The sequence below is a fragment of the Hominimerdicola alba genome, from assembly GCF_900112155.1.
GTDB classification, from domain to species: Bacteria; Bacillota; Clostridia; order Oscillospirales; family Ruminococcaceae; genus Hominimerdicola; species Hominimerdicola alba_D.
Genome location: NZ_FOKQ01000008.1, coordinates 57672 through 115342 on the forward strand (window position 1 = coordinate 57672; position 57671 = coordinate 115342).

The 57671-nt window shown below is 46.1% G+C and carries 55 protein-coding genes and 1 riboswitch (1 of these 56 only partly in view); of the genes, 44 read left to right on the forward strand and 11 right to left on the reverse strand.

Translation table 11 applies throughout. The features are described from left to right. The first annotated feature begins 88 nt into the window (after positions 1–88). The 9 genes from recA (at position 89) to BM265_RS06295 (ending at position 8289) form a co-directional block, all read left to right on the forward strand. Positions 89–1294, forward strand: a complete 1206-nt coding sequence (gene recA, locus BM265_RS06255) for a recombinase RecA (RefSeq protein WP_143098684.1) — start codon at positions 89–91, stop codon at positions 1292–1294. Positions 1295–1297: 3 nt separating this feature from the next. Then, complete coding sequence (locus BM265_RS06260) at positions 1298–1933, forward strand: regulatory protein RecX (RefSeq protein ID WP_074960702.1); 636 nt, start codon at positions 1298–1300, stop codon at positions 1931–1933. A gap of 3 nt (positions 1934–1936) precedes the next feature. Next, positions 1937–2341 (forward strand): hypothetical protein, encoded by a 405-nt coding sequence (locus BM265_RS06265; protein ID WP_074960703.1) that lies wholly within the window; start codon positions 1937–1939, stop codon positions 2339–2341. A gap of 94 nt (positions 2342–2435) precedes the next feature. Further along, positions 2436–3767, forward strand: coding sequence for a 30S ribosomal protein S12 methylthiotransferase RimO (gene rimO / locus BM265_RS06270; RefSeq protein WP_074960704.1), 1332 nt, complete (start codon positions 2436–2438; stop codon positions 3765–3767). Between the two features lie 13 nt (positions 3768–3780). After that, positions 3781–4374 carry a CDP-diacylglycerol--glycerol-3-phosphate 3-phosphatidyltransferase gene (gene pgsA, locus BM265_RS06275; RefSeq protein WP_081358381.1) on the forward strand — a complete coding sequence of 198 codons (594 nt, stop codon included), beginning with the start codon at positions 3781–3783 and terminating at the stop codon, positions 4372–4374. A 342-nt stretch (positions 4375–4716) separates the two neighbouring features. Next, on the forward strand, positions 4717–5388 hold the full coding sequence (gene epsC, locus BM265_RS06280) for a serine O-acetyltransferase EpsC (RefSeq protein WP_074833473.1): 672 nt from the start codon (positions 4717–4719) through the stop codon (positions 5386–5388). Next, entirely contained in the window at positions 5389–5997 is a 609-nt protein-coding gene (locus BM265_RS06285; protein WP_074960705.1) for a hypothetical protein, read from the forward strand. Between the two features lie 18 nt (positions 5998–6015). Beyond that, positions 6016–7431 carry a cysteine--tRNA ligase gene (gene cysS, locus BM265_RS06290; protein WP_074960706.1) on the forward strand — a complete coding sequence of 472 codons (1416 nt, stop codon included), beginning with the start codon at positions 6016–6018 and terminating at the stop codon, positions 7429–7431. Positions 7432–7443: 12 nt separating this feature from the next. Next, positions 7444–8289 (forward strand): peptidylprolyl isomerase, encoded by an 846-nt coding sequence (locus BM265_RS06295; protein WP_074960707.1) that lies wholly within the window; start codon positions 7444–7446, stop codon positions 8287–8289. Between the two features lie 62 nt (positions 8290–8351). Here BM265_RS06295 and BM265_RS06300 read toward each other — a convergent pair whose 3' ends face one another. Beyond that, positions 8352–9086 carry a prolipoprotein diacylglyceryl transferase family protein gene (locus BM265_RS06300; protein ID WP_074960708.1) on the reverse strand — a complete coding sequence of 245 codons (735 nt, stop codon included), beginning with the start codon at positions 9084–9086 and terminating at the stop codon, positions 8352–8354. Positions 9087–9089: 3 nt separating this feature from the next. Next, positions 9090–9653, reverse strand: a complete 564-nt coding sequence (locus BM265_RS06305; protein WP_074960709.1) for a hypothetical protein — start codon at positions 9651–9653, stop codon at positions 9090–9092. A 454-nt stretch (positions 9654–10107) separates the two neighbouring features. Between BM265_RS06305 and BM265_RS06310 the strand changes: the two genes are divergently transcribed. From BM265_RS06310 to BM265_RS06320, 3 genes are all read left to right on the forward strand, one after another. Beyond that, positions 10108–11358: a hypothetical protein gene (locus tag BM265_RS06310; RefSeq protein ID WP_074960710.1), complete on the forward strand. Its 1251-nt coding sequence runs from the start codon at positions 10108–10110 to the stop codon at positions 11356–11358. A 64-nt stretch (positions 11359–11422) separates the two neighbouring features. Beyond that, positions 11423–13192 carry a dockerin type I domain-containing protein gene (locus tag BM265_RS06315; RefSeq protein ID WP_074960711.1) on the forward strand — a complete coding sequence of 590 codons (1770 nt, stop codon included), beginning with the start codon at positions 11423–11425 and terminating at the stop codon, positions 13190–13192. A gap of 196 nt (positions 13193–13388) precedes the next feature. After that, complete coding sequence (locus BM265_RS06320; protein ID WP_074960712.1) at positions 13389–14369, forward strand: leucine-rich repeat protein; 981 nt, start codon at positions 13389–13391, stop codon at positions 14367–14369. Between the two features lie 153 nt (positions 14370–14522). Here BM265_RS06320 and pelA read toward each other — a convergent pair whose 3' ends face one another. Next, positions 14523–17897, reverse strand: a complete 3375-nt coding sequence (pelA, locus tag BM265_RS06325) for a pectate lyase (RefSeq protein WP_074960713.1) — start codon at positions 17895–17897, stop codon at positions 14523–14525. Between the two features lie 300 nt (positions 17898–18197). Here pelA and BM265_RS06330 point away from each other — a divergent pair, with 300 nt between their 5' ends. From BM265_RS06330 to BM265_RS06355, 6 genes are all read left to right on the forward strand, one after another. Further along, positions 18198–18881, forward strand: a complete 684-nt coding sequence (locus BM265_RS06330; RefSeq protein WP_074960714.1) for a response regulator transcription factor — start codon at positions 18198–18200, stop codon at positions 18879–18881. Beyond that, the gene (locus BM265_RS06335; RefSeq protein ID WP_074960715.1) at positions 18878–19768 is read left to right on the forward strand and encodes a sensor histidine kinase; all 891 of its coding nucleotides are present in this window, start codon (positions 18878–18880) and stop codon (positions 19766–19768) included. The genes BM265_RS06330 and BM265_RS06335 overlap by 4 nt, the downstream gene beginning before the upstream one ends. 163 nt (positions 19769–19931) lie before the next feature. After that, on the forward strand, positions 19932–20894 hold the full coding sequence (locus tag BM265_RS06340) for an ATP-binding cassette domain-containing protein (RefSeq protein WP_074960716.1): 963 nt from the start codon (positions 19932–19934) through the stop codon (positions 20892–20894). Further along, positions 20857–21639 carry an ABC transporter permease gene (locus BM265_RS06345; RefSeq protein ID WP_207646960.1) on the forward strand — a complete coding sequence of 261 codons (783 nt, stop codon included), beginning with the start codon at positions 20857–20859 and terminating at the stop codon, positions 21637–21639. Before BM265_RS06340 ends, BM265_RS06345 begins: the two co-directional genes overlap by 38 nt. 9 nt (positions 21640–21648) lie before the next feature. Further along, positions 21649–22437, forward strand: coding sequence for a hypothetical protein (locus BM265_RS06350; protein ID WP_074960718.1), 789 nt, complete (start codon positions 21649–21651; stop codon positions 22435–22437). A gap of 11 nt (positions 22438–22448) precedes the next feature. Then, positions 22449–24104 carry a S41 family peptidase gene (locus tag BM265_RS06355; RefSeq protein ID WP_074960719.1) on the forward strand — a complete coding sequence of 552 codons (1656 nt, stop codon included), beginning with the start codon at positions 22449–22451 and terminating at the stop codon, positions 24102–24104. A gap of 525 nt (positions 24105–24629) precedes the next feature. Here the strand turns inward: BM265_RS06355 and thiC are convergent. From thiC to thiS, 6 genes are read right to left on the reverse strand one after another with little or no spacing between them, the layout of a single operon-like run. Then, complete coding sequence (gene thiC, locus BM265_RS06360) at positions 24630–25943, reverse strand: phosphomethylpyrimidine synthase ThiC (protein ID WP_074960720.1); 1314 nt, start codon at positions 25941–25943, stop codon at positions 24630–24632. A 1-nt stretch (position 25944) separates the two neighbouring features. Next, positions 25945–26559 (reverse strand): thiamine phosphate synthase, encoded by a 615-nt coding sequence (locus BM265_RS06365; protein WP_074960721.1) that lies wholly within the window; start codon positions 26557–26559, stop codon positions 25945–25947. After that, entirely contained in the window at positions 26552–27802 is a 1251-nt protein-coding gene (gene thiH, locus BM265_RS06370) for a 2-iminoacetate synthase ThiH (protein ID WP_074960722.1), read from the reverse strand. The genes BM265_RS06365 and thiH overlap by 8 nt, the downstream gene beginning before the upstream one ends. A gap of 12 nt (positions 27803–27814) precedes the next feature. Next, a complete protein-coding gene (locus BM265_RS06375) occupies positions 27815–28588 on the reverse strand; it encodes a thiazole synthase (RefSeq protein WP_074960723.1) in 774 nt (257 codons plus the stop codon). Positions 28589–28607: 19 nt separating this feature from the next. Beyond that, entirely contained in the window at positions 28608–29243 is a 636-nt protein-coding gene (gene thiF, locus BM265_RS06380; RefSeq protein ID WP_074960724.1) for a sulfur carrier protein ThiS adenylyltransferase ThiF, read from the reverse strand. Further along, on the reverse strand, positions 29244–29438 hold the full coding sequence (gene thiS / locus BM265_RS06385; RefSeq protein WP_074960725.1) for a sulfur carrier protein ThiS: 195 nt from the start codon (positions 29436–29438) through the stop codon (positions 29244–29246). A 51-nt stretch (positions 29439–29489) separates the two neighbouring features. Next, positions 29490–29598: riboswitch (TPP riboswitch) on the reverse strand. 187 nt (positions 29599–29785) lie between these two features. On the opposite strand from thiS, the gene BM265_RS06390 reads away from it, so the two are divergent. From BM265_RS06390 to BM265_RS06420, 7 genes are read left to right on the forward strand one after another with little or no spacing between them, the layout of a single operon-like run. Then, positions 29786–31309 carry a TerB N-terminal domain-containing protein gene (locus BM265_RS06390; protein ID WP_074960726.1) on the forward strand — a complete coding sequence of 508 codons (1524 nt, stop codon included), beginning with the start codon at positions 29786–29788 and terminating at the stop codon, positions 31307–31309. Then, positions 31306–32622 carry an ATP-binding protein gene (locus BM265_RS06395; RefSeq protein WP_074960727.1) on the forward strand — a complete coding sequence of 439 codons (1317 nt, stop codon included), beginning with the start codon at positions 31306–31308 and terminating at the stop codon, positions 32620–32622. The genes BM265_RS06390 and BM265_RS06395 overlap by 4 nt, the downstream gene beginning before the upstream one ends. Further along, complete coding sequence (locus BM265_RS20370) at positions 32603–32821, forward strand: hypothetical protein (RefSeq protein WP_074960728.1); 219 nt, start codon at positions 32603–32605, stop codon at positions 32819–32821. The genes BM265_RS06395 and BM265_RS20370 overlap by 20 nt, the downstream gene beginning before the upstream one ends. Before the next feature lie 30 nt (positions 32822–32851). After that, positions 32852–33034 carry a hypothetical protein gene (locus tag BM265_RS06405; RefSeq protein WP_074960729.1) on the forward strand — a complete coding sequence of 61 codons (183 nt, stop codon included), beginning with the start codon at positions 32852–32854 and terminating at the stop codon, positions 33032–33034. Continuing rightward, positions 33021–35291 (forward strand): DEAD/DEAH box helicase, encoded by a 2271-nt coding sequence (locus BM265_RS06410; RefSeq protein WP_074960730.1) that lies wholly within the window; start codon positions 33021–33023, stop codon positions 35289–35291. The genes BM265_RS06405 and BM265_RS06410 overlap by 14 nt, the downstream gene beginning before the upstream one ends. A 29-nt stretch (positions 35292–35320) precedes the next feature. Further along, positions 35321–35815, forward strand: a complete 495-nt coding sequence (locus tag BM265_RS06415) for a flavodoxin family protein (RefSeq protein ID WP_074960731.1) — start codon at positions 35321–35323, stop codon at positions 35813–35815. An 11-nt stretch (positions 35816–35826) separates the two neighbouring features. Further along, the gene (locus BM265_RS06420) at positions 35827–36321 is read left to right on the forward strand and encodes a GNAT family N-acetyltransferase (RefSeq protein WP_074960732.1); all 495 of its coding nucleotides are present in this window, start codon (positions 35827–35829) and stop codon (positions 36319–36321) included. A 44-nt stretch (positions 36322–36365) separates the two neighbouring features. Here the strand turns inward: BM265_RS06420 and BM265_RS06425 are convergent, their stop codons facing one another. Next, positions 36366–37292, reverse strand: a complete 927-nt coding sequence (locus BM265_RS06425; protein ID WP_074960733.1) for a SufB/SufD family protein — start codon at positions 37290–37292, stop codon at positions 36366–36368. Positions 37293–37305: 13 nt separating this feature from the next. Then, positions 37306–38037: an ABC transporter ATP-binding protein gene (locus BM265_RS06430; protein ID WP_074960734.1), complete on the reverse strand. Its 732-nt coding sequence runs from the start codon at positions 38035–38037 to the stop codon at positions 37306–37308. A gap of 298 nt (positions 38038–38335) precedes the next feature. Here BM265_RS06430 and BM265_RS06435 point away from each other — a divergent pair, with 298 nt between their 5' ends. From BM265_RS06435 to BM265_RS06525, 19 genes are all read left to right on the forward strand, one after another. Then, positions 38336–40012 carry an EAL domain-containing protein gene (locus BM265_RS06435; RefSeq protein ID WP_074960735.1) on the forward strand — a complete coding sequence of 559 codons (1677 nt, stop codon included), beginning with the start codon at positions 38336–38338 and terminating at the stop codon, positions 40010–40012. A 132-nt stretch (positions 40013–40144) separates the two neighbouring features. Next, positions 40145–41308 (forward strand): D-alanyl-D-alanine carboxypeptidase family protein, encoded by a 1164-nt coding sequence (locus tag BM265_RS06440; protein WP_074960736.1) that lies wholly within the window; start codon positions 40145–40147, stop codon positions 41306–41308. 114 nt (positions 41309–41422) lie between these two features. Beyond that, the gene (locus BM265_RS06445; RefSeq protein WP_074960737.1) at positions 41423–42754 is read left to right on the forward strand and encodes a glucose-6-phosphate isomerase; all 1332 of its coding nucleotides are present in this window, start codon (positions 41423–41425) and stop codon (positions 42752–42754) included. A gap of 71 nt (positions 42755–42825) precedes the next feature. Continuing rightward, positions 42826–43230, forward strand: a complete 405-nt coding sequence (locus BM265_RS06450; RefSeq protein WP_024856395.1) for a hypothetical protein — start codon at positions 42826–42828, stop codon at positions 43228–43230. A 99-nt stretch (positions 43231–43329) separates the two neighbouring features. Beyond that, a complete protein-coding gene (locus tag BM265_RS06455) occupies positions 43330–43794 on the forward strand; it encodes a YceD family protein (RefSeq protein ID WP_074960738.1) in 465 nt (154 codons plus the stop codon). A gap of 42 nt (positions 43795–43836) precedes the next feature. Then, positions 43837–44019, forward strand: a complete 183-nt coding sequence (rpmF, locus tag BM265_RS06460) for a 50S ribosomal protein L32 (protein WP_024856397.1) — start codon at positions 43837–43839, stop codon at positions 44017–44019. Between the two features lie 155 nt (positions 44020–44174). Beyond that, positions 44175–45506, forward strand: coding sequence for a ribosome biogenesis GTPase Der (gene der / locus BM265_RS06465; RefSeq protein ID WP_074833371.1), 1332 nt, complete (start codon positions 44175–44177; stop codon positions 45504–45506). A gap of 22 nt (positions 45507–45528) precedes the next feature. Continuing rightward, entirely contained in the window at positions 45529–46197 is a 669-nt protein-coding gene (gene plsY, locus BM265_RS06470; RefSeq protein ID WP_074960739.1) for a glycerol-3-phosphate 1-O-acyltransferase PlsY, read from the forward strand. Between the two features lie 114 nt (positions 46198–46311). Continuing rightward, complete coding sequence (locus tag BM265_RS06475; protein WP_074960740.1) at positions 46312–47316, forward strand: NAD(P)H-dependent glycerol-3-phosphate dehydrogenase; 1005 nt, start codon at positions 46312–46314, stop codon at positions 47314–47316. Between the two features lie 12 nt (positions 47317–47328). After that, the gene (locus tag BM265_RS06480; protein ID WP_074960741.1) at positions 47329–47724 is read left to right on the forward strand and encodes a secondary thiamine-phosphate synthase enzyme YjbQ; all 396 of its coding nucleotides are present in this window, start codon (positions 47329–47331) and stop codon (positions 47722–47724) included. Positions 47725–47899: 175 nt separating this feature from the next. Then, entirely contained in the window at positions 47900–48610 is a 711-nt protein-coding gene (gene pyrH / locus BM265_RS06485) for a UMP kinase (protein WP_074833361.1), read from the forward strand. Between the two features lie 22 nt (positions 48611–48632). Continuing rightward, complete coding sequence (frr, locus tag BM265_RS06490) at positions 48633–49187, forward strand: ribosome recycling factor (RefSeq protein ID WP_013498773.1); 555 nt, start codon at positions 48633–48635, stop codon at positions 49185–49187. A gap of 8 nt (positions 49188–49195) precedes the next feature. After that, on the forward strand, positions 49196–49924 hold the full coding sequence (locus BM265_RS06495; protein WP_074960742.1) for an isoprenyl transferase: 729 nt from the start codon (positions 49196–49198) through the stop codon (positions 49922–49924). 5 nt (positions 49925–49929) lie between these two features. Continuing rightward, positions 49930–50826: a phosphatidate cytidylyltransferase gene (locus BM265_RS06500; protein WP_074960743.1), complete on the forward strand. Its 897-nt coding sequence runs from the start codon at positions 49930–49932 to the stop codon at positions 50824–50826. A 62-nt stretch (positions 50827–50888) separates the two neighbouring features. Continuing rightward, entirely contained in the window at positions 50889–52043 is a 1155-nt protein-coding gene (gene dxr, locus BM265_RS06505) for a 1-deoxy-D-xylulose-5-phosphate reductoisomerase (protein WP_074960744.1), read from the forward strand. Then, positions 52043–53098, forward strand: a complete 1056-nt coding sequence (locus BM265_RS06510) for a M50 family metallopeptidase (protein ID WP_074960745.1) — start codon at positions 52043–52045, stop codon at positions 53096–53098. The genes dxr and BM265_RS06510 overlap by 1 nt, the downstream gene beginning before the upstream one ends. Position 53099: 1 nt before the next feature. Next, on the forward strand, positions 53100–54035 hold the full coding sequence (locus BM265_RS06515) for an ADP-ribosylglycohydrolase family protein (RefSeq protein WP_074960746.1): 936 nt from the start codon (positions 53100–53102) through the stop codon (positions 54033–54035). Positions 54036–54051: 16 nt separating this feature from the next. Beyond that, a complete protein-coding gene (ispG, locus tag BM265_RS06520) occupies positions 54052–55089 on the forward strand; it encodes a flavodoxin-dependent (E)-4-hydroxy-3-methylbut-2-enyl-diphosphate synthase (protein WP_074960747.1) in 1038 nt (345 codons plus the stop codon). Positions 55090–55106: 17 nt separating this feature from the next. Next, positions 55107–57671: the 5' portion of a PolC-type DNA polymerase III gene (locus tag BM265_RS06525; RefSeq protein ID WP_074960748.1), read on the forward strand. 1935 nt of this gene lie beyond the right edge of the window; 2565 of the gene's 4500 nt are visible here — the first part of the coding sequence; the start codon lies at positions 55107–55109; its stop codon lies off the right edge, out of view.

Below are 57671 nucleotides of genomic sequence, written 5' to 3' on the forward strand. Positions count from 1 at the left end.
GTCCGTACAAAGGGACAGTTAATGTGTTATAATATATGCAGGAAAGAAAAATTTCCGAAAAAATGATTTTTGAAAGGAAATAAAAAATATGGCTATCGATAAGAAGAAAAAGGAAAAGGACGTTAAGGTCCACAACATCACGGACGCTGAGGAAAGAAAGAAGGCGCTTGAAACTGCCATTGCTTTCATTGAAAAGCAGTTCGGCAAGGGTGCTATCATGAAGCTTGGCGACGCAAGGGCTATGGACGTTGAGGCTATACCTACCGGTTCGATGATGCTGGATATGGCTCTGGGAATCGGCGGTGTTCCACGTGGACGTATCATTGAGATATACGGACCTGAGTCTTCAGGTAAGACAACCGTTGCACTGCATATCATCGCTGAGACTCAGAAAATGGGCGGCGATGTTGCTTTCATCGACGTTGAGCACGCTCTCGACCCTGTTTACGCTAAGAATCTTGGCGTTGATATCGACAGTATGCTGGTTTCTCAGCCTGACAGCGGTGAACAGGCGCTGGAGATAGCTGAAGCGCTGGCAAGATCGGGCGCTATCGACTGCATAGTTATCGACTCAGTTGCGGCTATGGTAACAAAGGCTGAGATCGACGGCGAAATGGGCGATACCCACGTTGGTCAGCTGGCAAGACTGATGTCACAGGCTATGAGAAAGCTGACAGGTGTTGTTTCTAAATCCAACACCACCTGCGTTTTCATAAATCAGGTTCGTGAGAAGATCGGCGTTATGTATGGCAATCCCGAGACTACTCCCGGCGGACGTGCGCTGAAGTTCTATGCTTCGGTTCGTATCGAGGTAAGACGCGGCGAGCAGATAAAGGACGGCGGCGAAGTTCTCGGTAACAGAACAAAGTGCAAGGTCGTAAAGAACAAGGTAGCTCCTCCTTTCAAGGAATGTGAGTTCGATATCATGTACGGCAAGGGAATCTCCCGTGTGGGCGAAGTGCTTGATGCGGCTGTTGATCTTGGTATCGTCAAGAAGGGCGGTGCATGGTTCAGCTATGAGGATTACAAACTGGGTCAGGGCAGAGACAATTCAAAGCAGTTTCTGCTGGATCATCCCGATATCATGGCTGAGATCGAAGAAAAGATCAAGGCGGCTATGGCTGATGATAATGCATCTATTGGCGGCAAGAATGACAAGAAGTCAAAGCTTGAAGAAAAGGCCAATGCAGGTGCAGGCATCACTGCTGACAAGGCTGTTTCAGAGCCGGAGAATCCTTCCGAGGAAGATTTTGAGGAATTCGCACCGATAGATATCGACAGTCTCGGTGAATAAAAAATGCTTAAAATAACCAACGTTTCCCTTTACAAGGGCGGGACGTATATGATCGAATTCGAGGACAGGGACGCAGAGTTTCTGAACCGCGAGATCGTCAGCAGATATAATCTCAAGGCAGGCATCAGTCTGCCTTTGTCTGCGTGGGAAGATATAAAGGCGGAGGAAGAATACCGCAAGGCACGTGAACGTGCGCTGTATCTTCTGGACGTAAAGGATTATTCATATATAGAGCTTTTTCGCAAGCTTGAAAAGAATTATTCGGAGGACACCTGCTATCGTGTAGTTGATAAAATGGCAGAGCTTGGCGCAGTCAATGACAGGCGCTATGCCGAGGGGCTGGCAAGGCACTACGTTGAAGTCAAGCGATTCGGGCGTACAAGGGCATTCCGTGAAATGCGTAACAGAGGTCTTACCTCCGAGGTGATCAATGAAGCCCTCGACCGCTATGACGAGGACGAGGATAATACCTGGTACGACCGCCTTTACGAACTGGTGGAGAAGAAATATCTTCGGTACCTTGATGATGAAAAAGGTATCGTCCGAGTGAAGAATGCGCTGGTAAGATATGGTTATGGTTATGACCTCATAAAAGAGGTACTGCGTGACATTGAAGAAGAATACGGCGAGGAGGAGTAGACTATGGATAAGATCAAGTACAACGAAGAACAGGAAGCTTTCGAGATATCTTACGAGATATGGGGCAAGGCCGTTACGGTTCTTTTTTACATGGAAGAACAGCAGGACATAATGGATAATATTTCTGATATTGCTGACAAGCTGGGCAGGGTAGAGCGTAACAAGTCGAAGCTTGCCGAGATAATCAAGCGTGACGGAAAGTACGACAAGAAGAAATTCCCTCTGCTGACTTCTGCGCAGATAGAGGATATCATGGAGATCGACAGTGCCTTTGTTGACGAGGACGAAGAGGGTACTGTTCTGAGCATCACAGTTACAGCTAAAAACGGCGCTCTCGGTGAGGGTGTTATGGTCGAACTTCTGGGTGACGGGTCGATAGAGATCTCCTGCGAAGGTAAATTAATGTAAAATATTTTTACAGCCCTTTACAAATGGGTAAAAAGGTGTTATAATATAAAAATGTGATCAGACAGAATGTTAAATTGATAGGAGTTCTTATTTTATGTCTACAAGAGTGGGAATGGTTTCTCTTGGGTGTCCCAAAAACCAGGTTGACGCCGAGCATATGCTTTATGACCTTAAAAAAGAGGGCTATGAGCTTGTGAGCGACGCTGCGCTGGCTGATGTGGTCATCGTTAATACCTGCGGTTTTATTGAATCTGCCAAACAGGAAGCTATCGATACGATACTGGAATTCTGCACCCTTAAAGAAGAGGGCAGGATAAAGCACGTTATCGCTACCGGCTGCCTTGCTGAGCGTTACCGCGATGAGATGAAAAAGGAGATACCCGAGCTTGACGCTGTTGTGGGTCTTGGTTCAAACGGCAAGATAGCCGAGATAATCAGGGATCTTTACCGTACCGAAGAAAGTGTTTGTGCATACGGCAGCAAGACTGATCTTCCTCTTGAGGGCGGAAGACTGATATCCACCGAGCCTTTCTTTGCATATCTTAAAATAGCAGAGGGTTGCTCCAACTGCTGTACCTACTGTGCTATACCTGCAATAAGAGGTAAATTCCGCAGCAGAAAAATGGAAGATATCCTTGAAGAAGCAAAGTGGCTGGCTGAACACGGCGTTACCGAGCTTGTAGTCATAGCACAGGATACAACACGCTACGGCGAGGATATCTACGGAAAGTCTATGCTTCCCGAACTGCTGAAAAAGCTCTGTGAGATAGATGGTTTTAAATGGATAAGAACACTTTACAGCTATCCTGAGCGCATCAGCGATGAGTTCATCGATGTTCTTGCGACCGAGGATAAGCTGGTCAAGTATATAGATATGCCTATCCAGCACTGCAACGGTGATGTTTTGAAGAGAATGAACCGTGCAGGTGACGAAGCATTTCTGCTGGAACTTATACAGAAGCTCAGGGCAAGGATCCCTGATATCGTGCTGAGGACTACCCTCATAGCTGGATTCCCCGGTGAGACCGAAGCTCAGTTTGAGGAACTTTGCGAGTTTGTGAAGAATGTTGGATTTGAGAGACTGGGCTGCTTTGCTTATTCTCCCGAAGAGGGCACTAAGGCTTATTCCATGCCCGATCAGGTTGATGAAGTTACAAGAAACAGACGCGCCGATATCATCATGCAGGAGCAGATGCTGGTGACTGAAAGATACAATCAGGCTCAGCTTGGCAAGACAGTCGAGATAGTATGCGAAGGCTTTGACCGTTACGCAGAGTGCTATTTCGGCAGAGGTGCAGCAGATGCGCCCGAGATAGACGGAAAGGTATTCTTTACCTCCGAGAAAAAAGTCGCAGTGGGACAGTATGTCAAGGTTGAGTTATTTGATACACTTGATTATGATCTGCTGGGAACTGTAACGGAATAAGGAGGGCTTTTCGATGAAGAAAATGAATCTGCCAAACAAGCTTACTGTTCTGAGAGTAATACTCATACCATTCTTCATGGTATTCATGCTTTGCTTTGAGATAGGTCCGAGACTGCATACTATACTTGCGATGTCGGTGTTTATAATCGCTTCGCTGACTGATATGCTGGACGGCAAGATAGCAAGGGCGCAGAACCTTGTCACAACATTCGGCAAATTTCTCGACCCGCTGGCTGATAAGCTGCTGGTCATGGTAGCGCTGATATGTTTCACCTTTGAAAGATGGATCGACCCTATCGCAGTAGTCATCATACTGTCGAGAGAATTCATGGTCACAGGTCTGAGGCTCGTTGTTGCGGGCGAGGGCGTTGTGGTAGCCGCAGGAATCTGGGGCAAGCTGAAGACAGCCTTCACAATGGTGGCTATGATAGCTATAATGTTCATGCAGATAATCTACCCCGAGCTTAAAGGCGCACCAGACCTCAACTGGACACACCCTGTGTTCCTGCTGAATGAGGTGCTTATCTGGATAGCTGTTATACTCACCGTAATATCGGGTGGCGTTTATCTTAAAGCTTACGCGAAGTATATCGACCCTAACGAATAATATAATATTCCCAAAATGCGCATCAGCAAGAGTACCACGCATTAGTGACGTTCAGAGAAAAGCCGTTTGGTGCAAGGCTAAGTCACGGCGTAGGGAAGTGCGGCTGACAGCAGGGAGAGGGGAACGGCAAGGCTCAGTATCCCTCCTCGTTTATCCGCGTTAAGGATATCAAGGCTGTACAGAATATGTACAGTGAAACGGAGTGGGACCGCGGGATCTCTCGCCTCCGAATACGCATATATCGCGTGTTCGGGGGCTTTTTTATTTATTAGAGATCTGTTCTTTTAAAACGCAGTAAGTAAGATTTATTGATATGTTTATTCAGAGATACGGAGGGTCAACATGAGTAAGTTGATAACCAGGATCATCAGAAGCTACAAAGAGGAGATACAGTCCATCAAGGACAGAGACCCCGCTGCCACCAGCACTTTGGAGATTCTGACTTATTCAGGACTGCACGCGGTGGCTATGTACCGTGTTGCACACTGGTTCTATCTTAAAAATTTAAAGTTCGTAGCCAGGGTAATATCCCAGACGGCACGTTTTCTCACGGGTATCGAGATACATCCGGGTGCAAAGATAGGCAAGGGTCTCCTGATAGACCACGGCGCCGGTGTCGTTATCGGTGAAACAGCTGAGATTGGCGATAACTGTCTGCTGTATCAGGGCTGTACCCTTGGCGGTACTGGCAAGGATCAGGGCAAGCGTCATCCTACTTTGGGCAACAATGTGATGGTGGGCTGTGGTGCTAAGGTGCTGGGTCCTTTCAAGGTCGGTGATAATTCGAAGATAGCGGCTAACGCTGTTGTTCTTGAATCTGTTCCGCCCAACTGTACTGCTGTGGGCGTTCCCGCTAAAGTCGTCAAGCAGAACGGCAAGCGCACTCTCGATCTCGATCAGGTGCATATGCCCGACCCTGTATCTCAGGAACTCTGCAAGGATAGGCTTGAGATAGAACGTCTTAAAAAGCGAATTGAAGAGCTTGAAAAGCGTATAGGTCAAGAGGGCGAGTAAATGGATAGTATCGAGCTTATCGAGATATTGCTGGCGAAGCCTTATCTTTACACCTGCGGCGAAAGCCTTATCGCCCTGAGGACATTTCTGAACGGATATGCCTTTTGCAGGATAGAAAATCAACTGACGGGCGGAGCAAAACCTGCCTATTCGCTGCTGCCTGCTGACTGGGGACTGTTCACGGAATATGTCCGCTGCAGCCTGACCTACGATGAACCCAATGCAGACTGGTTCGATATTCTGATGACCTATTTCGGCGACAAAGAGGGCTACCGAATGTTCGTCAACTATTTCGACAGTTTCAGACGGCTGGAGATATCGTCTTACAAGCGTGCGACACTTACAGAAGAACAGCAGCAATTCTATTCGCAGAACAGCGGAAAATCTCTTGTGCCACTGGCGTACTATGTTGCGGATATAAACAGGGGAGCCTGTTATCTTGCCGCCTGCGAATTTGATAACGAAGTTCATCGGACAGCAAGGGTCTACAAAACCGAGGAAGAAGCTCTGCTTGACGCTGAGAAGCTTTTCGGCGTAGAACTCAACTGGTTCGGCGTAACAGGAGTAGAAGAACTGAATTTCAGAAAGCCTGTACGGCTTTTGGTTTAAAAAACTAGGAGGATACAAATGAAGATTTATAACACACTCAGTCACAAAGTGGAAGAATTCGTACCGAATACTGCGGGAAAGGTATCTATGTATACCTGCGGTCCTACGGTATATCACTTTGCACACATCGGCAACCTGAGAAGCTATATCATGGAGGACGTTCTGGAGAAGTATATGCGCTGGAGCGGTCTTGATGTTAAGCGCGTTATGAACATCACCGATGTTGGTCATCTTACTTCTGACGGCGACACAGGCGACGACAAGATGCTCAAAGGTGCAAAGCGCGAGCACAAGACAGTTATGGAGATAGCTAAATTTTACACCGATGCTTTCTTCACCGACTGCGGCAAGCTGAATATCAAGACACCTGATGTTGTAGCACCTGCCACCACATATATCGATGAGTTCATCAAGGTAATATCTTCACTGATCGAAAAGGGATACGCTTACGAGGCAGGCGGAAATATCTACTTTGATACTTCAAAGCTGAAGGAGTACTATGTGTTCCACAATTTCAGTGCAGAAGACCTTGAAGTTGGCGTTCGCGAGGGTGTTGAGGAAGATACAAACAAGCGCAACAAAGCTGACTTTGTGCTTTGGTTCACAAAGTCCAAGTTTGACGATCAAGAACTGAAATGGGAATCTCCCTGGGGCGTAGGTTATCCCGGCTGGCACATCGAGTGCAGCTGCATATCCATGAAGAATCTCGGCGAGTATCTGGATATACACTGCGGCGGTGTTGATAACATCTTCCCCCACCACACAAATGAGATCGCACAGTCCGAAGCTTACATCGGACACAAGTGGTGCAACTACTGGTTCCATGTTCATCACCTGAATACCGATACAGGCAAGATGTCCAAGTCAAAGGGTGAGTTCCTGACAGTATCTCTGCTGGAAGAAAAGGGCTATGACCCGCTGGTTTACAGATTCTTCTGCCTGCAGTCTCACTACAGAAAGTCACTGGTATTCTCCTGGGAGAACCTTGACAATGCTAAGACCGCTTATGACAAGCTGACTTCGAGGATAGCAACACTTCTTAACGAAAAGGACGCAGGAGAAGTCGATAAGGACAAGGCAGCTGAACTGAGAGCAGCTTTCGCCGCTGCTATGGACGAAGACCTTAATACTTCAAACGGTATGACAGTTCTTTATGATATACTGAAATCAGATGCTTCCGCTGCTACCAAGCTTGCTGCTATCGAGGATATCGACAAGGTTCTTTGCGTAGGTCTTATCGCAGCTGCCAAGAAGCAGAACGAGAAGAACAGCGGTGCTGATATCCCTGCTGAGGTTATGGCTCTTGTAGATGAAAGACAGGCTGCCAGAAAAGCCAAGGATTTCGCAAAGGCTGACGAGATACGCGACAAGATAACCGCTCTGGGCTATGAGGTCAAGGAAACTCGTCAGGGCACGACCGTGACCAAGCTTTAAGCGGAGGAAATAATGGAAAACAAGAAATCAAAAAAGAATTACTATGATGTTCAGCGCAGCAGGCGATTCAGGATCTATTTCAATTTTTCGATGATAGCCCTGGCGTTTGTGCTGGTGTTCTCGCTGTTTAACGCTTGCCAGAGGATGAAGACTGGCACACTTGATCCCGATAACGTTGATCTTATCCAGTATCAGCTGCCGAAGGATGACGCTCCCGTTGTGGTTTTTGAAACTTCCGAGGGTACTTTCACGGCTGTACTTTATCCAGATCAGGCACCGAAATTTGTTGAATATTTCGAGGATCTGGTCAAGGACGGATACTACGACGGCACCTATGTTTTCGCGGTGCAGAAAGATGTTTACTTCATGGGAGGTTCAAAGTCCACGGACGGTACCGAAACTTCCGATACGGACAAAACTAAGATCGACCCTGAGATAAACAAAGATCTGTGGCCTTTCAAGGGTTCGCTGATATCCTACGGCGACAAGGGCGGCTCGATCTTCAACAGAAAGATCATGTCAGGCAGCCGTATACTTTTTGTTGATACGGTAGAGTTCACTGACGAATTCAAGGAAGAGCTTGATTCGGCAGGCGGCAACACTGAGCTTGTTGACACTTTCAAGGAAAAAGGCGGAATACCAAATTTCTCCCAGCAGTACACCATCTTTGGACAGGTTTATGACGGCTTTGATGCTTATGACGCTATCTGCCGCGCCGAGGTAGTGAAAGAAGATGACGACCTTCGTCCCAAGAAGGATATCATCATCAATAAGGCGTACTTATCCACCTACGGCGAGCACAGGAACGACAGTTTCTTTACCCGTGAAACTGATAAAAATGTGACCGATGTGGAATAATCATACCTGATATATTATAAAGAGCTAAGACCGATCAGCATCGAGTCTTAGCTCTTTTGGTTTTATAGATTGTTTGATATTATTTCGGATGATTCAGCGCCGGAATTTTTCATTTTCACAATCAGCCATACAACGCCTATAAAGGCAAGTATGATACAGAATACCTGTGTCAGCGAAAGAATAATGCCATCGTGTGATGCACGTAGAAAATCCAGCATACATTTAGCTGATGCAGAAGTTATAAATATAACCTGCACAGCGTAACGCATTTTTTTGGTATAAAGAATTACGCCTATCAGGAATATGAGAAGGAATGAGATAGTCTCAGCCGCCTGAACAGGAAAAGCAGGACATTCATGAGCATATTGTCCTGAATATTCCACAGCAAATATGCCGTCATACTCAAAACCGTAACAGCACCCCGCAAGAAAACAGCCTACCTTTGAAACGCTGTACATCAGCGGAAGCATGACGGTTGCAGTTTCTGCCATAACAGGCAGATCAGTCCGTGTAGGTGATATAAGCCCCATTGTGATAACTGCCGCGTATACACCGACCAATCCACCGACTGATGAAAGTCCGAAGCTCTTACCGCCGCTGGTGATCGAAGTGAGCATTACTGCGCAGAACAGGCTCATCACAGGCAGCAGAAGAAGCATATACAAAGCGATGCGTTTTTGTATGCCTTTTCGGATATTCAGAATAAACATTCCTGCGGATCCAACAAGAAATGACATGATTATCATCACACCGTATGGCTGTATGAGGGAATGAGTTGTGTTTATATGGATATGCATAAATCAGAAACCATGACAGTCTTTCATGCAGGAAGCACACATTGCCATAATAAGAGTGAGCCATATCAATCCTAATACAAAAAATACTATATAAACGATCATAAGCACTTTGCCGAAGGTGTTTTTCGGATATTTTACTCGTACATAGATCATCAGTATTAAAGCGGCTAAACCTGAAAAACCACTGATGGATGTAATATTTTCGTATCCATTCCTGCTTATCTCAACAATCAAAGGATTAACACAGAACATCAGCAACAGGGATATGATGCACATAGTGTTGGCTTTCTTTTTATCCTCGGGTGTTTCTGCATCAAAAGTTATGTTAGGTGTCATTCCGAAAGACGGACCCTTTGCAGGCAGATCAACGACCGCCATATTTTTCATGGAATCCAGATATGCAGATTCCTGGGGTGAAAGCTGTTTATACCACCTGCCGTCGGCAGCGGTGTAAAATCCAAGCTGCTTAAGTGATTGTACCTGTACACCCGCAGGTGCGGCGAGAAATAAACCATTCTGATCCCATATACATTCACAGCCGCAGATTCCATAATAATTGACTATCATAAATACACCTCAAAATTTCAGTAATAAAGTATAAAGCAAGTATTTTGTCTTTTCTATTGATTATATCATATCTTTGAAAATAATGCAAGCAGTGAAACGCTGGATCAAGATAATATCGTATTGCTTTTTATATCTTTTCTCTGAAGTACAAAAAGAAAACATTGCCCTTTTACGAGAACAGCATCATTATAAAACCTCGATGATATGGCGATTTCTGTATGGACTTGACGTCGGTATAAAAAGTGGTCTGACGGCGATTTATGAGCTGAATTGTGCAGGTTAAACAGTAACAAGCGTGATTTAAACAAAAAATAGTACGCCGAAAATGATTACTTCACTTTTTATTCACTAAGTATATCATGAAAATTTAATCTCTTGTGTTATAATATTCCATGTGTTACTGTATGTGTAATATTAGCTTTTTGATAAATATTCTAATAAAGTGAGGTAGGAAATGGTAAGAAGCAGTTTGAAGCTTTGGATAGGGTTAGCTGTTATTGTAGTAGTAGTCTTTTCGGGACTGCTCATTAAATACTCGCTCAGAAGAGACCCCCTTTCCATCGAACGTTCCGGTAAGAGCCTTTCAGAGAAGGGCGACGGCACGCCTGAAATTGATGGTCTTACAACTGACGCTGCTGATGTGGTACTGGGTACTGATTCCGAAATTATGACCACTCCGGGCGGCGAGGAGAGCGAACCTGAGGAAGAGACTCCCGTGGTCACACAGTCTACCGAGAAGGTAGATAACCGCCGTAAGACTGAGACTACAACCACAAAGTCATCTAAAGAAGTCAAGGAAGAAAAGCTGAATAAGGCTAAGAAAGAGCTTGAAGCAGCTTCCGAAAAGTTTGATAAAGCAAGTGAAAAGCTCGACCAGTGCAATCAGGCTCTTGATGATGCGAAGAACAGAAGAGATCAGCTTCAGGGCGAATACGACAACGCAAAGTCGAAGTACGAAGAGATCAAGCGCAATTACGATGAGAGTCAGAAAGAGAATTACAACAAGGGTATGCTTGGCTTCTTTGAGAGCGTACATGACCACAAAGGCATTGAAACGCTGAAGGATTCGGATCTTGCAGCTCTTGCAAATATGGGTGACTCTGCTGATGCAACATCGCTTGAATGCATGAAGAGAAGCATAGAATATCTCAATTTCATCAACCAGATAAGAAAAGCCGAGGGCAAGCCGGAGGTCAAAGTCAGCTGCAAGCTTATGGCTCTTGCGGCACTGAACAACGATCTTTATTCGGCTGATAACAGTAATTCCAACGGTACTGGTCTTGATGAAGATCTTGCTATCGGTTTTGATGATCCTTTCACTATATGGTATTATGATGAGAAGGATTCAGAAGGCGGCAATTACCTCAGCCTTGTGAATGAAGAGCATATCGCAGCCGGCTTCGCTTACAGCCACAAGAACGGAAATGTTCACAACGTGCTTTTCTGTGACAAGGGATATGATGCTGGTCATATGATGCCTGTCAGCGAGTTTGCCGAGAAGTTCAACACCTATTATGAAACTGCTATCAAGGGTAAGAGCTATTCAGGTGCTGAGGAAGCTATGAAGCGTGCAGAAAGTGCACTCAATTCTGCTAAACAGGCAGTTACCGACAAAGAAAAGGCTGCACAGTCAGCTTCGACTGCTTACGGTTCAGCAAAGACTGTTTTCGAGCAGAAGGAGAATGCTGTAAAAGAGCTTGAATAATGTATCTTAAAATTTTACTGCCTTGTCCTTTGTAGGATAAGGCAGTTTTTTGGAGGTGACGCTTATGAAACTCAGAAAACGTATACTATCTATGGCTGCTGCCTGCGCGGTGCTTTTTGATATGATGAGTTTCCCGGTTTTGGCAAATGAAAGAGAAACAGTAACCGTTTCCTTATCCAACAGGCTTTGTGTGTTCTCGGGGTGGGGAACCGGTTTTTCACGATGGGCTGTTGAAGCAGGCAAATCGAAGACGGTATCCGATAAGGCGGCTGAAATGCTCTTCGGTGAGAACGGTCTAAAAATGAATATGGTAAGGTACGAGGTAAGCGGCGGTGACGACCCGACCCACTCTCATTTTCTCGATGCTGATAAAATGCCGCCCTCATGGACGAAGACTGTTACCGATAAGAATGGAAAAACTGATCATGTGGTAGATCTTTCAAAAGACAAGAACAGGATAGGTTTGCTGAAAAAGTGTATCAGCAGCGCGGGCGGTGATCTTTCGGTGGAGCTTTGCCCTACTTCTCCGCCATACTACATGACGGTCAGCGGCTGTACCGCGGGGGCGGTGTATTCGGGAAATGATAATCTGCGGTCGGATTGCCGCGGTGCTTACGGCAAATATCTTGCTTCTGCTGTGAATGCCATAGAATCTCAGGGGATAAATGTAACAAGCATAGCGCCTATGAACGAACCATCTTCACTGCACTGGAAAGCAGGCGGCACAAGGCAGGAGGGCTGTCATGTATCCCAGGGCGAACAGCAGTCAAAGCTGCTTATTGCTGTAAGGAATGCGCTGAACAATGCAGGACTTTCAAAAGTGTATATCTCAGCTGCCGATGAAGCCGATATCGACACTGCTGAGGCTTCGCTTGGAGCCTTAACAAGCAAGGCAGCAGGTGGTGTACGCAATGTGAATATACATTCTGCCGAGCATGAGAACGCTTCATTTACAAAGGCTGCGAAGAATTTCAGCAGCGTGCGCATAACAGAGGCTGACGGTCTTTACACCGCAGGTTCAAATGCCGGGGAAATGTCTGCGGCACTTGGCATAAGCAAGAAGATCATCTCCGACCTTCAGAATAGCGGCGCTTCAGCATGGCTGATGTGGCAGGCTGTCTGCGACGGCAGACCCGATCTTGACAGCGGCTATCTCGGGTTACTGTATCGTGACGATCTGACTGGAAGCCTTGAAGCTACACAGAAGTACTACGCTTTCGGACAGTTCAGCAGGTATATTGGCGCGGCATCGACACTAATCAAAGTCGATGATGATACGATAGCTGCATATGACAGATCACACAATAAGCTGACTATCGTTGCGGTCAACGACGGCAGCGTAGTAAAGAAAGTGAAGTATTCTCTGGATGGGTTCGGTATGCTTAAAGAAAGTCATGTTACAGAGATACGCACCTCGGGACGTCTAGCTGAGGGTGAGCATTGGTCTGTTACAGAAGATGCGGCAGCAGTCACAAGTACAGGCTTTTCTGCCGACCTTGCGCCGAACTCGGTAACAACCTATGTTATAGACGGCGCTGTTCTGCGCACAACGGGAACTCTCGGCGATGTTAACGGTGACGGTAATATAAATGTGACTGACCTTACCCTTACGGCGGCTCATGTTAAATCTGCAAGATTTTTGAATGACAATGAACAGATCCTTGCCGATGTCAACTGTGACGGCACGGTAAATATCACCGATATTACGCGACTGGCAGCCCATATCAAGGGTAAGCGCGCTATCAAAGATGTTCGCAGATATAATGAGGATGACTTTATAACAGATGCTGAGGATATTGTCACTTCGGACGAAGATATAACAACTGATGGATAATTTTGATGAAATTGCCCGAAAAAGCTTGGCTTTTCGGGCTTTCTTCTGCATTTACAGCAATTGACATTCATGGGCGATTAGGGTATAATATACTAAATGCCAAGGCAAACGATATCAGATATGCCTAAGTTAACCGCTTTTGGCGTTTGGCAATGAAAAAGATGATAGTATTTGTAAAATAATGATCGGAGGAAATATGTTGAATAAAAAGTTTGCAGCCTGTCTTGCGGCGGCTGTTTTTGTGTTCGGCGGAAGTGGAGTTCTGCCTGTCAGGGATAGCATATACAGTGTATCGGCTTCGGCTGAAACTTCTGGCGACTTTTATTATGAATCTGTTAGTGGTGGAGTTGCAATAACTGCTTACGGCGGCGCTGGCGGAAAGGTATCCATACCCTCGAAGATAAGCGGAAAAAAAGTGGTAGAAATTGCAGATAATGCATTTTTTCAGTGCGATGCTGTTACATCTGTTATTATTCCCGATACTGTTGTGACCATTGGCGAAAGCGCTTTTATGGAATGCGATTCTATGACTTCGGTCACTATACCCGATTCTGTCAAGACCATTGGTGTATGTGCTTTTAGCGGCTGTACAAGCCTTAAATCTGTGAAGCTGCCTAAGAATCTGCAAACTGTTGCAGAAGCAGCTTTTTCGGACTGCACTGCACTTAAAACTGTAACTATACAGGATTCTGCTGTGACGTTCAAGTATGAGGCTTTTATGGGCTGTACTTCCTTGAAGACGGTTACTATCCCAAAAAGCGTTGTCAAGATAGAAGACGCGGCTTTCGGTTTCACACTTGCTGACAATGATGCGGCTTCTTACACGAAGATAAGCGGTTTTAAGATCAAGTGCTATATGAATTCACAGGCGTATATATATGCGGTAGTAAATGGTCTTTCATACGAAGCTCTCGACCCGGAAACACCCGATATAATCTTTGATGATGAAGATGACGATACCTCGAATGAGGAAACTGCACCCGGTGATGTAAACGGCGATGGTTCTGTTAATATCGTTGATATCACTGTTACAGCAGCCCATGTCAAGGGTATAAAGACGCTTAGTGAAAAGCGCAGGGCGCGTGCTGATGTCAATGGTGACGGCAAGGTAAATATCTCTGATATTACTTTGATAGCAGCCCATGTCAAGGGCAAAAGGCTCCTTAAAAAGCACTGATGCAATTTTCTGTATATAAGTTCAGCCCCGCTATTATGTTATGCGGGGCTTTTTCTGTCTTTTCTTTTTCAGCCAAAAAAGCTCAGCGAACCTTTTGAGGTCCGCTGAGCTTTGATCTTCATGAAATGAGATAGTCCTTTGATTATTAGCTTATTACTGAACCGTAACGTAAACTGCGTTCTTGATAGCCGCATTTACATTCCAGTCTCCGTTTACCTTTGCGGCAATTGCTACCTTGTAGCTCATGCCGGGAGTAAGGTTCTTGGGAGTGGTGTAGTAAGTAGTAGTTGAGGGGAGAGATGAAGTCTGAACTCTCCACTTGCCTGCGAGGTAAACTGCGATACCGTAGTTTGTAGCACCGCTTACAGGCTTCCACGAGAATCTTATCTGGTGGTACTGCTGGTTGTACAGTACGCTGATATTTGTTACAGTGTTATTGTTGCTGCCGGTCTGCTGATTATTCTGTCTGGGTACAGCCATAACGATGTAGTTGATGGAGTAGCCCTCACCGCCGTTTGTGCCGAGAGTTACCTTTGTGCCCGAATTTACATCCTTCTTATAGAGCGCAAGCTCAACATCGTTTGAAGAATACAGAGATGTGCCCACAGGTGTCCATGAACTCAGCCAGCTGAGCTGACTGTTTATTCTTGTATCAACTGCAACGTATAGTGTGATATCTGCGCCTGCTGTGAATGATGCCAGATCAGATGTGTACATCTTGGAATCGCAGGCAGTACGGATAGTTTCAGCATTTACGAGATAGCCGGGAACATTCGTTACAGTGAAATCACGGTCGCCGAAGATCTGGAATCCGTTGTTCATGTCGTTGCGGATAGACCAGTCAGAAGCATTTTCTGTATCGTTTACTACCAGATTCTTGATGTACTTTCCGCTAATAGGCTCGGGAGCGTTTTCAGTAACAAGAACAATGTAGTTTACACAGCTTGTTGAACCGCCGTTTGTGCCGAGAGTAACCTGGCTGCCCTTAGCGTAGGTCTTCTTGAAGACTTCCATTGTCAGGTCGTTGGATGTATAGATAGAATCGCCTGTCTTTGTCCAGCTTGAAAGCCATGAAGGCAGACTGCTGCTTGTTACACGGCTGTCAACTGCTGTATAAACGGTGATATTTGAACCTGCAGTGAATGTTGCGAGGTCAGATGTAACGGTCTTGGAATCGCAGGCAGTCTTTATAGCTTCTGCGCCTACCAGATAAGAGGGAACACTTGTAGCAGTGAAATCACGGTCACCGAAGAGAGTAGCGCCGTATCCGAAGCTGTTGTTGATCGCCCAGTCTGCTGCGTTCTCATAATCTGTAACGGTCAGATTCTTTACGAGATTGCCGCTTATAGGATCAACAGTAACGACTGTGCCCGAATAGTTGTAGTAGTAGGGAACCCAGCCGCTCAGGTAAGTATTAACATCAAGTCCGCTTGCTGAGTATCTTACAGTACCCGAAACACGTCCCGAAGTATTTACTGCCTGACCGTTTACTGTGGTGTTGTATTCCTTGAATCGTGCGTTGCCGGGCTGGTTGCCGCTCATGCTTGTCCAGCCTGCGGAAGTTATCATGCTTTCGGATGAAAGCTTTGTGTTAACGAATGCAACATCCGCATCAGCGCCCCAGGGTCTGCCGAAATAGCCTGAGCCTACCAGCATACCGCTGGTGCCGTATACGTTACAATTTGAGAAGAGATAAGTGCCGTCGCTCTTTGCAGCAGTGATGTAGCCGCCGACAGCTTTGTCTGTGTAGCCAGCCCATACGAGGTCACAGTTCTGGAAGATACACTTGCCCTGACCGAAGATGTAGTCGGTGTTGCCTTCGATGCGGCAGTTACGGAAGTATTCGTGTGCGCCTCTGGTGAACAGGGTATCCTGGCTGCCGAGGAATTTACAGTTGTAGAATTCGCTGTAATCGCCTTCGATAGCTATTGCGGCAGCGCGCTCAGTAGCGGTCTTGCTCTTTACGTCAGCACCCTTGTAGCGCTGGAATGTGATGGACTCGCTGCCCGATACCTGAACGCCGTCTGCTATCTCTTCATCGGTAACATAGCGGTTGAATGAGTTCTCAAATGTGATATTCTCAGCGCGGAAATATGCTGCGCTTGTGTGGAGAGCAACAGCACTGCCCCAGCGGGTAGCTTCACCCTTGGAAGACTTCGACCAAGCATTGTTGGCGTTGTAGTAACCGTCGCTGCCCATGCTGTAATACTTATATCCGATGCCGTAGTACCAGGTTATCTTAACTTCCTTGGATGGGTCATCGTTTATAAAGCTGATATAAGGTGTGTTTACGCGCACCTGTTCGCGGTATGTGCCGGGAGCGATATGTATGCTGACACGGGTCTGCTCGGAAGAAGGATTCTTAGCTGCCGCAGCGTTTACGGCTGCCTGTATTGTGCTGTAGTTGTTGGACTTGTTGCTGTAACCAACATAGATATGTGTTCCCTGTGTCTGGGTGGAACTCGAAGGCTCAGGCAGAGTGCCGAGCTTGATGTTGTTTGCGCACCATGTACCATACCATGAATAACCGGTTCTGCGCTCAAGGCTTATCTGTGTAACGTCGGTATAAGCCTGACCGTCACGGTCTGCAAACAGGGGCTTGCTGTACTGGAGATCGTAGAATCTTGCCCATATGGTCGAGCCGCTTGAGTATGTTACCACCTTGTCCGTTTTATCGGAGTTCCAGCCCCAGGCTCTGTTCTCGATCTTTACTGCATCGAACCACTTTACAGCGGCGTTGATGCTGCGGATAACGTCTGCAGTCTTCTTAGAATCGGGAAGTGAACGCAGGAAATCTACGATACCAACACTTTCAGAAGTACAGATGGAAGGCAGCTCATAAGCTCTTGCAGCAGCAGGCGCGAGTGTGTATTCATCGTGCTGCTGACCCCATGCTGTGAGAGTTCCGTTGACCTTGATCTGTGTTTTCAGGATACAGTCGATACCCTTGTTTACAGCGTTTTCAGCTTTGCTCTGATAGCTACTGTCTACCCAGGCAAAAGCACCCTTCTTCTGGGATACCTCCTGCATAATATTCAGAACCTGTACCATTGCGCTGTCATTGTAGGTTATGTGTGCGTGGTAGGTACCTGCATCGTTGAATACCTGAGGCCATCCGCCGTTGGAGTACTGACCGTTTATCAGCAGGTCAAGACCTTTAAGGCAGGCGGTCTTGTATTTTGTAGTACCTGTTGCGTTGTATACGCTTGCAAGGAAGCGTATCTGTCCCCATGTTGCATTATTATCGATAGTAGACTTGTTCCACGAACCTGTGGTGGCAGTCTTCATATCCTTTCTCCAGCCGCCGTCGGAGAGCTGATATGCGATCATTTCATCTGCAAGGGAAGTAGCTTCGTAGCTCTTCCACCATGAAGAATCCTTTTTGGAGTAGGTGCTCCAGCTGAAATCATTATCACCTGCATATGCAATTATACCACTCTGGCTCTGCGGGAAAAGTGGTGCTGCTGTTGACATGACCATTCCTGCGGCAAGCAGTAGGCAGGCTGCTTGTTTTGAAGTTCTATTCATTTCTGGTTCCTCCTTTGATAAACTTTAAAATATTATTGTTGTTTCAAATTTTCGTTTTAAATATTAACTAAAAACATTATACCATTGTTAAATACATTTGTCAAGGGGTTTTATAGACATAAACGTATAAATTTTTATGATGTGGTAAGTTTCTTATTCTTTTCAATTTTTGAAAATTCTGATAAGCCCGTGCCTGCTTGAACTATATCGTTTTCGTTTAATTGCAGTGTATCGGGGTTGACTTTTCGGAGCATATTATGATATAATTCTTCTGTTACAGATAAAAGGGAGGGCGGCATTATGAAGATCAGGATTGCAGTTGTTGAGGACGACCGCGAGATAAGCAATATATTAAAGGAACTTCTTGAAAGCAGCGGTTATGAATGTGTTCAGGCTTTTGACGGCGATGAAGCATCGAAACTGATGGCGCGTGAGAACTTCGATATGGTGCTGATGGATCTCATGCTGCCCTATAAAAACGGCGAAAGGCTCATTTCAGAACTCAGGGAAAAGGGAGAGACTCCTGTTATCGTCATATCTGCAAAGTCAATGATGGAGACAAAGCTGGAAGTACTCAGGCTTGGGGCAGATGATTATATAATCAAGCCCTTTGACCTTGACGAAGTGCTTGTAAGGATAGAAGTTGTGCTTAGAAGAAGCGGTGCATTTTCGGCAAAGCCTGTACTTGAAGCGGGGGAGCTTTCGCTGAACACCGAGGAGAATCGTCTGACGGTGGGCGGAAAGCAGGTACAGCTTACGGCAAAGGAACTTATGCTGCTGAAACTTTTTTTGGAGCATCCGAAAAAGGTATATACAAAAGCGGAGCTTTATGAAACTGTCTGGAACGAGCAGTATTTCTATGAGGACAACACCATCAATGTCCACATGAGCAATCTGCGTTCAAAGCTAAAAAAAGCATCTGGCAAGGATCACATCGAAACGGTCTGGGGCATAGGCTACAGGCTGAAAGGGTGCCCGCAATGATCGCCGCTATAGTAATACTCGGAGTTTTATGCGCGGCTCTGCTGATATATCTTCTTCTCATGAAGCATCAGCTTAGGGTAATGCGCCGTGAACTTGAACGCACTGCTGAGTTCGACTATGATCGTCAGCTTTTGATAGCACTATTTGACAGTGACATGAATGATCTGGCAGGAGAGATAAACAAGAGCATCGAGCATCAGAAAAAGCTGAAGCTTGAAACTGAACAGGCTGAGCTTTCTCTAAGGCAGTCGGTATCGGATATCGCCCATGACCTGCGCACGCCTCTTGCGGTGATGAAAGGTGATCTTCAGCTTATACTGCGTGATAACGCAATCAGCGAAAACTGCCGCGGTTATGCGGAGATATGTCTTGAAAAGACGGAACGTCTTAAAGAGATGTGCGATGAGTTTTTTGAGCTTGCAGTGCTTGAAAGCGAGAGAGGCACAGTCGATGTTGAGAAAATAAACTTCACGAATCTTCTTATGAGTTTCATCGCAGAGAATGAGGGCATGATAAGACTTTCCGGGCTTGAACCCGAGATATCTCTGCCGCCCAAGACGGTTTTTGTTCTTGGTGACACTCAGCTTGTGGGGCGTATGCTGGGTAATCTGCTGGGAAATGTGCTGAAATATTCCCGAGAGTATTTTACTTTAACACTCACCGAGGATGGCTGTCTGACAATATCAAATCCCATCAGCGGGAATATTCCCGAACCTGAGAGGCTTTTTGAACGCACCTACCGCGCAGACCGTGCAAGGGGCGGAAAAGGTGCAGGCCTGGGGCTTTATATAGTCAAACTTCTGGCTCAGAAACAAGGCGCAGAAGTCAGTGCTGATGTAAGTGAAGATATGCTTTCGGTGACTGTAAAATTTTCTCAGAAAGAATAGCGTTACAAGTATATAAATATTATTTTTAGACACTTCTGCTTTGCGGGGTGTCTTTTTGTTTATGAATAATCTGTAAACATTAAAAGCACTTAAGAAATTCTTTAAGGTATTGTTTTAGAATTATAACCAAGGAAAGATCATACAAACGAAAGGAGTATGTACTATGAGTGATATAATCATCAGGACAACAGACCTTACAAAGCAGTACATGAAAAACACTGTGGTCAAAAACGCTGATATTTCCATCAGAAAAGGAATGATCTGCGGTCTTGTGGGACCTAACGGCGCAGGCAAGACAACTATCATGAAAATGCTGGGAGGGCTTGTTTTCCCCACAGCAGGGGAGATAGAACTTTTCGGCGAGAAGAGCGAAACGGGTCTTGCACATTCGCGAAGCAGAATGAGTTTTATGATCGAAACTCCCTATGCAAAGCAGAATATGACAGCAAGGCAGAATCTCGAAAAGCTAAGGCTTCAGAAAGGTCTTCCCAATAGTGACAGGGTAGATGAGGTGCTTAAACTGGTAGGTCTTGCGGATACGGGCAAGAAATCAGTTAAGAATTTTTCCCTTGGTATGAAGCAGAGACTTGGAATAGCAGGGGCTATGCTAACAAAGCCTGAGCTTATGGTTCTCGATGAACCCGTCAACGGTCTTGATCCTGAGGGTATAGTGGAGATACGCGAGCTTCTTCTGAAACTCAACCGCGAGGAGCATATAACTATAGTTATATCTTCACATCTGCTGTCCGAGCTTTCACTTCTCTGCACCGATTATGTTTTTATACGTAAGGGAGAGATAGTCGAGACCATATCCGCCGAGGATCTCAATCATAAATGTCATGAGTTCTATCATATATCTTCCGATAACAATTCTGCTCTTCCTGCTATGCTTGAAAATAAGCTGGATATACATGATTTTCGTGTGCGCAGAGACGGCTCAGTGGAGCTTTATGAGCGTATCGATGAAATAAGACTGATATCAAAGACCATGTTTGAAAACGGCATAATACCCACAGAGATACATATGCACGATGCTAACCTTGAAGAATTCTACATGAAACTGGTAGGTGAAGAAAATGATAAATGTGATGAAAGCACAGAAGTATCAGCTTCTGAGAAGCATTAGCACGTATGTGATATTGCTCTGTTCGCTGATATTTATTGCCACTATCCTGTTTGCGGAGATTTCCGATCAGGAGATTGAAAAGATAACGGGAAGTATGTTTGTCAGCTACATAGGTGAGATCAATTTGGTGATGCTGCCGATGATAATCCTCGTATATACCGCTGTGATATTCGGCAATGATCTTTCTGATAAGACGGTCAATTACGAACTGCTTTCAGGAATAAAACGAAGTGACGTTTTCTTCGGCAGATTCTTTGTGGTGCTGGTTTTCAATATCGCGGTGTATCTTATCATATCTGTTCCCCCGATGCTTATATTCACCGCATTGAATGGCTGGGGTCATACTATGACGGTCAAAGATGTGGTGATAAGGTATTCTTTGGGGCTTATGCCTGCGATAAGGTATATGGCGTTCTATACTTTTATTACTATGGCCGTCAGAAATAAAGCAATTGTTATCGGTATAGGTTATGTGTTCTCAATGATAACTATGCTTTCAACCATAATGATAAATGAGCTGTTTGATACAAAGGTAACCATGTATCTTTTCTCCATCGATATCTTTGACAGACTGCTGAATCCTAAAAATATGGGATACGGTTTCTTTAACGGAGAAGATGTTATCGTGGTCAAGGATATACTTGAAACAGATACCATCTTTCACGCTGCTGCAGCGAGTATCCTTGGCACGGCAGTATTTTTGCTTGTCGGCTACGCTGTCATGCGCAGACGTGATATGAATTGAGGTGAGGAAATGAAGAATTTGATAAAAGCCCAGCTGTATCAGATATCTCGAACCAGGGTGTATTATCTTGTGTTTGCAGCCATGATGCTGTTGTCGGCACTGTTCGGGGCGGTAGAATATCTTAACGGTAGTGATAGTCTGGAAGAGTGGCAGAAGCTCACAGCTTCGGATTTTGCTACCCGTATTGATACGATTGTTACCTTATCGATTATGGGAATGACATTCTTTGCGGCATATTTCTGTGCAGATGATTTCAGCGATAAAACTGCTAACTACGAGATGATGTCAGGCAGGCTGAGGAAGCAGGCTTATTTTGCAAGGGCTTCGGTGTTGATAGTTCTGTGTACTCTTTTCGGACTGATCATGGTCTTCACCTCGCTGGGTGTAAGCTATATTCTTAACGGCTGGGGCGATTCAGTTCCATTCAGTGCGGTGGCTATCAGGATACTTCTGCTGACATTTCCTTTCATACGTCTATCATGTTTGTATGTGATGATAGCGTTTTTCATAAAGCGTCCGGGGTTATCATTTCTTGCCTTCTACGGTCTGATGAGTGTGGTAAGCATTTTAAAATCTGCTGCTGATGACTCGGGTGTGCTGACGGCATTTTCTTCCATAGGCAAGCTTATGAAATACAAGGAATGGCATATCTTTGGTCTTGAAAGCGGTGTTGAGGTGGTCTATACCCCTATGCCCGAAGCAGGATTTATTGTCAGGTGCATTATCGTTTCACTGGCGGTGGGGGCATTATATCTGGTGATAGGCTACAACTTTTTCCACGGCGACGATCTTGAATAGGGGGCGGTAAAATGGGAAAACTTGAAACTTTAGATATTGTCATGCTGGTTTTACTGCCCTTGATGAGCGGTGCGCTGTGGTATATGGCAGGGTATGCCGATAAGGTGAAAAGTTCAAAGTGGAGACTTTTATGGCTTGCACCTGCGGCATCATGCTTTTTGATAGTATATGTTTCAGGTGTCGAAAAGCTGATGATACCTGCGTATCTCGGAGCTGTAATTCTTGCAGCGGGACTTTTCATACCAAAGAAAAAGACACGTAAAGCATCATCTGTGTTATCCTGGGTGCTGGTGCTGATAAGTCTGCCGCTGTGCCTTTTCAGCAAGGCTTACCGTAGTGTAGATTATGTCAGTGATTTCAATGAGGGCTTTGAAAGTATGAAAGCTCACTATGTTCTAGCCGAGCACAAAGAGGTTGACTGGGATGCGCTGTATAAAAAATATCTTCCACAATTCGAGGCGGCGAACAAAGAACATGACAAGGTGGCTAATGAGATAGCGTGGTACAAGTTCTGTGCTGAGTTCCATGATCTTCATGTGAATTTCGGTTCAGACGAAAAGACGAGAGATGCAGCATATACAAGAGCTTCCGGCAATGACTACGGTCTTGTGATATGCACCCTTTCCGATGGCAGGACAGTTGCCATTGAAGTTGATGAAAGTCTGGCAGAAAAGGGTATCAGAAACGGCACTGAGATAATCAGTTGGAACGGTATTACACCTGCCGAGGCTGACGAGCTGAATGAGTTGAAGCAGATGTACACCTTTGCTGATAAAGAAAATGAGAAGTTCTACGAGGGATTTTTTGCAGCGGGCACCGGCGGTGATAACGTTGAAGTAGTCATAAAAGACGATAATGGTGCTGAGAAGAACGTTGAGCTTACAAAGATTTCGGGTGATTATTATTCGCGGCTGAAAGAGGCTTTCAAAAAGATAAAGGGCGGCATGAACGTGGGTCATATGACAGTTACAAAAATAAATGACACCACAGCCTGTCTGCGCATCAAGCTGATGCAGTTTGATTCATTATCCGAGAAAGACAATCACAAACAAATGAAGCAGGAACTCTGCGATAATATACGCGAAATGAAAAATCAGGGTGTTCGTGATATCATCATCGATATCCGAGAGAACGGCGGCGGTTCGGGAACTATGGTCAAGGCGATAGGAGAAGTTTTTGCACCCGAGGGCGAGTACTATTATGTCTCCGATGCTTATTTTGACCACGACAAAAATTGCTATGTCTGCGAGGGTGACGGCAAATGGAAAACCGTAGGTGATGTGACCGTCAAGGGCGAAAACATACTTGGCGACGAGGGCAGGATAGTTCTGCTGGTGGGCAGTGATTCCGTAAGTGCTGCCGATCATATGACAAAGCTAATGAGCGGGTTTGAAAATACAACAGTCATGGGCTTTACAGGACCGTCGGGTTCGGCACAGGGTGTTTCGCCTATAAATCTAAAAAGCGGAACATTCAGCTATTCAAGTTCGCTGATGCTGAACAAGGACGGTACGATTTTCATTGACTGCGGTACAGATATGCAGGCAGATGACGATGCTGAGGTCATAGTGCCTTTTGATGAAAATGCACTTCATGAGATATTTGACGCTGGAAATGATTATCTTATGGATAAAGCAGTTGAATATCTTGAAGAGATAGAAAGGTGAAAAAACCCCCGAAGTGTTTATAAGTACTTCGGGGGATCGTATATTTTGGGGCTATAATAAAACCAAACTTGTTTGGATAGTCTGGTTTTATTGTGTGTGCCTGATTGCTTCTCGACCCTCGTTCCGCGGTTCAAGAAATCGGATAACAGCGACTGCGTCGGCTGTGGCTATTGCTGTCCGATTTCGGGCGCGGCAATATATTTACGGACATAGAATGAGCGTATGCATACGGTCGCATATGCTCGTAATTTTTTGTATTGCCGCGCCCTATTTGGACATTTGTTTGCTGTGCTATTTATTGCTTGGTTGTCGCGTTGGTTTTGTGCCTTGAGTTGAGGGCTCTGCCCTTAACAGTCAGCTTTGCTGACTGTGGCTCCCCGCAAGCCTTTCGCGAAAGGCTTGAGCCAAAGCTCCCTTCGCGGCATAGCTTTGTTTTGGTCGCTGGTTTGTTGACGCGTAACACTTGACCCAAAGCTCTCCTCTTTTGCAGTTGCCACTTAATTTCTACATCGAACTCATTTGATATCACAGCTCCGAGCAGAACTCGACTTTCTTGCCTTCGAGGATCATGTTTGTAGTTCTTACAGCGCACATTTTGCCACACATGGAGCAGGTGTGTCTGTCAGCAGGGGGAGTGCTTTCAAAGTACTCGCGAGCCTTTTCGGGGTCAACGGCTATTTTGAACATCTCGTCCCAGTCAAGCTTATGTCTTGCTTCTGCCATAGCGTTGTCTTTGTCGCGGGCATGGGGTACACCCTTTGCGATATCGGCAGCATGGGCTGCTATCTTGGAAGCGATTATGCCTTCCTTAACATCGTTGACATCGGGCAGACGAAGATGCTCCGCAGGGGTAACATAGCAGAGGAAATCTGCACCGCTTGATGCCGCGATAGCACCGCCGATGGCTGTGGTGATATGGTCATATCCCGGGAAGATATCGGTAACAACAGGACCCAGCACATAGAAAGGTGCGTTGTGACATATGCGCTTTTGGAATGTCATGTTTGCAGCGATCTCATTTATCGCCATGTGTCCGGGACCCTCTACCATTACCTGAACGTCCTTTTCCCATGCGCGGAGTGTCAGCGCACCAAGTTCGATAAGTTCGGATATCTGTCCCGCATCGGTGGAATCATCGATACAGCCGGGGCGGAGTGCGTCACCGAGACTTATTGTAACGTCATATTCACGGAGGATATCAAGTACTTCGTCATAGTGCTCGTAGAAAGGATTTTCGTTGCCTGTCATCATCATCCAGGCGAAAAGCAGTGAACCGCCACGGGAAACGATGTTCATCTTTCTGCCCTCACGGCGGAAAGCTTCAACGGCGCGTCTGTTGATGCCTGCATGGATAGTCATGAAGTCAACACCCTCTTCTGCATGGGCGCGGACAACTTTCAGGAAATCCTCGGCTGTGATATCAAGAAGGTCTTTTTCAAGATATCCAATGGCGTCGTACATAGGAACAGTACCTATCATTGCAGGGGATTTTTCCACCAGCTGCTTGCGGAAAGTGTTGGTCTTGCCGTAGTTTGAAAGATCCATTATAGCCTCAGCACCGAACTTGTGAGCCATGTCGACTTTTTTCATCTCGGTCTCGTAGTTCTTTGCATCGCCAGAGATACCAAGATTTACGTTTATCTTGGTACGCATTTTTGTGCCAATGCCCTCGGGGGATATAGACTTGTGATTGATGTTGCAGGGGATAGCGACCTCGCCCTTAGCTACCAGTGCGCGGAGCTCTTCGGGGTCGATGTACTCCTTTTCTGCAACGATTTTCATTTCAGGTGTGATTATGCCTTTCTTGGCAGCTTCCATCTGTGTGTAATATTCTCTCATTTTACTTTTCCTTTCGGTTTATATTATTCTTTAAATTTTCCATATAAGCGGACACGTCTTCCGCCTGCATGAATCCGCTCATCAGGCAGATGCCGTCTGCACCTGTACGTATACAATCTGCGGCATTTTCGGGGGATATCCCGCCTATTGCATACACGGGTATATCCACGCATTCTTTGACTTCTTCAAGAAATCCCAGACCGCGACCCGCAAGACCTTTTTTGCAGTCGGTCTCAAAAATATGTCCCGCGATTATGTATCCTGCTCCCAGCGATTCTGCTTCAATTGCATCATCTTTTGAGTGGCAGGAAGTTCCAATTATATCGAATTGCGCTTTTTCCTCGGGGGTCATTTCACGCAGTAGGTGCAGTGGAAGATGTACTCTTTTTATACCGAGCATTGCAGCTGTTTTCCAGAAACTGTTCACAGCAAAAGGCACTCCGTATCCTTTACAAATCTCAGCTGATTTTTCTGCTAGTTCGGAATACTCCTTTTCGGACATATCCTTTTCACGTAGTATCACCATATCAGGACGAGCCGCCGTGATATTTTTCAGCTGTTCGGGAAAACTTCTGCGGCACAGCTTTCGGTTGGTTATACAGATTATCTTACACATAAAGATAATCATTGAGTACAGGCTGTAAGCCCTCAGCAGACATATCCTTGTACATTGTGTCGAAGCTTCTTGTGTCAGCTATCTCGAACTGCTCGTCGCCCTCTTCGGTATTTTCCTTGCCTGTGTACTTGCTTTCGTGGTCGCCTATACCCGTTGAAACACCTGCGGATATCTTTGTAGCGGCTATCTTTACTATGCCGTCGCGGAAGCTTTTTGTCTCACGTGAGGAAACTGTTATCCCTGCAAAAGGCAAGAAAAGTCTGTAAGCGCACAGTACCTGACAAAGCTGTCTTTCGCCAACGTCCATGTGGTTGATCTTGTCGTTGTTGACTATGGGACGAAGTCTCGGACATGACAGAGATATCTCAGCATGGGGGTATTTTCTTTGCAGATAATACATATGCAGACCTGTCGCGAGAGCATCTTTTCTGAAATCCGAAAGTCCCAGCAATGCCGAACCTGCGATACCTCTCATGCCGCCCATGAGGGCTCTTTCCTGAGCCTCAAAACGGTAAGGCCACACGCGCTTGTGTCCTGCAAGGTGGAGAGTTTCGTACTTGACATTGTCGTATGTTTCCTGAAAAACAGTGACATAATCAACACCGCATTCATGAAGATACTTGTAGTCCTCAACGTTCACGGGATAGATCTCAACACCAACCATGCGGAAATACTTTCTTGCAAGCTTGCAGGCTTCACCGATGTATTTTACATCGCTCATGATCTTGCTTTCGCCTGTAAGGATAAGTATCTCTTCCATGCCGCTGTCAGCGATTACTTTCATTTCGTGTTCTATCTGCTCCATGCTGAGCTTCATTCTGCGGATATGGTTATAGCAGTTGAATCCGCAGTAAACGCAGTAGTTCTCACAGTAATTGGCAATGTACAGCGGTGTGAAAAGGTAAACTGTGTTGCCGAAATGCTTGCGTGTCTCAATTCGGGCTTTTTCTGCCATCTGCTCAAGAAAAGGTTCAGCCGCGGGAGATAGCAGGGCTTTGAATTCCTCAACACCTATAGTGTTTTTCTGCAAAGCGCGGGATACATCAAGGACGGTATAAGCGCTGTAATCATAGCTGTCAAACTCCGCCATTACTTTTTCAAGGATATCGCTTTTTATCTGCTCCTGGTCATCCATATATTTCATATGGTCGGTACGGCAAGAGGGGTCATTTTCCAGCTTGTGTTTACGTTTTAAAGCTTCCTCGGAAAGACCTTCGGAATCAAACAGAAAATTGTTTTCCATCATCTTCACCCCTTAGTCCCTGATGAAACCTGTCAGAGTATCCGAGGGCGATGCGCCTCTTACAAGAACTCTGCCGAGACCTGAAAGGTAAGCCTGTCTGCCCGCTTCAACTGCCTTGCGGAAAGCATCTGCCATCATAGGCAGGTCGCCCGCAGTTGCAAGGGCTGTGTTGGACATTACTGCAGCCGCACCCATCTCCATAGCCTCACAAGCCTGTGAGGGTCTGCCGATGCCAGCATCAACGATTATGGGCAGGTCTATCTCGTCAATAAGTATCTGTATGAAATCTCTTGTTGCAAGACCCTTGTTTGAGCCGATGGGAGAAGCCAGAGGCATTACCGAAGCCGCACCTGCATTCACAAGATCTCTTGCAGTGTTCAGATCGGGATACATATATGGCATTACGATGAATCCTTCATTTGCAAGTATCTCTGTGGCTTTGATGGTCTCTGCGTTATCGGGCAGAAGATACTTTGTATCGCGCATTATCTCGATCTTTACGAAATCACCGCAGCCCAGTTCTCTTGCAAGTCTTGCTATGCGCACAGCTTCCTCGGCATTTCTTGCACCCGATGTATTTGGCAGGAGAGTAACTCCCTCGGGGATATGGTCAAGGATATTCTCGTGCTCCTTGGTGTTTGCACGTCTTACAGCCAGTGTGATCAACTCAGCACCTGCGTTTTCAACTGCCGCCTTTATCAGCGACAGGGAATATTTTCCCGAACCCAGTATGAATCTTGAATTGAATTCGCGCCCGCCTATGACGAGCTTGTCATTGTTTTCCATTTATATCGTCCTTTCGTTATCAGGCTTCTTCTTCACCCGAAATTATCCTTAGTACCATCGTTGCCTGATGTGCGGCGCACACTGCAACTCGGGCAGAAATAAGCCCAAGTCCGCCGCCCACATCGCTTTTTCCGTCACCGCACAGCCAGAAATTTTTTGCTATCCTGCGGGTGACTATTGTATTCGCACTTCCTAGTCCCGCCATTCCCGACGCGGCTACCAGCTTTTTTCCCGGGAAATATTCCAGTACCGTGTTAACAAGCATGGCTTTTTGTTCGGCATTGTCGAAACATTCGCAGATTATGGGGAAATCCGCCAGTAGTTCAGGTATATTGCTTTCATCAAGCTTTACTGTCCGAGAAGTGATATCGCAGTATGGCGCTATACGTCTTAGCGTATCCGCAAGAGCGTCTGACTTGTACTGTCCCAGCTGATCGGGAAAATACTGCTGTCTGTTCAGGTTTGAGATATCCACCTTGTCAAAGTCGATAAGGTGAAGTTTTCCCACACCTGCCCGCGCAAGGCTGACAGCAACATTTGAGCCCAGACCACCAAGACCGCATATCACAACCGCCGATTCAGCGAATCGTCTTTGCAATTCTTTTCCGTGACGTTCTTCCAGCGCGGAGTACATTTCTTCTTTAGAGGGTATCATCTAGCCGCCCCCCACAAAGCTTACAACTTCAACGGAATCGCCGTCTTTTAAAATCATGCTGTCGTACTGCGATTTCGGTACTATCTCAAGATTGAGTTCCACAGCAACACGCTTAGGGTCATAGCCGTTCTCGTTCAGTATTTCGGTGACGGTCTTGCCCGAAAGCTCACGCTGTTCTCCGTTAAGCTTTACCATGTTCATTCCTCCCAACAAAAAAGGGGGACTGCACGCAAAAAACAGTCCCCCGAAAATTCGGTATCATATTCCCTACGTTGGCATTATCCAAATCAGGTTACGGGTCGATAGCTCAGTCGCTATCCTCTCAGCCTGTCTACAAGCTCCCCTTATATAAATTTTAACACTGATATTATAGCACTGTTCAATTCAAAAATCAAGTACTTAACGGAAATTTCAGGGATTTTTTTACAAATTGCCGTAAAATTGTTTTACTGTCCGTTGAAACGTACTGCCCGCACTTGAATTTGGGAAAGATTTGTGCTATAATTAATTGATTAACTTATGTTGTGAACGGAGGTGGGCGCGTGAAGAATATCGATGATCTTATCGAACTTATAATGGGCGACCCAAAGCTTCGTGAAAGCAAAACTCTCGGCGAAAAAGTATACCGCGATGAACCCATACTAAAACGCGCATCTCAGCTCGTTCGTGATATAGTCCCGCCCAAAGATGACACCCCTGCTCAGCTTATGGAAATGCGCAGAATGGTTTATTCTCCCGAAGCGCAGTGGCGCTCGCGTGAATGGCTTTTCGGCAAGCAGGGCAGTTTCATGGCAGATTTCGAGGATGATTTTGAGAAAGAAGTTCCATTTGAACATTATTTCCCCACCTATAATGATATGACCCTTGAACAGCAGCGCACCTACTTCACATGGCGCACATGCATCAGGCGCGGCGAGTACAGGGATATCAGCCTTTCCTACATATTTGTCTATATCTATGAGCTGATAAATCTCATCGGAGTGAAAAATCCCCGAGAGGGATATGACAGGCTGAAAACTCTGCTTGAACATTATGGCGAAATACAGCCAAAGCTGAAGAGATTCGCTTCTGCGTGGCTTGATGATATGGTCATATATTACGGGCTGGATATCGTTCTGCTAAAGAACAGCGGTATCTTTGAGTTTGATGATGCGCTATGCGTTTTGCTTGATACAGATAGCCACACTGACGATGAAGTTTTCTCCGCCCTTTGTGTAATGTCATCTTACAATGCCGAAAAATCCGCTTTTTACAAAGCTTATCCCGAGGATTTCCGTGCCGTTGCGGTGCGGAGTTACAAGGTATTCTCAGACTATTACGGCGCTCACCGCAAAAAGACCCTGTTTGAAAAATTCTTTGGAAAAAGCACTATCAGCGTCCATCAGATGTTTAACTCAGCAGTGTTCTGCTATTACCGTTCATCACCTCAGAATTCCGTTGTTATAGACGATGTCCGCCGCTGTTTTTGCAGGGGCGGCGAATGGTTCACTGAGGGCTACGCAGGCAAACCTTACGGCAATAAGGAAGTCGGACAGTTTCTTAGGGCTGTTGACAGTTTGATGCGCAGAAAGTACGATTTCAAAAAACAGCTTCAAACCACGGATATCACAAAGCAGCTTTCAAAAATCATCACCGAACAGACGGATATCCTGCTTGAAGAGAAAAAGCGTGCCGAGGCGATGCGGGTAGATATCGACCTTTCAAAACTTGGAAGTATCCGCCGTGCCGCTGATATCACCCGGGAGAAACTTATTGTCGATGAAGAAGATTTTGAAGAGGAAATACTTTCTCAGTCTGATGTACAAGAAGAATCTCCCGATGAAAGTGTGCAAGAGAATACCACACCCCTTGACAATGGCGAGTATGCTTTCATGCAGGCACTGCTTTACGGCGGCGACTACCAGTCTGCCGCAAAAAATGTGGGGTCAATGCCCTCTGTCATGGCGGACAGTATAAACGAAAAACTTTACGATATATTTGCCGATACGGTTATCGAATTTGACGGCGATACCCCAGCTGTCATCGAAGATTATGAAGAAGAACTGAAAGGAATGATACTTCCATGAAGATACCCAAGAGGATAGCGCAGGCTGTTATCAATTCGCTGAAAGGCGGAGTTGTGCCGAGGATAGGTCTGCCTTATATCACCGTGGGAAGAGAGGTGGAGATAGATGCACTGCTTCACGATGTTGATATAATCGAAGAGGGCGGTGCTTCATTCAGGTTCATAGTCGGCAAATACGGCAGCGGCAAAAGCTTCCTTTTACAGACCATACGCAGTCACGTAATGGACAGAAATTTCGTTGTGGTGGATGCCGACCTTTCTCCCGAAAGACGTTTGCAGGGAACAAAGGGTCAGGGGCTGGCGACCTACAAGGAACTTATACGGAATATGTCCACCAAGACCCGCCCCGACGGCGGTGCGCTTACTCTGATACTTGACAGATGGATAAGCGGTGTCCAGTCCGAAGCCGCAGCCGAAAGCGGACTTGATATATCCTCACCCGAGTTTTCGGCAGTCGTTGAAAAGAAAATATTTGAGGTCATAAACGCCCTCAACGAGATGGTACACGGCTTTGATTTTGCAAAACTGCTGACCATATATTACCGCGCATCTGTATCGGGTGACGATGAACAGAAAGCAAAGGTAGTGAAGTGGTTCCGAGGTGAATACGTCAACAAGACGGAAGCCAAAACCGAGTTGGGAGTAAACATCGTTATCACCGATGATGACTGGTACGAGTACATCAAGCTTTTTGCCACGTTCCTGAAAAAGGCGGGTTACAGCGGTCTGCTGGTGCTGGTGGACGAGCTTGTGAACATATACAAGATACCCAATGCCATCACCCGCCAGTACAATTACGAAAAGATACTCACAATGTACAACGATACTTTGCAGGGCAAGGCGAAGTATCTGGGTATAATAATGGGCGGTACTCCTCAGTGTATCGAGGACACCCGACGCGGCGTTTACAGCTATGAAGCTCTTAGGTCAAGGCTGGCTGAGGGTCGTTTCGGGCGCGAGGGCATTCGGGATATGCTTGCACCTGTTATACATCTTGTTCCGCTGACCTATGAAGAAATGCTGGTGCTGACAGAAAAACTTGCTGACATACACGCTCAGCTTTTCGGCTATGAACAGAGGATAACTCAGGCGGATATGATAACATTTATAAAGACAGAGTTCGGCAGGATAGGCGCTGACAGCCACATCACACCACGAGAGGTCATACGCGATTTCATCGAACTGCTTGATATCGTATATCAGAATCCTGCACTTGAGATATCGGATTTCATAGCGTCGGGTGGTATTGAATATTCAAAGCCCGCAGCCGAAGAGGAAACTGCTGAGACCGACTTTGCGGAGTTCGAGATATGATATCGAAAAAGTCGATAGTCATAGGCTGTTTGTGGTCGGCAAAAAGCACAACAATATGCCGTGGACAGAAGAAAAATTCGACCCCGAATTTGAATGCTTCATAAAGGGATTTCGTGATAATCAGCTTCCGCAGATATACGGTCTGTTAGAAAAAATACAGCAGAAATATCGTGATATTCAAGTCACACGAAGAAACTGACAGCTATCTGAATGATTTGAGAGGTACGAGATGACCAAGGGAAATATCCACAAGCACATGACCGAAGAGGATAGTTTCGACAGAAAATACGCCTGCTGGTGCAATAATCACAACAAAGTCTGGTACAGGGAAAAAGTTTGCCAGCGCAGGAACTTCAGAAGAAAAATGAAGATACTGCTTTTGAAGGAAAGGACAGATAATGAACGTTTTTGATCGCTATGCACCATTTGTGCAGGATTTCATTTACCGCAATAACTGGGAAAGCCTCAGGGCGATACAGGCTGCTGCGGGGGATGTAATCTTTAATACAGATGATAATCTGCTGCTTACGGCATCTACTGCTTCGGGCAAGACAGAAGCCGCGTTTTTTCCTATACTCACGTTGTTTTCCGAGGATATGCCCAGTTCAGTGGGAGCTATTTATATCGGTCCCCTGAAAGCCCTGATAAACGACCAGTTTTCCCGCCTTAATGACCTTTGCGAGGACGCAGGAATACCTGTCTGGCACTGGCACGGCGATGTTGCGCAGTCCCACAAGGCGCGGATGATGAAGAACCCATCGGGTATACTGCAGATAACGCCCGAATCTCTGGAAGCTATGTTGATACGCCGTCATTCGGCGTTGGTAAAGCTTTTCGGTGACCTTAGATTTATCGTTATCGACGAGCTTCATTCCCTAATGCGGGGTGATAGGGGCGGGCAGACCCTCTGTCTTATTGAACGCCTTTGCAGACAGGCGGGTGTCAACCCACGCAGGATAGGACTTTCCGCCACTATAGGTGATCCAAAGGCAGCAGGTGAGTTTCTTTCCTACGGCACGGGCAGGCGCACGGCTGTCCCGAAGATAGAAGCAAAAGGCTCAAAATGGCGGCTTTCCATGGAGCATTTCTATATAAGCAACGTACAGGCAGCCGACGGAAAACCCGATCAAAAGGCTCTGCCTGTACTTGAAAATGCTACTGACAAAGCTCCCGAAAACGCCGACCCCGGCATGGGTTATGTGTTTGAACATACCCGCGGAAAGAAGTGCCTTGTTTTCGTAAATTCCCGTGAAGAATGCGAAGCAGTGACCACAACTCTCAGGTCATACTGCGAGGCAAAGCACGAGCGCGACCGTTTTCTTATCCATCACGGAAATCTTTCCACAAGCTACCGTGAGACTGCCGAAACTGCCATGAAAGACGATGACGTTCAGATGACAACTGTAACTACTGCTACCCTTGAACTTGGCATAGATATAGGCAGGCTTGAACGTGCTTTCCAGATAGATGCACCATTCACCGTATCCTCATTTTTACAGCGAATGGGACGCACAGGCAGGCGCGACCTTCCGCCAGAAATGTGGTTCGTTATACGCGAGGATATGCCCGAACCAAGGACGATGCTCCCATCTACAGTCCCTTGGAAACTATTGCAGGGCATAGCGCTGGTGCAGGTCTATCTCGAAGAGCGATGGGTTGAGCCTCCGCGGCTTGACCGACTGCCTTTCAGCCTGCTTTATCACCAGACCATGAGTACCCTGGCATCATGCGGTGAGCTTACCCCAGCCCAGCTTGCACAGCGGGTGCTTACGCTGAAATATTTCCACCGCATATCCCCCGAGGATTACAAGATACTTCTTCGCCACCTCATCGAAACCGATCATATCCAGCGTACCGATGAGGGCGGATTGATAGTTGGTCTGGCAGGGGAGCGGATAGTGAATAACTTCCGATTTTTTGCCGTATTTCAGGAGAACGAGGAGTACACTGTCAGGTGTGAATCACAGGAGCTTGGCACTCTTGTTATGCCTCCCCCTGTGGGTGAAAAGATCGCCATTGCAGGTCAGGTGTGGATCGTCACCGAGCTTGACCGCAAGCGTCATCTGGTCTTCTGCGAGCCTGTCAAAGGCAAAGTTCCTGCCTATTTCGGTGACTGTCCCGGTGACATCAACACAAAGATACTCGAGCGCATGAAGCAAGTCCTCTGTGAGGACAAGACCTATCCTTACCTTATGAAAAACGCCGCAGCACGTCTTTCACAGGCTAGATTTTCTGCAAGAAATTCAGGTATCGTCTGCGAGAATCTAATCAATCTCGGCGGAGATATGTGGGCACTTTTCCCATGGCTGGGAACCTACTCTTTCTTTGCGCTGGAGCGTTTTCTAAACGTAAGGTGCAGAGAAAAACTGCGTATGCGCGGGCTTGACAGTTGTCGTCCATATTTTATCCAATTCACCATGGCGGCTGACGAGTACACGTTTTTCAGCACCCTGCGTGAAGAAGCCGCGCGACCCATCGACCCCATGGAACTTGTCTATCCTAAGGAAGTTCCGCTGTTTGAGAAGTACGATGAATTTCTGCCTGCTGAACTGGTGCGCAGAGGATTTGCCTACGGCGTGCTGGATATCGACGGTATGCTGAATGCAGTGAACAGTTGGTGCGACAGATTTTTCGGCGACAGCAAAAATGAAATTAACAGCTTCGGCTGAAAAAAAGATAACACAAAAGGAGTAAAAAAATGAAAACAGCAATAGTCTATTATTCTCTCAACGGCAACACCGAACTTGCAGCTAATAAGATAGCTGAAAATATCGGTGCAGATCTTATCCCTGTCCACCCTGTAAAGGCGTACCCCGATAAGGGTTTTGCAAAATTGTTCTGGGGCGGAAAAAGCGTAGTTATGGGCGAAAAGCCAAAACTCCAGCCATATTCCTTCAACGCTGAAAAATACGATCTTATAATCTTCGGTTCGCCTGTCTGGGCTAACACGATCGCACCGCCCCTGCGTACATTTATCCAGGAAAATCTCACATCTCTCAAAGGCAAGACTTTTGCTTTTATCAGCTGTTTCACAGCGGCAGGCGGCGACAAGGCTCTCATAAAGCTGAAAGGTTATCTGGGTGTTGATACTGTGGCGGCTGAACTTTACCTTGTTGACCCCAAGGACAAGCCCGACCCCGCTAACGAACAGAAGATATCCGATTTCTGCGAAAAGCTGAAAAGCTTAGGCTGACAAGTACGATCATGACCTACAGAAAAGCCGTACATGAAGATATTGATGCTATATGCGAGGTCATCACCTCAGCCATAGCCGAGATGGAGTTGCACAGTATTTTCCAGTGGGACTCTGTCTATCCATCGCGAGAAGACTTTCTGTCCGATATTGAGAATAATACTCTCTTCGTCGGAACAGCAGATGGTGATATCGCAGTAGTTTATGCTGTAAGCAAGGATTATGACGAGCAGTATTCCAACGGAAACTGGCAATACCCCGACAGTGATTTTCGCGTGATACACCGTCTCTGCGTAGCACCGAAATATCAGAACAAAGGCATCGCGGGGCGCACTCTTGCCCACATAGAGGATGAGCTTCGCAGGAAAAGTATAGACACCATAAGACTTGATGTCTTCACCGAAAACCCCTTTGCTCTATCATTGTACCGTGCCCGCGGCTACACCGAAGTCGGCACAGCCCATTGGCGCAAAGGCAGCTTTTTGCTTATGGAAAAACATTTGTAAAACAAAAACGCACACGATTGTAACGTGTGCGTTTTTCATATTAATCATTTAAGGAATCCGTTGATTATCTGTTCCTCAGCCTCAGCTTCGGTAAGACCAAGTGTCATCAGCTTGATAAGCTGTTCGCCTGCTATCTTTCCGATGGCAGCCTCGTGAACAAGCGCCGCATCTATGCAGTTAGCTTCAAGTGATGGAACAGCAAGTATCCTACCGTTATCCATTATGATGGAATCACATTCGGTGTGACCTGTGCAGGCAGCGTTGCCGTTTACACAAAGGTCAAGCTTCTGATAGGAACTATCTCTTGCAACCGATCTCGATACCACATCAGCAGCTGAACCGTCACCGTTGAGAGATACCTGATAAGTGCTGAGAGCCTGCTGCTCGCCGTGGGTCATAAGTCTTTCACGGACATTCAGCTTTGCACCTGCTTTCAGCTCAGCGATAGTCTTTCTGTCAGTGGAATCAACGCCCTTGATCTGTACCATCTCCATGTCGACGGTGCTGTTTTCTTCCATATATACTTCAGTTACGGGGTTGAGAACTCTCTTGCCTGTACCATCGCCTGAACCGTAGTGCTTTTCAACGTATCTTACCTTTGAATTCTTGCCCACAAAGAATCTGTGAACACCGTCATGCTCGGAATCCTGAGTTCCGCAGTTGTCGATACCGCAGCCTGCTACTATCAGAACATCGCAGTCCTCGCCAACATAGAAATCATTGTAAACAGTCTCTTTCAGACCGCTCTCGCTGAGTACTACAGGTATGTGTACGCTCTCGTTCTTTGTGCCTGATTTTATTTTTATATCGATACCGCTGACATCTGTTTTGCCCACGATCTCAATATTAGCTGTTGAATTTCTTCCAACAGATTCACCGTTGGCGCGGAGATTGTAAGCGCCCTCGGGTATGTCGTGAAGTTCTGCGACTTCCTCTAAAAGCTGTTTCTGTACAGCGTCCATTTTCAGCATCTCCATCGCCTCCTTATTCTTCTATCTTAGGACAGATAGTCTGTGCATAATTGCTCTGCATTATCTCGGGCAGTACCTCTTCAGCAGAACCTCTTCTTACAAGCTTGCCGTCTGCAAGAACGATTATTTCGTCTGCTATCTTCAGAAGTCTTTCCTGATGTGATATTACAACAACAGTCCTGCTCTTGTCCGACTTACGCATATTTTCAAAGATCCTGATAAGATTATTGAAGCTCCACAGGTCAATACCTGCCTCGGGCTCATCAAATACAGCAAGCTTTACATCTCTTGCCATAACAGTAGCTATTTCGATCCTCTTGAGCTCGCCGCCCGAAAGAGAAGCGTTTACTTCACGCTTGATATAATCCTTAGCACAGAGACCAACCTCAGAAAGATAGGAACATGCATCTGATACCGAAAGATTCTTGCCCGCGGAGATACGCAGCAGGTCAAGAACAGTCAGACCCTTGAAACGTACAGGCTGCTGAAAAGCAAAGCCTATGCCAGCCTTTGCCCTGTCGGTTATGCTCATATCAGTGATATCGGTATCATTGAATACAAGTCTGCCGCCTGAGGGCTGAACTATGCCCGCGATTATCTTGGCAAGAGTAGATTTTCCTCCGCCGTTGGGGCCTGTTATAACAACGAATTTATTATCGGGGATCTCAAGATCTATCCCGCGAATGATGTCGGAAGTTTTTCCGCCGTCAACGGCGCTGAAAGAGATATTATTAAGCTTCAGCATTTTTATGTGTCCTTTCATCATTGATTTTCAATTTATGTTTCATAAAACTCACTTTGCTATTATATCACATTATTCTCCATTTTACAATAGATTTTTTATTAATGACCTGAATTTCACTATGTGTTAATTTATTAATATATTTTAGAGGTTTTTTTGTCATAATTTTTTATGAAATCCTCTGAAAACTCTTGAAATCATTTGCAAAATATGGTATAATGTTATATATTTATTGCGAATATCGGAAATTGTCAAACAATATCCGGACCATTATGATAATTTATGAAAGGGTGTGGTCTCAATGCTGACTGACATAGTAGAGGCTTTTCAGTATTTCATAAAGCGAATGTCTGAGCTCAAAAACCCTCTTGAGACTGAATCCATAGCTGATGCGATAAAGGATATATGCAGATTATCCAATGTAGGCTCAATGAAAGTTGATGTCTATTCAAGCGTCACACTGGTAGGTACTGATGATAAAAAGACCCATATCCTCTGCAACGGCGGCGAGACCGATGACGACTTCATCAGAATAAAGAAGATAACCGGCGGTTCAGGGGCGCTGATATATACGATCCACCATAAAAAAGGCACTGAGCCCTGGACTGACAGGGTACATAACAGACTAGATCTGATGGTATCCATACTGTATATGTTTACCAGCAGTTTCGTCGTAAATCAGGTGGCAAAGAAATATGCTTTCAATGATGAAGACGGTTACCATAACCTCAGGTATTTCGGTACACAGCTTATAAAGCTCGCCGCTGAGAACCAGCTGAAAGGTCTTGCTGCCGCTCAGTTCAACCTGAAACATTTTCAGGGTGTAAATCATCAGGTTGGAAGAGAAAACGGCGATGCTGTCATGCGCGGTTTCGTTGACGGGCTTGAAAAGATAAAGGATCATCCTTTACCTGTCTGCAGAATGGGCGGAGATAATTTCATCATGCTTATGTCTGCCAAAAAAGTGGATGATGTTATACGATATCTCAAAGGTACGATAATAACTTTCGGCGACGGTTTCAGCGAGCGTATCAATGTCAGTGCCACCGCAGGCATCTTCGTGTTTGATGATGATTTTGATCTTAGATCTCTCGATGATGTTATGGACAAGGTCATGCCCGCATCAAGTCTGGCAAAGACCGCAGGCCGTGACGATGTAATTTTCTACGATTCCGAGCTTATGAAGATCAGACAGCGGATAGCTTCAATACAGCATCTTCTGCCCGTCTCCATCGAAAAGGAAGAATTCAAGGTCTACTACCAGCCAAAGGTCTCCATAACCGACGGCACTATCGTAGGTGCGGAAGCACTTTGCCGCTGGGCAAGGGATGACGGACTTATACATCCGATTGAATTTATACCGATACTTGAACAGTCCATGGATATATGCAAGCTGGACTTCTATATGATCGAGCACGTATGCCGTGATATCAGGCGCTGGTTAGACGAGGGCAAAAACGTTGTGCGCATCTCCGTGAACCTTTCCCGCAAGCATATGCTGGATGTTGACCTTGTACAGCATCTGCTGGATATCGTAGATAAGTACGATGTCCCCCACGACCTTTTCGAGATAGAACTGACCGAGACCACTACAGACGTTGAGTTCAAAGACCTTAAACGAGTTGTAAGCGGTCTTCAGAAGCAGGGAATATCGACTTCCGTTGACGATTTCGGCATCGGATATTCGTCACTGAAACTCATTAAAGAGATACCCTGGAACGTGCTGAAGATCGACAAGAGTATAGTTCCTGCGGATGAAGATGACGAACACAGTCCCACAAGCGTCATGTTCAAGTACGTTGTTGCTATGGCGCGTGAGATGGGTCTGGCAATAATCGCTGAGGGCGTTGAGACCGTAAATCAGGTCGAAGTACTGAGAAAGAACGGCTGTGACATCGCCCAAGGCTTCTACTTCGATAAACCTCTCCCGGTGGAAGTATTTGAAAAACGACTTGAAACAGGCGTGATAATCAAATAAAGATATTTGCAGCATCTCTGAAAAGAGGTGCTGTTTTTTGCGTCCGAATGTTCTAAAAAAATCTTTGCAGGAACAGCAGGTCATTATCCGGGACAAACTGCCATATAATCAAACAAAGAAGGAGGACTTGCTATGGAGAATATCAAAAAATATTTTATACTGTTCGTGTGTCTGACCATGCTTTGTTTACTCGTGCCGAAAAATTCTGCCGCAGAGACTTTATCAGTTGATGATATGCTTGAAGCCATGCCTGCGGAGGAAATAATCGCCGTTGAATGTTCAACAGGTCAGGTGCTGATGGAGAAAAACTCAGCCAAAGTATGCGAGATATCTCACCTTACAAAACTGATGCTTGCATTACTTGCGGCTGAAAAGCTGGAAAACGATGAACTTTCCCTGATGGATACAGTAACAGTATCCGCAAAAGCTAACTCAATGCCTGCACCTCAGATATGGCTGGATAAAAATGAAAAAATAACCGTAGAGGAACTTATAAAAGCAATCACAATAAGCAATGCAAACGATGCTGCGGTCGCTTTGGCGGAGCATATTTTCGGCTCACTTGATGAAGCTGTAACTGAAATGAATTGTAAAGCAAAATCACTTGATATGATTTCAACGACCTATGCAGATGTATGCGGATTAGATGATAAAACTCTCTCAAATGCCGCTGATACAGCAATTTTGGCATCCGAACTTGTCAAGCATGATATACTTACATCATATTTTACATCATGGATAGACCACGTCCGTGACGGGAAAGCAGAGCTTGTGAACCTCAACCGACTTGTCAGGACATATAAAGGTATAACAGGATTAAAAGCCTGTTCTTCATCTTCGGCAGGGGAATGTACTGTCGTCACCGCCAAACACGGAAAAATGGAGATAGCAGTGGTTGTTATTGGATGTACAGACCGTACTCTGTGCGATGATATTGCAAAGAAACTGCTGGATATGTGCTTCGATGTGTATTCGCTGTATACTCCCGAGATCACGGATGATATGCTTGAAAAGATACCGGTGCTGCTGGGAGAAAAAAGCAAAGTTTCCGTTGACTTCGGCGATGTTCCTGCTGTTGTCGTGCCAAAAGGTTCATCGGATAGCTTTGATATCAGCTTCGATAAAGATAAAGAGCTTTCAGCCCCCGTCAAGAAAGGGCAGGTGTGCGGAAAGCTCGAATGCAGATACGGCGATCAGGTCATATATTCTGCTGATCTGGTGGCTAAAAATGGTGTAAAGCAGAAAAACTTTGCATCTTGTATGAAAATATTGCTGAATTATCTTCTAAAAATTTAAAACATATTTTGTCTGAATTACACAAAAGTGACAAGTCTATCTGAAATGGCTTGCAAAGTCATAAAAAATATTGTATAATAAATTAAAGCAATTTATTTAGAAAGGCTGATTAGAATGTCACTTACATTAAGAACAAAATATCTTGAGGGTTTTGTTGCAGCTCATGAGTTCGATGCTATCGCTCCTGCTGTAACTGCTGCTCACAACACGCTGGCTGCCAAGAATGGTCCCGGCAATGATTTCCTGGGCTGGGTAGAACTGCCTACCGATTATGATAAGGAGGAGTTCGCAAGGATCAAGGCTGCTGCTGAAAAGATAAAGGATACTGCTGATGTGCTTATCGTTATCGGTATCGGTGGTTCTTATCTCGGCGCAAGAGCTGCTATCGAACTGCTCAAGTCGCCGTTCTACAACAATCTTAAGAAGGATACCCCCGACATCTACTTTGTCGGCAACAATATAAGCGCTACATACCTCAACGAAGTACTGAGCATCTGCGAGGGCAAGGATGTAGCTGTTAACGTTATTTCCAAGTCCGGTACTACTACCGAGCCTGCTCTTGCTTTCAGAGTATTCAAGAAGCTGCTGGAAGACAAGTATGGCAAGGACGGTGCTAAGGAGCGTATCTTCGCTACTACCGATAAGGCTAAGGGCACACTTAAGGAACTCTCCGATGAAATGGGTTACGAGACTTTCGTAGTTCCCGATGATGTTGGAGGAAGATTCTCCGTTCTGACCGCTGTTGGTCTGCTGCCCATCGCTGTTGCAGGCTGCGATATCGACGCTCTGATGAAGGGCGCACAGAACGCGCAGAAGAAGTACGCAAATGACGACGGCAACGACTGCTACAAGTACGCTGCTGCAAGAAATATCCTTTACAGAAAAGGCAAGAGCGTTGAGATGCTGGTTTCCTACGATCCCGCTTTCACACTGATGGGTGAGTGGTACAAGCAGCTCTTCGGCGAGAGCGAAGGCAAGGACGGCAAGGGCATATTCCCCTCTGCTGCTACTTTCTCCACCGATCTCCACTCTCTGGGTCAGTTCATTCAGGATGGTTCCAACCTCATGTTCGAGACCGTTGTGAACATCAAGACCCCCAAGCAGGACTTCTTCATTGAAGAGGATGCTGAGAACAGAGACGGTCTGAACTTCCTTTCTAACCAGAATATGTCCGTTGTTAACCAGAAGGCTTTTGAGGGTACTATCCTCGCTCACACTGAGGGCGGCGTTCCCAATCTGGTCATCGACGTTGACAAGATCGACGAAGAGAACCTCGGCGAGCTGATCTATTTCTTCGAGAAGGCTTGCGCAATCTCCGGTTATATGCTGGGTGTAAATCCCTTCAACCAGCCCGGCGTTGAGAGCTACAAGAAGAATATGTTCGCTTTGCTGGGCAAGCCCGGCTATGAGGATCAGAAGGCTGCACTTGAGGCAAAGCTGGGTTAATTTAAAGAAAAAGAAATTATGCGGCAACGCCGCTTAAAATAAATGCTTTTAAAGCAGAATGGAGAGTTATTATGATTAATTTGATTCCGGGAAAAAAGGGTACAGGCAAGACTAAGATACTTGTTGACTCCATTGTTAAGGCTGCAGAAAATGCAACAGGCAACGTTGTATGCATCGAGAGAGGCATGAAGCTCACTTACGATATCCCCCACAGTGTAAGACTTGTTGATGCTGAGGATTACGGCATCACCAGCTTTGAGACCTTCTATGGTTTCGTTGCAGGTCTGCTGGCTGGCAATCACGATATACAGGACATTTTTGTTGACGGTATTCTGAAGATCGGCGGCAGAAACTATGACGAGCTGGGTGAGCTTATTGAGAAGATCGCTGTTCTGGCAAAGGACATCAACATCGTGTTCACAGTATCTGCTGATGTTGAAGAACTGCCTGCACAGGTAAAGGCATTTATCAAGTAATTTGTTAAATTTTATTTGATTGCGCAAAAAAATCAAAAAAACTATTGACAAATCACTGACTTCGAGTTATAATGGAGTTTGTGATGTTTGAGGTGTACTATGAAAATACATCTGAAAGAGCTTTTCGATATCGTAGGTGAGGTCAAGGAGTTTGACTACCGGATATCTCCCGAAGAAGTCGGAGAGTATTCATCTTATGATTTTACAGCACCGATAGCAGTCAGGGGCATGGTAGAGAATCGTGCCGGCGTTGTAACGCTGAGCTTTAACGTAGTATTTACTTTGTCACAGGTCTGCGACAGATGTCTTAAAGAGTTTGAGCGTGAGTACAGCTACGATCTCAGTCATATACTTGTCAGACAGCTCCACAGCGGACGCGATGATTATGATGAGTATGTTGTCTGTGAGGATAATGTTCTCGAGCTTGATGAACTGGTCATTTCCGACCTGCTGCTACAGCTGCCCACTAAGATACTCTGTAAAGAGGATTGTAAAGGGTTATGCTTCAAATGCGGCAAGGATCTGAATGATGGCGATTGTGATTGCCCGAAAGATCCGTTTTGATCTGACGACTGGTGTTACTATTACCGAAGAGGAGGTGCCAAAATGGCAGTACCAAAGAGAAAAGTCTCCAAGGCTAGACGTGACAAAAGACGTTCAGCTGTTTGGAAGCTTGAAGCGCCTGCACTGAGCAGATGCTCCAACTGTGGCGAGCTGACTTCGCCTCACAGAGTGTGCAAGAACTGCGGTTATTACAAGGGCGTTGAGGTCATCAAGAAGGACGCATAAGCCTATTGGTACCTTACAGTCTTAAATAACAATGACTGAACAGGGCAGAGGAAATAAATTTTCCTCTGCCTTTTAGTTTGATGTTGATTTTTTCAGAAAGATATGCTATAATAAAATAGATATGCGTTTTGTTATAAAGGAAGGGGAGGATATTAATGGTTCTGCCTGTTGTTGCAGTGGTCGGAAGACCAAACGTGGGCAAATCCACGCTTTTCAATAAACTTATAGGTCAGCGGCTTTCCATAGTCGAGGACACCCCCGGTGTCACAAGAGACCGTATCTACGGCAAATGTGAGTGGCTGGGAAGAGAATTCATGCTGGTTGATACAGGCGGTATCGAGCCTGAATCCAATGATATCATTCTTTCTCAGATGAGAAGACAGTCCGAACTGGCTATTACCTCGGCTAATGTTATAATACTTGTTACCGATATCAAGAGCGGTGTGACTTCCACAGATATGGAAGTTGCTCAGATGCTTCTTAAATCGGGCAAGCCTGTTGTGCTTTGCGTTAATAAGGTTGATAACGTGGGTGAGCCTCCTATGGAGCTTTATGAGTTCTATAATCTGGGTCTTGGTGAGCCTTTCCCTGTATCATCGGTGCATGGTCACGGCACAGGCGATATGCTTGATGAAGTGCTGAAATATCTGCCTGATGTTACTGAAGAGGAAGACGATGAAGAGACCGTTAAGGTAGCAGTCATCGGTAAGCCTAATGTGGGCAAATCCTCGCTGATTAACCGTATCTGCGGTGAGGAGCGTGTTATCGTATCCGATATCGCAGGCACTACCCGCGATGCTACAGATACTGATATCGAAAATGAGTTCGGTAAATTCGTATTCATCGATACTGCGGGTATAAGACGTAAATCCAAGGTGCTGGAATCGGTTGAAAAGTATTCGGTACTAAGGGCTTATATGGCAGTTGACAGAGCCGATGTTGCTGTTATCGTAATTGATGCAACAGTTGGCTTTACCGAGCAGGACAGCAAGGTGGCAGGTTACGCTCACGAAAAGGGCAAGGCTTGCGTTGTGGCAGTAAACAAGTGGGATGCCCTAGAAAAAGACGGCAAGACCATGAACGAGTTCCGCAAAAAGCTTGAGGACGATTTCAGCTTCATGAGCTATGTGCCTTTCGTTTTTGTTTCCGCAAAGACAGGTCTGCGTATAGACAAGCTCTTTGAGATGATCCGCTACGTTAAGGAGAAGAACTCCATACGTATCGCAACAGGTAAGCTCAACGAAGTTCTTGCCTATGCGACTCAGCGTGTTCAGCCGCCCTCCGATAAGGGCAGACGTCTGAAGATCTACTACATGACACAGGTATCCACCAATCCGCCCTCATTTGTGTTCTTCGTTAACAGGGCAGAACTTTTCCATTTTTCCTATCAGCGTTACATTGAAAACCAGATCCGTGAGACTTTCTCTCTGGACGGCACGCCAATAGTTTTCAAGATAAGAGAACGTGACAGGGATGACGTTAAATGACCGACAGGAGCTATATTGACATATGAAAGATGTATTGGCTATATTATTTACAGTTGTATTCTCGTACCTGTTTGGCAGCCTGAATTCTGCCATAATCGTTTGCAGATTATGGAAAAAACAGGATATCCGCGATTACGGCAGCAAGAACGCAGGACTGACCAATGTTCTGCGTGTTTACGGCAAAGGTCCCGCACTGGCTACACTTCTCTGTGATCTTGCCAAGGGCGTTATCGCAGTAGTCGTATGCCGTCTGCTTGTGCATAAGGTCATGGGTGTTGAATTCTTTGGCGATCCCCATTTCATCGGATATCTGGCAGGTCTCTTTGTTATGCTGGGACACTGTTTTCCTGTATTCTACGGATTCCACGGCGGAAAGGGAGTTCTGCTGGCGGCAACTACTCTTCTCGCCATCGACCCCCTGACTTGTCTGTGCGCACTTGTGGTATTTGCGGCGCTGCTGGCTGCAACAAAGTATGTATCGGTAGGTTCCATATTTGCTTCTATTGCTTACCCCACTTTCACTTTCGTTTTGCAGAATTTTGTCTACAAGGATAATTACGCAGTTATACCCAACACCGTTATGGGCGTGCTGATATGCATTCTGATAATCTCTCTGCATCACGCCAATATCAGGAGACTTCTCAACGGCACCGAAAACAAATTCGGTCAGAAAAAGAAAGCGGATAGCTGAGCAAAAATTCTTTTTATCAACACAGGATTTTCACTGATATGGGATATAATGGCTTCAACATGATCCCAATGATCTATAATTTCAGAATATTTTCACAAACGGGAGGTATGAATAATGGCAAATATCACAATACTCGGTTCAGGCGGATTTGGTCTTTCTCTTGCAATAATGTGCGATAATGCGGGACATGACGTAACTGTATGGAGCAAATTTCAGGACGAGATAGACACTATAAACAGGACAGGCGAGCTTAAAAGCAAGCTTCCCGGAGTGCTTGTAAACAAGTCCATCAAGCTTACCACGGATATTTCTGCGGCAAAGGGGAAGGATATGGTCATTATCGGCATACCTTCTAACTTTGTAAGAAGCGTCTGCGAGGAGGCTGCGCCTTATATCGATAAGGAAACCATCATCGTGAACACTGCGAAGGGTCTTGAAGCCGGAAGCCTTAAAACCATGACACAGGTTGAGAAGGAATGTTTCCCCGAGAATACCATAGCTGTGCTTACAGGTCCTTCTCATGCTGAGGAAGTTGCACGGGGCATACCCACAACAGTCTGCACCGCCTGCGAGAATACCGAAGCGGCATACTTCATTCAGCAGACCCTTTCAAACAATACCTTCCGCGTTTATGTTAATGACGATGTTATGGGTTGTGAGATAGGCGGTTCGCTGAAAAACGTCATCGCGCTGGCTGCGGGTGTCTGCGATGGTCTCGGCATGGGCGACAACACCAAGGCTGCCCTCATGACCAGAGGTATCCGCGAGATAGCAAGGCTTGGTTTAGCACTTGGTGCTAAGACTGAAACTTTTGCAGGTCTCAGCGGTATAGGTGATCTTATCGTTACCTGCTGTTCAATGCACAGCCGTAACAGACGTGCAGGCATACTCATCGGTCAGGGCGTTGATCCTGCCGAAGCAGTAAGACAGGTAGGCACGGTGGAAGGCTACACCTGCACCAAGAACGCTTATGCTCTTGCCAAGAAAATGGGTATCGAGATGCCCATCACCGAAGAACTTGCAAAGGTGCTCTTTGAAGGCTCGCCCGTTGGAGACAGCATTAAGAAGCTCATGGGCAGACCTTCCAAAAACGAGACCGAGAGCCAGTTCCTTAACTGACGGAGGTGCATCATGCTTAAAAAGTATAGTATTAAAACCGATAAAGAGGGGCTTTACAATATAACAAGCTACGTCAGACAGACGCTGAACGAATCGGGTGTTGAAAGCGGTATCGCGGTGATCTTCTGTCCCCATACCACTGCGGCTATCACAATAAACGAGAATGCCGACCCCGATGTGCAGACAGATCTGCTGTTCGCACTGGATAAGACCTATCCCGACAGACCACAGTTCAGGCACATGGAAGGCAATTCTGCGGCACACCTCAAATCCAGCTGTGTTGGCGCTTCTGAGACTGTTATAATTGAAGACGGCACACTTCTGCTGGGTACATGGCAGGGAATATATTTCGCTGAATTTGACGGTCCCAGGACAAGAAGCTTTTATGTTAAGATCGTCAAGGGATAAAACTTGATATCTATTTGATAAATTGATGATACTTAACTGCGGAGAAACGCGAAATTTCTCCGCAGTTTTTTCTAAGAAATTTGTGAAAACCCTTTACAAGAGACGAAAAATATAGTATAATTTTATTGTGAGTAATTACGCACTTAGCGTAAATGTTTTTTAAGGAGTGTTATTTATGGGTGCTAAATATAAGCGTATCCTCCTCAAGCTGAGCGGCGAGGCTCTTGCGGGAGATAAGAAGATAGGTCTTGATTACGATATAATCAATTCCTTTGGCAAGAGCATAAAGAAAGTCGTTGATGCAGGCGTTGAGGTCGGCATAGTTGTCGGCGGAGGTAATTTCTGGAGAGGACGTTCCAGCGGTGCTATGGACAGAACCAGAGCAGACCATATCGGTATGCTTGCCACTGCTATGAATGCTCTCGCAGTTGCGGACGGTCTTGAGAACTGTGGCATGGAAGTCAGAGTTCAGACCGCTATTTCTATGCCTCAGGTAGCTGAACCCTATATCAGGAACAAAGCAATGCGTCACTTTGAAAAGGGCAGAGTTTGTATCTTCGGCTGCGGAACAGGTAACCCCTTCTTCTCTACCGATACAGCCGCTGCACTGAGAGCTGCCGAGATCGAGGCTGATATTTTCTTAAAGGCTACTATGGTAGACGGCGTTTATGATAAGGATCCCCATAAGTACAGCGATGCTGTCAAGTATGATTCACTGACATTCAGCGAAGTGCTGGAAAAGGGTCTTCAGGTAATGGATTCCACAGCCGCTGCACTTTGCAAGGATAATAACATTCCCGTACTGGTCTTCGATCTTGCAAGACCCGATAATATCTTTGATGCCGTTATGGGCGAAAATGTAGGCACACTGGTATCAGCTGAATAATATAAAGAAAGGAAGATATGTTATGCAGGAAATAAAAAATAAAGCTAAGGAAAAAATGGAGAAGTCGGTAAACGTTATGCTTTCCGATTTTGCTGCAATAAGAGCGGGCAGAGCTAATCCCGCAGTTCTCGATAAGGTTAAGGTTGACTACTATGGTTCTCCCACACCTGTAAACCAGATGGCTGCTGTATCTGTTGCTGAGGCAAGAATACTGGTCATCACTCCCTGGGATAAGAGCACTCTCAAATCCATCGAGAAGGCTATTCAGGCTTCCGATATCGGTATCAATCCCCAGAATGACGGTCAGACTATCAGACTTATATTCCCTCAGCTGACTGAGGACAGACGTAAGGAGATCGTTAAGGATGTCAAGAAGGGCGGAGAGGATACCAAGGTAGCTGTTCGTTCTATCAGACGTGACGCTATCGAAAAGATCAAGGCTAAGAAGAAGAATAACGAGATCACCGAGGATGAGCAGAAGGACGGCGAGGAAGCTATCCAGAAGATCACCGACAAGTTCATTAAGGAGATCGACGGCCACGTTGCTGAGAAGGAAAAAGAGATCCTCTCTATTTAAGGTGACGAATGGCTAGGAAAATAAGCTGTCTTGGTGATAATATCATACCTCCCGCACACGTTGGCGTTATCATGGACGGTAACGGCAGATGGGCGAAAAAGCGAGGTCTGCCAAGAAAATTCGGACACCGCGAAGGTGCGAAGAATTTCCGTTCCATAACCAAGCACGCAAAAGCGGTAGGTATTGATTATATCACATTCTATGCGTTCTCTACGGAGAACTGGAAGCGTCCCAAGGATGAAGTGGACGCGATAATGGATCTTTTTGAAAAATACCTTGATGAGGTCGAAGACTTCATCGAGGAGAATATCCGTATAAGGTTCATAGGTGACAGGTCGCAGCTGAAGCCATCGCTTCAGGCTAAAATGCGCCACACTGAGGAAACATCCAAGGATTTCGATGCCATGACTCTCGTGCTCGCCATAAATTACGGCGGCAGAGACGAGATCTGTCACAGCGTAAAGATCCTTGCTGAGCAGGTAAAGCGCGGCGAACTGGAACCTCAGGATATCACTGAGGATATGATCGAAAGGAACCTTTATACCGAGGAGATCCCCCCGCTTGACCTTGTAATAAGACCCAGCGGTGAGCAGAGGCTGTCCAATTTTATGATATGGCAGGCAGCCTATGCCGAATTTTACTATACAAATATTCTCTGGCCTGATTTTCGCGTAAATGATTTTGACAAGGCTATCCTTGATTTTTGCGAAAGAAACAGAAGATTCGGAGGAATTTAACTAATATGTCCACACGAATAATCTCTGCTGCGGTGGCGCTGGTTGCAGCCATCGTCCTCGTAGCTCTGCATTCAACGATTTTGATAAACCTTGCGGTCGGTGCGCTGTCTGTAATGGCTGTGTACGAAGTATTCAAGGCGGTAGGCTATGATAAATACAAGATTCAGAATATCGCCTGCATGGCTTTTGCAGGTATCGACGCTTTGGTTCCGTTTTTCATGTACAGGCTGAATACCCTTTATTTTTTCAGTTACAGGCTCTATCTTGGTATTTTTGTTCTGCTGATGTGCATACTGTATCTTAGGGATCATAAGACCCTCAAGTATACAGATTTCTTCGGAATGACAGGCATAACGGTACTGCTGAGCTATTCCTTCGGCACGCTGATAAAGCTGTCACAGGATAACAGTCTGGTTTCCCAGGTTGCAGCAGATGCAAGAGGAAAGGCACAGGTCTACCTGATAGTAATATCTCTTGCGGCGGCATGGCTGGCTGACAGCGGCGCGTATTTCGTCGGAACTTTCTTCAACAAGACCGGCAGAGAAGTACATCACCCGTGGCCTGAGATCAGCCCCAACAAGACACTTGAAGGTCTTGTTGGCGGTGTTGTTACCAACGGACTGATACTCGTTATCACAAGCCTGATCTTCGATCTTGCTAATCCTGCTTTCAAGGTACGCTATATCATGGTATTCCTTGCAGGAATGGCTGCTGCTCTTATCGGTCTGGTGGGCGACCTTACAGCTTCGATGATAAAGCGTCAGACAGGAATAAAGGACTACGGAAAGATAATGCCCGGTCACGGCGGTGTTATGGACAGGTTCGACAGCGCTTTGCTGGTGGTGCCGTTCATATGCTACCTCGCATCACAGGGACTGCTTATCGTAGGTACAAATATATAACGCTCAAGGGGCAGGTCTGAAAGGCTTACCCCTTTTGAACGTTTTTTACAGAGGTCTTTTTTATGAAAACTATCAGTATTTTAGGTTCGACAGGCTCCATAGGCACACAGGCATTAGAAGTTTGTGAAGAGCATAACATAAAGGTAAAAGCCCTGGCAGCGCATTCAAATGCAAAACTTCTGGCTGAACAGGTCATCAAATTCGGTGCTGAGTATGCCTGCATTTTTGATGAGAACAAGCTTGATGAGCTGAAAAGCTGTCTGGCAGGCAGGAAAGTAACTCTGCTGACAGGTATGGAAGGTCTGAAGACCATCGCTTCACTTGACGGTGTGGATATCATGCTGAATTCGGTTGTGGGCATGGTTGGACTTGTACCTACTCTCACGGCTATTGAGCATGGAACAGATATTGCTCTTGCCAACAAGGAAACTCTCGTTGCAGGCGGTAAGCTTGTCATAAACGCCGCCAAGGAGAAAGGCGTGAATATCTATCCCGTGGACAGCGAACATTCGGCTATATTCCAAGCAACTCAGGGAAACAGCATGAACCGTGTCAAGGGGATAATACTTACAGCCTCGGGCGGACCTTTTTTCGGCAAAACCATTGATGATCTTCGTGAAGTTTCAGTTGAACAGGCACTCAATCATCCAAACTGGTCAATGGGCAGCAAAATAACCATAGACTCCGCTACCCTTATGAACAAGGGTCTTGAATTCATCGAGGCTATGTGGCTTTTCGACCTCAGCCCCGAACAGATCGAGATAGTAGTTCACCGCGAGAGCGTTATACATTCCGCAGTGGAGTTTGAGGATAATTCCGTTATAGCACAGCTGGGTGTTCCCGATATGAAAATACCGATACAGTACGCCCTGCTTTATCCCAACAGAGTACACTGTGATGTAAAGCATCTCTCCTTGACTGATTACGGCAAGCTTACATTCTCAAAACCGGATTACGAAACTTTCAAATGCCTTACCGCCTGCATAAAGGCTGTAACGGCCGGCGGGATACTTCCTGCGGCAGTCAACGGTGCTAATGAACAAGCTGTTGCAGCTTTTCTGTCGGGCAAGATAAGCTTCCTCGGCATAGGCGAGCTGGTCGAAGAAGTGCTTATTAATACAAAAAATAAAGAGATAAACAATGTGGATGATATCCTTGAAGCTGACAGAGCTGCAAGGGAGTACGTGGCAAAAAGAATAGTAGAAAGGCGATTTTAATGAGTATAGTCATAGCAGTAATAATTTTCAGTATTATTATAACTATCCATGAATTTGGACACTTCATCGCTGCTAAAGCAAATGGCGTAAAGGTGAACGAATTCGCCATCGGCATGGGACCCGCCATTTTCAAAAAGAAGAAAGGCGAGACACTTTATGCCCTGAGGATATTCCCAATAGGCGGATACTGCGCCATGGAGGGCGAAAACACCGACAGTGCTGATGGCAGAGCTTTCTGCCAGAAAGCGGTATGGAGACGTATGATAATAGTTGTTGCAGGCGTTTTCATGAATATGATCCTTGGTCTGATACTGCTGATGGTTCAGACGGGAATGAGCGACGCTATTGTAACCACCACCGTTTCAAAGTTTGAAAAAGGCGCTGTCAGCCAGAAGACAGGACTTAAAGAGGACGACAAGATAATCGCTATAAACGGCATGAGGATCTTCACCTCCACCGATATGTCCTACAAATTCAGCACAGATGATGACGGCATATACGATATGGTGGTCGAAAGAAACGGCGAACGTGTCAGCCTGAAAGATGTTCAGCTTACCACCTCTGTGGATGAGGAAGGGAATATGAGTATCCACTACGATTTCTGGGTAAAGCCCCAGAAAGTCACCGCAGGTTCAGTGGTAACTCAGGCTTTCAAGCAGACAGCCACCGATGCAAGGCTGATATATAGCTCTATCGCCGATCTTGTCAGAGGTAAGTTTTCCCTGAAAGATATGAGCGGTCCTGTTGGTATCGTTGATTCCATCGGCGATGTGATCGAGAGCGAGCGTGATGAGGAAACAGGCAAGATCGACTGGAAGAGCCTGACAGATACTATTCTCTATCTTTCCTCTTTCATAACGATAAATGTGGGCGTGTTCAATATTCTACCTCTGCCCGCACTTGACGGTGGAAGATTCATCTTCCTGATAGTTGAAGCTATCCGCAGAAAGCCTGTTCCCCCCGAAAAAGAGGGTCTGGTGCATACCGTTGGTCTTGCGGCTCTGCTTCTTTTGATGGTAGTTATAACTGTGAGTGATATTACAAAGCTGGTGTGATATGAAAGATATCAACAAACTAAAAGGCGGTATCTACGGACTTCTTGTGGGCGACGCTCTGGGTGTGCCTTATGAATTTCATCCCGCGGCAGATATCCCGCCTACTGATATGATCGATATGCAGCCCCCTGCTGGATTTGCAAGAGCTCATATGGGTGTACCGCCTGCCACATGGTCTGATGACGGTGCGCAGGCTTTGTGTCTGCTTGACAGCCTTGTTGAGGTAGGTTGTTTCGACCTGAATTATTTCTCGGATAAAGTTCTCGCATGGTATGATAATGGTCTGTGGGCTGTTGATAACTATGTGTTTGATGTAGGAATACAGACGAGTATGGCACTCGATGCGTACAGAAGCGGCATGGCTCCCGATAAATGCGGTCTTATCCGACCTGATGGCAAGGGCAACGGCGCTCTTATGAGAGTTCTCCCCCTTGCGCTGTGGCACGAGGGCACCAACGAAGAACTTGTTGAGGATGCCCATGCCCAGTGCCTTATAACTCACGGCAATATCACGAACCTTGTGTGCTGCGGGCTGTATGTGCTTACAGCGCGATGTCTTCTTGATGGTCTGAGCTTCGATGACGCTCTTTCTTCTGCGGTGGCTGAACTTCGCCGCATTTATTCGGATAAGCCTGATTTTCTCGAAGAATTTGAATTCAGGCTTTGTCCCGATGAACCCGATATATGGCGTGGCAACGGCGGCGGATACGTTGTGGATTCGCTGAGAAGTGCCGTTATGATAATGAAAAGAGCATCAAGCTATGAGGACGCTGTCAAACAGGCGATAGCTCTCGGTGATGATACCGATACAACAGCCTGTATCACAGGCGGTCTTGCGGGGATAGTTTTCGGATATGATGGTATACCCGCAAAATGGCGCGAAGAACTCCGAAGCAGAGAGCAGGTCGATGAACTGCTTGCAAAATGGATAAAGTGAAAAAGGGGATCATGATATGAGAAACGTTACTCCCGTCAAGGTCGGCGGACTTACGCTTGACGGCAAGCATATTTATATACAATCCATGCTGAATGTGCCTTCCACCGATATCGAAGGTTCTGTGGCACAGGCGGTAAGCCTTGAAAAAGCGGGCTGTGAGATAGTCCGTGCGGCAATACCAAACATGGATGCTGTTGCCCTTATCCCCGCGATAAAGGAGAAAATAAGCATACCTCTGGTAGCTGATATACATTTCGATTACAAGCTTGCCCTTGCGGCGGCTGATGCGGGTATCGACAAGATACGCATAAATCCAGGCAATATCGGCGATATGGAAAAAGTCAGGGCGGTCGTGAAGAAATGCACCGAAAAGCATATCCCAATAAGGATAGGTGTTAACGGCGGCTCGCTTGAAAAAGACATTCTTGCGAAATACGGCTCTCCCTGCGCTGATGCTTTGGTCGAAAGCGCTATGGGTCATGTTAAGATACTTGAACAGTGTGATTTCGGAGATATCGTTATCTCGCTGAAATCCTCAAACGTAAATATAATGGTGGAAGCTTACAGAAAGCTTGCCGCACTTTGCTGTTATCCTCTGCATCTCGGAGTTACCGAGGCAGGCACTGAACGCATGGGCATAATCAAATCTTCCATAGGCATTGGCTCTCTCCTTGTGGACGGCATAGGCGAAACTATCAGGGTATCCCTGACGGATTCCCCCGAAAAGGAGATATATGCCGCTAAGGATATCCTCAAAGCCATCGGCAGAGGAAGCGGAGTTCAGATAGTTTCATGTCCCACCTGTGGAAGAACAAGGATAGACCTGATAGGTCTTGCCAAACAGGTGGAAGAGCTTACACGAAATGTGGAAAAGGATATTAAAGTCGCAGTTATGGGCTGCGTGGTCAACGGTATAGGCGAAGCTGGCGAAGCTGATATAGGCATCGCGGGCGGTGATGGCAAGGCTGTCATCTTTGCCCACGGAGAAAAGCTGTATACAGTTTCCGAGGACAAGGCTTTGCAGGCGTTGATGGATGAGATAGAGAAGTTATAAGATAGGACGGTTTTCAAATGGCTACACATACGATCGGTGAATATTTTGATGAATATACAGATTCCATATCCCAGGACATAGCCGAGGGCAAGATACTCAGGCTGGTGTTTTCCGAGGATATGAATGATCTGGAATGCGTGGCATCATTTGAAAATACTGTAACCTTTGATTCCACGATCCAGTTTGAACAGCGCATGAGAAATGCACTGAACTGTGGTTTTTCTCTGCGCCCCCGCTTTACTCCCGATAAGCTGAGCGCTGAATATTTCGGTGAACTTTGCAAGTTCATGAAGAGCCGTTTCCCTTTTGTGAACGGCTTTCTTGACGATGCGGAGTCTACTTTTGACGGTAAGGTCTTCACCGTTACCTTAAAGCACGGCGGATTTGAGCTGATGAAAAAAGCAGGTATCTACACTGTTTTTTCAAGGCTTGTTACCGAGCTATTCTCCACCTCAGCCGATATATCATTCGAAGGCGTTCTGACTAATGATATGGAGCAGTACGAGCAGGCGCAGAGGGAGTTCTTTGAGTCCATGCCCATGCCCGATATCAAGGCATATGAAGAAAAAGCGGTTGCCGCAAAGAACAACAACGGCGGTTCAGGTGATGCTGTCCCTGAGTTCAGAACTATCGATGTTGACTTTACAAGCCTCCATCTCCTTGGCGAAGGTGCTACCGTCCTCAAAGGCGGACCTATACAGTCTGAGAGCCGTGTTCACAGCATGGCAAGTCTGCCAAATGATGCGGCTTCACTGGAGCATTTCAACGATGTTGTCACAGTATGGGGCGATATTTTCCAGATTGAGACTAAAGAGACCAAAAACGGCAGCCTTATCGCTATGGTATATTTTACCGATTATTCCTCGTCCTGCATGATGAAGATGATAGGCTCGTCCAAAAGGGGCAAGTTCATAAAGCTTACGAAAGATACCCTTGAAGCTATGCTGGGCAAGATGAAAAAGGCTTCTACCATCATCGCCCGCGGCAGGATAGAAGAAGACGACTTCGACCATAACATCTATTTCATGGCTGATGATATTATGCTGGTGGGCAGAGAAAAGGAAAAGGACACCGCCGAGCAGAAGCGTGTCGAGCTCCACTGCCATACCAATATGTCCATGATGGACGCTCTTGCAGCGCCCGAAAAGCTTGTCGCTAAGGCGGCAGGCTGGGGTCACAGGGCTCTGGCTATAACTGACCATGGTGTTGTTCAGGGATTCCCCGCGGCGGGAACAAAATGCCTTGATATCCGCAAGGGCGGACAGGAATTCAAGATAATCTATGGCGTTGAGGCTTATGAAGTCAACAACGATGCTAAGGTATTTGCAGGTGTTGACAGACGTGAGCTCACCGAAGAGATAATCTGTTTCGACCTTGAAACTACAGGCACTAACCCCAAGGATGACAAGATAATCGAGATAGGTGCGGTAAAGGTGCGCGGTCTGGAAATAGTTGACAAGTTCGATATGCTTGTTGACCCCGAAATGCCCCTTACCGAGTTCATTTCAAACCTGACGAATATCACCGATGATATGCTGAAAGGTCAGGCTGATATAAGAACAGCAATTGAAGCATTCATTGCTTTCTGCGGAGATTCACCCTGCCTTGTGGCACACAATGCGCCATTCGATACAGGCTTTATCAGGAGCAACTGCGAAAAGCTAGGCATAGATTTCAAGTTTTCAAGCATCGATACCGTGCCCATGTCACAGCTGATGCTCCCTCAGCTTGAAAGACACAAGCTCAACTACGTGGCTGAACATTTTGGCTTCGGCGATTTTCAGCATCACCGCGGCTGTGACGATGCCGAGGTGCTTGGTCATATATTCATCGAGCTCAGCAAGATGCTGATAGCTCAGTATCCACTGGTTCTTATAACCGTTGATATGCTCAACGGCCTTTTGGGTGAACTTGACAGCGTCACAGAAACTAAGGACGTTTTCCACCAGATAATACTTGTAAGGAACAATATCGGTCTGAAAAACCTTTATAAGCTGATATCCGATTCCAACCTCAAATACTTCAAGCGCCGCCCCCGTATACCCAAAAGCGAGCTTACAAAACTCCGCGAGGGACTTATAGTCGGAAGTGCCTGCGAGAGGGGAGAGGTCATTCAGGCTTACCTTGAAAACAAGCCTTATGAATACATAAAGCAGATAGCAAGCTTTTACGACTATCTTGAAATACAGCCCGACGGAAACAATATGTTCATGCTGACGGCTGAAAAGCCCCCTTACGACAGGATTAGGACGGTCGAGGACGTTAAGGATATAAACCGTTTCATCGTCCGACTGGGTGAAGACCTTGGAATACCCGTGTGCGCTACCGGCGACGTTCATTTCCTAAATAAAGAGGATGCTAAGTTCAGAGCCATTATACAGGCTTCCATGGGCTTTTCCGACTGCGACAATCAGGCACCCCTGTATCTGAAATCTACGACACAGATGCTTGACGAACTTTCATATCTCGGCGAAGATAAGGCTTATGAAGTGGTTGTCACAAACACAAACAACGTGGCTGACATGATCGACCCCGACCTGAAAGCTTTCCCCAACGGCACATACACACCTTTCATCGAGGGC

Bases quoted from the DNA above. Each gene is read 5' to 3' on its own strand.
- recA (WP_143098684.1), top strand. From the start codon at position 89: ATGGCTATCGATAAGAAGAAAAAGGAAAAGGACGTTAAGGTCCACAAC.
- BM265_RS06260 (WP_074960702.1), top strand. From the start codon at position 1,298: ATGCTTAAAATAACCAACGTTTCCCTTTACAAGGGCGGGACGTATATG.
- BM265_RS06265 (WP_074960703.1), top strand. From the start codon at position 1,937: ATGGATAAGATCAAGTACAACGAAGAACAGGAAGCTTTCGAGATATCT.
- rimO (WP_074960704.1), top strand. From the start codon at position 2,436: ATGTCTACAAGAGTGGGAATGGTTTCTCTTGGGTGTCCCAAAAACCAG.
- pgsA (WP_081358381.1), top strand. From the start codon at position 3,781: ATGAAGAAAATGAATCTGCCAAACAAGCTTACTGTTCTGAGAGTAATA.
- epsC (WP_074833473.1), top strand. From the start codon at position 4,717: ATGAGTAAGTTGATAACCAGGATCATCAGAAGCTACAAAGAGGAGATA.
- BM265_RS06285 (WP_074960705.1), top strand. From the start codon at position 5,389: ATGGATAGTATCGAGCTTATCGAGATATTGCTGGCGAAGCCTTATCTT.
- cysS (WP_074960706.1), top strand. From the start codon at position 6,016: ATGAAGATTTATAACACACTCAGTCACAAAGTGGAAGAATTCGTACCG.
- BM265_RS06295 (WP_074960707.1), top strand. From the start codon at position 7,444: ATGGAAAACAAGAAATCAAAAAAGAATTACTATGATGTTCAGCGCAGC.
- BM265_RS06300 (WP_074960708.1), bottom strand. From the start codon at position 9,086: ATGCATATCCATATAAACACAACTCATTCCCTCATACAGCCATACGGT.
- BM265_RS06305 (WP_074960709.1), bottom strand. From the start codon at position 9,653: ATGATAGTCAATTATTATGGAATCTGCGGCTGTGAATGTATATGGGAT.
- BM265_RS06310 (WP_074960710.1), top strand. From the start codon at position 10,108: ATGGTAAGAAGCAGTTTGAAGCTTTGGATAGGGTTAGCTGTTATTGTA.
- BM265_RS06315 (WP_074960711.1), top strand. From the start codon at position 11,423: ATGAAACTCAGAAAACGTATACTATCTATGGCTGCTGCCTGCGCGGTG.
- BM265_RS06320 (WP_074960712.1), top strand. From the start codon at position 13,389: ATGTTGAATAAAAAGTTTGCAGCCTGTCTTGCGGCGGCTGTTTTTGTG.
- pelA (WP_074960713.1), bottom strand. From the start codon at position 17,897: ATGAATAGAACTTCAAAACAAGCAGCCTGCCTACTGCTTGCCGCAGGA.
- BM265_RS06330 (WP_074960714.1), top strand. From the start codon at position 18,198: ATGAAGATCAGGATTGCAGTTGTTGAGGACGACCGCGAGATAAGCAAT.
- BM265_RS06335 (WP_074960715.1), top strand. From the start codon at position 18,878: ATGATCGCCGCTATAGTAATACTCGGAGTTTTATGCGCGGCTCTGCTG.
- BM265_RS06340 (WP_074960716.1), top strand. From the start codon at position 19,932: ATGAGTGATATAATCATCAGGACAACAGACCTTACAAAGCAGTACATG.
- BM265_RS06345 (WP_207646960.1), top strand. From the start codon at position 20,857: ATGAAAGCACAGAAGTATCAGCTTCTGAGAAGCATTAGCACGTATGTG.
- BM265_RS06350 (WP_074960718.1), top strand. From the start codon at position 21,649: ATGAAGAATTTGATAAAAGCCCAGCTGTATCAGATATCTCGAACCAGG.
- BM265_RS06355 (WP_074960719.1), top strand. From the start codon at position 22,449: ATGGGAAAACTTGAAACTTTAGATATTGTCATGCTGGTTTTACTGCCC.
- thiC (WP_074960720.1), bottom strand. From the start codon at position 25,943: ATGAGAGAATATTACACACAGATGGAAGCTGCCAAGAAAGGCATAATC.
- BM265_RS06365 (WP_074960721.1), bottom strand. From the start codon at position 26,559: ATGTGTAAGATAATCTGTATAACCAACCGAAAGCTGTGCCGCAGAAGT.
- thiH (WP_074960722.1), bottom strand. From the start codon at position 27,802: ATGGAAAACAATTTTCTGTTTGATTCCGAAGGTCTTTCCGAGGAAGCT.
- BM265_RS06375 (WP_074960723.1), bottom strand. From the start codon at position 28,588: ATGGAAAACAATGACAAGCTCGTCATAGGCGGGCGCGAATTCAATTCA.
- thiF (WP_074960724.1), bottom strand. From the start codon at position 29,243: ATGATACCCTCTAAAGAAGAAATGTACTCCGCGCTGGAAGAACGTCAC.
- thiS (WP_074960725.1), bottom strand. From the start codon at position 29,438: ATGGTAAAGCTTAACGGAGAACAGCGTGAGCTTTCGGGCAAGACCGTC.
- BM265_RS06395 (WP_074960727.1), top strand. From the start codon at position 31,306: ATGAAGATACCCAAGAGGATAGCGCAGGCTGTTATCAATTCGCTGAAA.
- BM265_RS06405 (WP_074960729.1), top strand. From the start codon at position 32,852: ATGACCAAGGGAAATATCCACAAGCACATGACCGAAGAGGATAGTTTC.
- BM265_RS06410 (WP_074960730.1), top strand. From the start codon at position 33,021: ATGAACGTTTTTGATCGCTATGCACCATTTGTGCAGGATTTCATTTAC.
- BM265_RS06415 (WP_074960731.1), top strand. From the start codon at position 35,321: ATGAAAACAGCAATAGTCTATTATTCTCTCAACGGCAACACCGAACTT.
- BM265_RS06420 (WP_074960732.1), top strand. From the start codon at position 35,827: ATGACCTACAGAAAAGCCGTACATGAAGATATTGATGCTATATGCGAG.
- BM265_RS06425 (WP_074960733.1), bottom strand. From the start codon at position 37,292: ATGCTGAAAATGGACGCTGTACAGAAACAGCTTTTAGAGGAAGTCGCA.
- BM265_RS06430 (WP_074960734.1), bottom strand. From the start codon at position 38,037: ATGCTGAAGCTTAATAATATCTCTTTCAGCGCCGTTGACGGCGGAAAA.
- BM265_RS06435 (WP_074960735.1), top strand. From the start codon at position 38,336: ATGCTGACTGACATAGTAGAGGCTTTTCAGTATTTCATAAAGCGAATG.
- BM265_RS06440 (WP_074960736.1), top strand. From the start codon at position 40,145: ATGGAGAATATCAAAAAATATTTTATACTGTTCGTGTGTCTGACCATG.
- BM265_RS06445 (WP_074960737.1), top strand. From the start codon at position 41,423: ATGTCACTTACATTAAGAACAAAATATCTTGAGGGTTTTGTTGCAGCT.
- BM265_RS06450 (WP_024856395.1), top strand. From the start codon at position 42,826: ATGATTAATTTGATTCCGGGAAAAAAGGGTACAGGCAAGACTAAGATA.
- BM265_RS06455 (WP_074960738.1), top strand. From the start codon at position 43,330: ATGAAAATACATCTGAAAGAGCTTTTCGATATCGTAGGTGAGGTCAAG.
- rpmF (WP_024856397.1), top strand. From the start codon at position 43,837: ATGGCAGTACCAAAGAGAAAAGTCTCCAAGGCTAGACGTGACAAAAGA.
- der (WP_074833371.1), top strand. From the start codon at position 44,175: ATGGTTCTGCCTGTTGTTGCAGTGGTCGGAAGACCAAACGTGGGCAAA.
- plsY (WP_074960739.1), top strand. From the start codon at position 45,529: ATGAAAGATGTATTGGCTATATTATTTACAGTTGTATTCTCGTACCTG.
- BM265_RS06475 (WP_074960740.1), top strand. From the start codon at position 46,312: ATGGCAAATATCACAATACTCGGTTCAGGCGGATTTGGTCTTTCTCTT.
- BM265_RS06480 (WP_074960741.1), top strand. From the start codon at position 47,329: ATGCTTAAAAAGTATAGTATTAAAACCGATAAAGAGGGGCTTTACAAT.
- pyrH (WP_074833361.1), top strand. From the start codon at position 47,900: ATGGGTGCTAAATATAAGCGTATCCTCCTCAAGCTGAGCGGCGAGGCT.
- frr (WP_013498773.1), top strand. From the start codon at position 48,633: ATGCAGGAAATAAAAAATAAAGCTAAGGAAAAAATGGAGAAGTCGGTA.
- BM265_RS06495 (WP_074960742.1), top strand. From the start codon at position 49,196: ATGGCTAGGAAAATAAGCTGTCTTGGTGATAATATCATACCTCCCGCA.
- BM265_RS06500 (WP_074960743.1), top strand. From the start codon at position 49,930: ATGTCCACACGAATAATCTCTGCTGCGGTGGCGCTGGTTGCAGCCATC.
- dxr (WP_074960744.1), top strand. From the start codon at position 50,889: ATGAAAACTATCAGTATTTTAGGTTCGACAGGCTCCATAGGCACACAG.
- BM265_RS06510 (WP_074960745.1), top strand. From the start codon at position 52,043: ATGAGTATAGTCATAGCAGTAATAATTTTCAGTATTATTATAACTATC.
- BM265_RS06515 (WP_074960746.1), top strand. From the start codon at position 53,100: ATGAAAGATATCAACAAACTAAAAGGCGGTATCTACGGACTTCTTGTG.
- ispG (WP_074960747.1), top strand. From the start codon at position 54,052: ATGAGAAACGTTACTCCCGTCAAGGTCGGCGGACTTACGCTTGACGGC.